Origin of the sequence: Pectobacterium atrosepticum (assembly GCA_019056595.1) — a bacterium.
GTDB lineage: Bacteria > Pseudomonadota > Gammaproteobacteria > Enterobacterales > Enterobacteriaceae > Pectobacterium > Pectobacterium atrosepticum.
In genome coordinates, this window is record CP036163.1 from 4,383,034 (window position 1) to 4,440,704 (window position 57,671).

Genomic DNA, 57,671 nt, shown 5'->3' on the forward strand with positions numbered 1-57,671 from the left:
TAACAACGATTGCCACATCATTCTGCGTGGTGGTAAAACGCCGAACTATAGCGCTGAGCACGTTAAAGACGTGAAAATTGGCTTGGAAAAAGCGGGCCTGACACCGCAGGTCATGATCGATTTCAGCCATGCGAACAGCAGCAAGCAGTTCAAAAAGCAGATGGAAGTCTGTACTGATGTCTGTGGGCAGATCGCACAGGGTGAAAAAGCGATTATGGGCGTGATGGTGGAAAGCCATCTGGTTGAAGGCAACCAGAATCTGGAAAGCGGCGAACCTCTGGTTTATGGCCGTAGCGTTACCGATGCCTGTATTAGCTGGGAAGACACAGAATCACTGTTGCGCCAGTTAGCGTCTGCTGTACGAGAGCGCCGCAATAAGTAACATCGAATAGCGTGACAGATAGCGGACAATAAAAAACTCGGCGATTGCCGAGTTTTTCTCATTTCAAAGGTAAATTACTTCGCTTTACCCTGATTCGCTACTGCGGCAGCTTTTGCGGCGATTTCGTCCGCGTTGCCCAGGTAGTAACGTTTGATTGGCTTGAAGTTCTCGTCGAACTCATATACCAACGGCACGCCAGTTGGGATATTCAGTTCCAGAATTTCGTCTTCGCCCATGTTGTCCAGATATTTCACCAGTGCACGCAGTGAGTTACCGTGAGCTGCGACGATGACGCGCTCACCGCTCTTGATACGTGGCAGGATGGTTTCGGTCCAGTAAGGCACAACACGTTCGATGGTCAGCGCTAGGCTTTCAGTCTGTGGCAGCTCTTTGTCGCTCAGAGAAGCGTAACGCGGATCGTGGCCCGGGAAACGTTCGTCATCACGCGTCAACTCTGGAGGTGTGATTGCGAAACCACGGCGCCATTGTTTAACCTGCTCATCACCGTATTTCTCAGCGGTTTCTGCTTTGTTCAGACCCTGTAATGCACCGTAGTGGCGCTCATTCAGTTTCCAGGATTTCTCAACTGGCAACCAGGCTTGATCCAGCTCGTCCAGTACGCTCCACAGTGTGTGAATGGCACGTTTCAGCACGGAGGTATACGCGAAATCAAAGGCAAAACCTTCGTCTTTCAGCAACTGACCTGCGGCTTTGGCTTCTGAACGGCCCTTTTCGGACAGATCAACATCGTACCAGCCTGTGAAGCGGTTTTCGTTGTTCCACTGGCTCTCACCGTGTCTTACCAGTACTAGCTTAGTTACAGCCATAGCTAAACTCCTTCCTATCCTAAGATTTCTGTGATAACTGATTTCATTATAGGGGGGGAGAACGGTTATCGGCAATCGATAGTCGATGGCAGGCGTGATTTATCCGCAGGTTATTTGCGTAAAATCACGCTCTGGCTTTACCGTTTCAGCAAACCGGAATCTCCCTTGTGCAATAATAGATAAACCGCTGGAATCACCAGCATTGACAGCAGAGGGGCACTAACCATTCCGCCTATCATCGGCGCGGCGATCCGCTGCATTATTTCGGAGCCGCTACCGCCTCCCCACATGATGGGAAGCAGCCCCGCCATAATCGTTGCCACGGTCATCATTTTCGGTCGCACGCGCAGAACCGCCCCTTCGTGGATGGCATCCATTAGCTGCTGGCGCGAAAGCGCCTGACCCGCCACGCGGTGCTTTTCTACCGCATGGTTAAGGTACAGCAGCATGATGACGCCAAATTCCGCCGACACACCTGCCAGTGCAATAAAGCCCACCGCACCGGCGACAGAAAGATTATAGCCGAGGATATAGAGTAGCCAGACGCCGCCAATGAGCGCGAAGGGTAAGGTTGCCATAATCAGCAGTGCATCTTTGATGCGGTTGAAGGTGATATACAGCAGCACAAAAATGATCAGCAGCGTAAAGGGCACGACAACTTTCATTTTCTCCGTGGCGCGCTCCAGATATTCAAACTGACCGGACCAGCTTAACGACACGCCCTCTGGCAGCGTGATCTGCTGGGCGACGGCCTGCTGCATGTCGTCAACGGCGGATTTCAGGTCGCGACCGCGTAGATCGACATAAATCCAGTCCGACAGTCGACTGTTTTCGCTTTTCAGCATGGGCGGCCCTTCGCTGACGCGAACATCGGCCAGTTCTGCCAGCGTGACTCTGCTGCCATTGGCCGTCACGATGGGCAGGTCGCGCAATTTTTGCAGCGAATCGCGTAACTCACGTGGGTAGCGGATGTTGATGGGATAACGCTGGCGGCCTTCAATGGTTTCGCCGATGTTTTGCCCACCGATTAGCGTAGCGACCACAGACTGAAGTTCTTCGACGGACACGCCATAGCGCGCGGCGCGTTGACGATCGATATCAATATCGATATAGCGCCCGCCCGCCAGCCTTTCCGCCAGCGCAGATGTCACACCCGGAACCTGTTTTACCACCTGCTCGATTTGCGCGGCGGTACGTTCGATATCCTCCAGATTGTTTCCGTTAACCTTAATGCCCACCGGACTTTTAATACCGGTGGCCAGCATGTCCAGACGGTTACGGATAGGGGGGACCCACACGTTGGCGATGCCCGGTAGGTTGACGGTACGATCCAATTCGGCAACCAGCTTGTCCATGGTCATGCCCTCACGCCACTGATCGCGTGGTTTCAGCCTGATCGTGCTTTCCAGCATGGTTAGTGGTGCAGGGTCAGTCGCCGTGTCGGCTCGGCCCGCTTTGCCGAAAACCGACTCGACTTCGGGCACGGTTTTAATCAACCTGTCCGTTTGTTGCAGCAGTCGGCCAGCTTCCCGTGCGGAGATGCCGGGCAGGGTAGAAGGCATATACAGCAGGTCGCCCTCATCCAGCGGCGGCATAAATTCGCTTCCCAAACGGCTGAGCGGAAATAGCGTCAGTAGCAATAGCAGGCCGGAAACCAGCAGCGTGGTCTTCGGGTAGCTCAGCACTTTTTGCAGTACGGGATGATAGAGCGCGATCAGCCAACGGTTAATCGGATTCGCCTGCTCGTCCGGTATTTTGCCGCGTACGAAATACCCCATTAACACCGGCACCAGCGTAATCCCTAATCCGGCGGCGACGGCCATGGCATAGGTTTTGGTAAAGGCCAGCGGTGAAAACATGCGACCTTCCTGCGCCTCCAGTGAGAACACCGGCACAAACGACAACGTAATGATTAGCAGACTGCAAAACAGCGCGGGACCCACTTCTACCGCCGCCCGTTCTGCCAACTGCCACCACTCGTTATTCTGCGGCTGTTTTCCTGGGTTTTCATGCCGCCACTGTTCAATGACTTTATGCATGTTCTCTATCATCACGATGGCAGCATCCACCATGGCACCGATGGCAATCGCGATACCGCCCAACGACATGATGTTAGCGTTCACCCCCTGATAACGCATGATGATAAAGGCCCCCAGAATCCCCAGCGGCAGGCTGATAATGGCCACCAGCGCCGAACGGAAGTGAAACAGGAACAGGGCGCAGATGACGGCGACGACGGCAAACTCTTCCAGTAGTTTGAAGCTAAGCGTGTCGATAGCGTGTTCAATCAGCTGCGAGCGATCGTAGGTTGGGACGATCTCCACGCCTGCTGGCAGGCTTTTTTGTATTTCCCGTAATCGTGCTTTGACGGCGTGCAGTGTATTCAGCGCGTTTTTTCCATAGCGCATAACGATAATGCCGCCAGCCACTTCGCCTTCGCCATTCAGTTCGGCGATGCCGCGCCGCATCTCCGGTCCTTCTCTGAGCGTGGCGACATCCTGCAATAGCACAGGAATACCGTTGCGGGTGGTAATCACCACGTGGTTAAAGTCTTGTGCAGTTTTCAGGTAACCGGTGGTTCGTACCATGTACTCGGCTTCACCCAACTCCAGCACGGAACCGCCATTTTCCTGATTCGCTGCCTGAACGGCAGTGACGATCTGCTGATGGGTGATGCCCTGCGTCCGCATGCGCTCTGGATCGACGACGATCTGATATTGTTTGACCATGCCGCCCACGCTGGCGACTTCCGCCACATCGGGAACGGTTTTCAGCTCATACTTCAACAGCCAATCCTGAAAGCCGCGCAGATCGGCCAGACTGTATTTGCCGCTGCGATCAACCAGTGCGTATTCGTAGATCCAGCCGACGCCGGTGGCATCCGGGCCGAGCGAGGTTTTGGCCTCGGCAGGCAGGCTGGATTGCACCTGACTGAGATATTCCAGTACGCGAGAGCGTGCCCAGTAAGGATCGGTGCCATCTTCAAACAGCACATAGACGTAGGCGTCACCGAACATGGAAAAGCCCCGTACCGTTTTGGCACCTGGTACAGAAAGCATGGTGGTCGTCAGCGGGTAGGTCACCTGATTTTCTACGACCTGTGGCGCTTTACCCGGATAGCTGACGCGAATGATGACCTGTACGTCAGACAAATCGGGCAGGGCATCCAGCGGCGTTTTTTGCAGAGAAAGCAGGCCCCACGTCGCCATGAACAGCGCCGCCAGTAGAACCAGCAGACGGTTTTTGAGCGACCAGCGAATCACGTAGGCAATCATGGGTGACCTCCATGTCCGGCATGCGGATCGTCAGCGGGTAAAAAATGCAGAACGTGAATCCCGCTATCGTCCATGTTGAACTGGAAACTGACAGTGCTACCGATCCCCACACCCTGTGGCAGCCCTGACGATGGCAGCGTGAAATCCATCGTCATTGGCGACCAATTGAGCGCCGGAACGGCTTCATGCTCAATGGTGACCTGATTGCCGTTTATTGCTTTGAGCACTCCCTGCGTTTGATAACCAACGGGAGCGGCGGGCGTTGCCGATGTTGTTGAGGATATCGATGTGTCAGCATCAAATTGTGGTAGGGCGCTGCGCAGGCTGGCTTCGGAGTCAATCAGGAATTGACCGGAGGTGACCACGTTGTCGCCTTCTTTCAGCCCATCAATGATTTCTACCCAGTCGCCCAACGATGCGCCCGCGGTGACGCGGCGCGGGGTGAAATGGCCGCTACCGTCGCTCAGCAAGACACGATTTTGGCTACCGCTGACTAACAAGGCTTCCTGTGGGATCGCCAGACGCGGTTGTGCCTGAGTGTGAGAGCGTTGGACCGTCAGGTACATGCCGGGTTTGAGCTGCTGTTGCGGGTTATCCAGCACGACGCGTGCTTTTAACGTGCGCGTAGTGCTATCCAACACGGGAAGCAGTTCGCTGATGCTGCCGTGGAAGGTTTTGCCCGGCCAGGCACTGCTGGTGGCGCTGATGTCGCTGCCGATCGTTAACTGTGCCGCCTGCGCCTCGGGATAATCGACATCTACCCACACTGGGTTCAGGCTGGCAAGCTCGAATAACGACTGGGCAGGGTTCAACTGCATGCCCTGCCGCACCTCCAGCTTATTAACGTAGCCATCTACCGGCGCGGTAATCGCAATCCTGTCTTGCGGTTTACCACTACGCTCAACCTGTCGAATAATGGCTTCCGGCATGAATAGTAGCGCCAATCGCTGGCGAGCCGATTGGGTCAGTATTTCGTCGTCCAGTTGCCGTACTGCCAGATATTCGCGCTGTGCCGCCGCCCAGGTTGGGTTCCACAACGTGGCGAGCGTCTCACCTTTCTTCACCTGCTGTTGCAGTGCATTGACCGTGAGTTTCTCGACAATGCCGCCGCTAGGCGCGACCAGCGTGTGTAATCCGCGTTCGTTGAGCACGACGGTGCCATAGCCTGTGGTGCGGTCGGCAAGTTCGCGCATTTCCGCACGGGCTGTGCGAACGCCAAGATTTTGCTGCTGACGCGCGCTGACGGTGATTCCGCCGTCTTCCTGCACGTCATCGGCATAGCGGGGAATCAATTCCATATCCATAAATGGCGATTTTCCCGGTTTGTCGAAACGCTTGTCCGGCACCATTGGGTCGTACCAATAGAGTACGGATCGTTCTGGCTCGGCCGTAGAAGGCGAGTGCGGTGTTTGCTGTTTGCCAACCAGATAGCCCACGCCACCTGCACTGAGAATAGCCAGCGTCATCAGGCTAAGCATCAGTGATTTTTTCATTACTATTTTAGTCATCGCGTAGGGCTTCCCTGTGGCGTTAGATAGCGGATAGCGGCCCAATATTGAGCCATTTCCCGTGCGGTATCCTGAACGGCAATCCGGCTTTCGAGCAGCGCCCGGCGGGCATCCAGTACGGTGGAAAGATTACTGCTGCCGGATTGATACTGAGCCTGAATCAGTTTGATGCGCTGCTGTTGGAGGGGAAGAATCTCGTTGTTCTGACGCTGCCAGCGTGACTGCGCGGCTTGATATTGAGCAATCAGCGTATCGAGTTGCGCCTGATGTTCTCGTTCGGTGAGCAATACTCTGTCGCGCGCCTCCATGCTGCGCGATACGTCTGCGGCGTAGTCCTTATCCTGACGCTTAGATTTGAACAGCGGCAGATCGACTGTCACCATCATGCCCGCCATGTCATCGTAATCATCTCCACGCTTCGCGTAATAGACTTCAACATCGACATTAGGGATGGCGGCAACGGCTGACTGTGCGGAACGAGCCTGAGCTAACTCGGCTTCTCGCTGTGCCTGTTGCATTTCTGGATGCTGATGAATGGTGTTGCTCAACACATCCGGTGAAGCAGGTAGCCGTTCAAAGCGGGGAAGCTCGCCGTTTACATTGATATCTGCAATGCCGGTAAGCTGTACCAGCCGGGCATGTGCGATGCGGGTATCCCGCTCGGCATCGGCCTGTTTGTCCTGCATCGTTGCCAACGTCAGGCGGGCATCCAGCACGCTACTCGCTTCACTACCTGCCGCCACACTTGCTTTTTGTGAGGCGATCTGTCGCTGACTTTCGGTGACCAGCGCTGTTACCTCGCTCAACGCTTTCTGTGAGAGCGCCAGATCCAGCCATGCCTGTGCCGTTTCCCGTTGCAGGCGAGCACGAATACTTTCGCTATTACTTTGCAGCGCATCGGCTTCTACCCGAATGGCCTGAGCTTTGCTATCACGCTTACGGCTGCTGACGTAGGTTTGCATGACGCCGATACGCTGCATAGTCATCCCTTCCCGCGTGAGTCGGCTACCGTTGTTGCCGCCCAATGGCAGGTTCTCGACGCCAAATTTTAGTTTAGGGTCGGGAAGCTGTGTGGCGGAGTCGGCCATGTTCTGTAGCGCATTAATCTGGTGTTGATTGGCTGACAGATCGGCGGAGTAACGTTCCGCTGCCTGTAAGGCCTGCTCAAGACTCAGATCTGCCGCAAAAACGGCGGCAGGCAGCCACAGCAACATCGCCAGACACACGCGCGTGGCGTCGTGTTTGGATAAGTTCATGATGTGCTCCGGTTAGGGTTGCTGTGGCGTAATCGCGGTCAGAGTGTAGCCGCTGTCATTCTGGACAAAGCTGAAAGTGACTGACGTGTTGACAGGGAGCGGCGTTATTTCGCCACTGGACGGCAGCGTGAATGCCATCGTCATGGCGGGCCATTTTAGATCGGCAACCGGGGCGTGAGAGAGCGTTACGCTATCGGCGTTCCACTGCTTAACAATCCCAGTTGTCTGATAAACGGCTGTGGCCGCAGGGGGATTGGTATGCATCATCGCGTGATGCTGGTGATCGTTTGCCCACGCGGGGATGGTGAAGGAGGATACGAAAAAAATCAGGCTGCTGAACATGGCCGAGTAAGTGATACGCATAAAAATAATCCCAATAAAAGTAATTGATAAACAAGATGTTGCGCCCGCTGGCGCAGGAGTTATCAATAACTTGGGTTATTCTCTGAATCGGCAGAAGCGGATCTCGGCCGGAGGGCCAGCCGCAGGAGGAGAGAACCAGGCATCGCATGCCTGCTTGATCGTCACAGGGTTATCAGCTAAAACCAGTTCACCGCTGACTGGCAGTGCTAATAATGCCAGTGAGCCGCTATCCTGCTTCACGCTATCCGGCACGCAGTGTTTTTCACACAACGGCGTTTGTTGGTCGGCAGCGTAAGACGCTTTAGCTGCATGATGCGCGTTAGACGATAACGGCTGAACGTCAGCCTGTTGCAGATGTACCTGATGCTGGATAGCGGGGGATGTCTGGCTGAGCGTCATGTCGCATTGATGACCTGCGATAGCCAGTTGTGCATTCAGGAAAAGCCAGCACAATACCAATAGCCATCCCCACCTGCCTTTATGGCGCAGATGATGAATGAGTAATGGAGACCGTGATGATGCGGACATGGCGTTTCCTTTTTGGACGTCATTGCAGTGTAAGCGCCTAAGCTGGAAGGGGGCAAGCGGGGAATGGCATAGTTTTGTAAAGTAGTTTTGTAAATTGGCAGATACTCATCTGCCAATGTTATCAACGAGTTAATTATATTTAATCGTGTGGTTACTGGATGAGAAATTGGTACGTGGTGTCCGAGCGATAGACTTTCCCCGGTTTCAGCCAGCAGTCGGGCTGCGGCCAGTCTGGATGATTCGGGCTGTCAGGCAGGAATTCGCTTTCCAGCGCGACACCGGCATAGTTTTCATACTGACCACCGTCTCGCGATGGTGTTCCGGTCAGAAAGTTACCGCTATAGAGCTGTAAGGCAGGAGCGCTGGTGAAAACGCTCATCAGCACGCGGCCATCGGATGACCACAAATTTGCAGCCGGGCTTTCGCTGGATCCACAGGTGCGATGCAATAAATAGGCGTGATCGTAGCCGCCAACAGCCATTTGATCGCTATCGCGTAGGAAATCTTCCTCCAGCGTTTTTGGCTGGCGGAAATCCATTCCGGTAGCGTTTACCTGCGTCAGATCGGCGTTAGGAATGCCCGCACTATTGACGGGTAAATAATAGTCGGCAAATAGCTGCAACTGGTGCTTACGTACATCAGTCACATCGCCATCAAGGTTGAAATATGCGTGATTGGTCAGGCAGACAGGGCAGGCTTTCTCCACGGTAGCCTGATACGCGATTTCTAACGAATTATGTTCGGTCAGCGCGTAGGTCACTTGCACATTAAGATGCCCTGGATACCCTTGATCGCCATCCGGTGAGTGCAATTGGTAAGTCACCTGCGTTGCATCCTGACTCGCAATTCGCCAGCGGCGGGCATGGAAGCCTTCCGGGCCACCGTGCAATTGATGCTCGTTCTGATTCGGAACCAGATGAAAGGTTTCGGTCTCTCGGGTTAATGTGGCTTTGGCTACGCGGTTGGCATAGCGGCCAATCGATGCACCGAGATAAGCGTTTTGTTGCGGATACTGTTGGGGCGATGCACAGCCCAATAGGACTTCGCGTATTTCACCCTCTGGCAGCGGTAGCTCACAGGAAAGCCAGGTTGCACCCCAGTCCATCAGGCATACACGCATGCCTGCGTGATTCTGCAAGGTCGTTAATTGAAACGGCTGACCATCTGGTGCCAGCGTGCCAAGACTTTCATTCAACATGACTTGCTCCTGTAGAGGCCCGACAAGATAGAGGGTGGCGATGCGTGTAATGCTGGGGAAGGCGGCAGAAATTAACTCAGCTTATCTTCCCCTTAATTTGTCACCTGGCGTAAAAAACGCAGTTATGCCTCTTCGTACCCATTAGGGTGGTTGGATTGCCAGCGCCAGGTATCCTGCGCCATTTCTTGCAATGAGCGCGTGACGCGCCAGTTAAGATCTTTCGCCGCACGTTCGGCATCTGCCCAATAAGCAGGCAGGTCGCCTTGGCGGCGTGGGGCAAAATGGTGAGCCAGCGGCTTACCACAGGCCTGACTAAAGGCTTCGACGACCTGCAATACACTGTAGCCTACGCCTGCACCCAGGTTATAAATATGTACGCCAGCACGATTTTGCAGGGTATTCATGGCGGCGATATGACCGTCAGCCAAATCGACGACGTGGATGTAATCGCGTACACCAGTACCGTCAACGGTAGGGTAGTCATTACCGAAGATCGCTAGTGAGTCGCGACGTCCTACAGCAACCTGAGCGATGTATGGCATCAGATTATTGGGAACACCCTGCGGATCTTCGCCCATCTCGCCAGAGGGATGGGCACCGACTGGGTTGAAATAACGCAACAGCGTAATACTCCATTCTGGTTCCGCATGCTGTAAGTCTTGCAGAATTTGCTCAACCATCAGCTTGCTACGGCCATAAGGGCTGGCTGGTTGTCCGGTCGGGAAACTTTCCTGATAAGGTGTGTGCGGTTGATCGCCATAAACGGTAGCGGAGGAGCTAAAAATCAAGCTTCTCACGCCTGCTTTCTTCATCGCTTCAACCAGCACGAGCGTACCGTAAACGTTATTGTCATAGTAGCTCAGGGGTTCACGCACCGATTCACCCACGGCTTTTAAGCCGGCAAAGTGGATGACGGAATCAATGGCGTGCTTAGCGAAAATATCGTCCAGCAGTGCGCTGTCGCGGATATCTCCCTGATAAAAAATGGGCGTCTTATCGGTTAGACGTGTAATGGTTTTAACGACGCTAGCCTTGCTGTTGCACAAGTTATCGAGAATGACGGGTGTGTGCCCAGCAGCCAGCAATTGTACGCAAGTATGACTTCCTATGTAACCGCTACCACCTGTGACAAGAACGTTCATAATGACCTCTATTACTGTAATGCTGCAAAATAACATGACTAGATGCTGATAAAGGTGATCTACAGCGAGAATCTGCCTATGTTATCGATGATTTTTTTACGAATAAATATAGTAAAGCGTAGGCTACAGTGTAAATGAGCCTGACTTTCTACTCTATATTTTATTTTGTGGTAGCGTTATCATCCCTATTTCCAGGTGTTATTTACATAATTCATCAATCTGGTAGCGATAGATGTCATTGTGTGGGACGAAAGTGAGCCGGTGTGTGATGCACTCGGGCGCGTCTTCTGCGTGGTGAGAGACAAAGAGTAGCTGCGTTTCTCCCTCGCCAATCAAGATATCCAGCCAGCGGCGAACCAGTTGGCGATTGAGCGGATCAAGCCCCTGTAGAGGTTCGTCAAGGATGAGCAGGGCAGGGTGTTTGACTAACGCGCGGGCAATCAGCGTCAGACGCTGCTGGCCCCAAGAGAGCGATTGAAACGGCGTATCGGCGATAGCGCCACTGAGCCCAAGCAGGATGAGCCACTGTTCGGTCAGGTGACGTTGACGATCGGAGACGGCCTGATAAATACCGATAGAGTCAAAAAAACCAGACAGGATGACGTTGCGTACGCTGGTGCTGACGCGGTAATCCAAATGCAAGCTGCTGCTAACGTAGCCGATGTGGCGCTTGATATCCCAGATGGTTTCACCGCTGCCGCGCTTACGGCCAAATAGGGTGAGATCATTGCTATAGCCTTGCGGGTGATCGCCGGTAATCAGGCTGAGCAGCGTCGATTTCCCTGCGCCATTTGGCCCGATAATCTGCCAATGCTGGCCGGGAAACACTTCCCATGTCAGCTCATGCAGAATGGGGCGATCGTTGTACTGCACCACGCCGTTGCGTAGCAGAATACGTGCTTCATCGGCGGGAAGTGTCACATGCCGTTGTGGATCTTCGGGTTCTGGCAGCGAACTTCCCGACAGTTTTTCGCTAAAAGCGAGCTGTGCCACCAGCGCTTCAGAGAGAATAGCTTTACGCTCACCAATGCGGGTCAGCGTACAGTCTGCCAGCACACCAATATGGTTGATAAAATCAGGGATGTCGTCAAACCGGTTCAGAATGAGTACCAGCGTATAGCCCGTGTCTACCAGTTTCCGTAGCTCATCAGCAAGCTGCTGGCGGGAGGTGACGTCCAGCCCATCAAAAGGCTCATCAAGGATCAGCAGATCGGGCTGAGGCATCAGTGCCTGACAAAGCATTGCCTTGCGTGTTTCCCCCGTCGAGAGGTACTTGAAGCGACGCTCTAGCAAATGCGCAATACCAAACTGGCATGCCAACTGTTGGCAACGTGTGGGATCGTTGAGGCTATCCTGAATCACTTCTGCCGTAGTGCGGCCGGTGTCATCTTCACCTTCACTCAGGAGATCGGTGTTATTGCGTTGCCACTCGTCGGAAACCAGCTTTTGCAATTGTTCAAACGACAGGCGAACAGGATGCTGAAACCTCGTTGTTCGTTCACCACTCAATAATGGCAGTTCGCCAGATAGCGCCCGCGCCAGTGCCGATTTACCACTTCCGTTGGCCCCGACAAAGGCCCAGCACTGGTTTTGTTCAAGCGTCAGTTCGTCCAAACGCAACATGCGGGTATCGCTGAGACGAAACAATCCTTGCGTGATTTTCAACAATGACATCTTCTCTCCTTCGTCAGTGGCCGATGGCCTGCTCTAGTGGTCTACAGCATTCAGCGTTATTAACAAAGCGTGGCGATGATGACTCGGTCGGCATGAAAACAGGCTTTCACGTCCATTCCCTGTTGCAGTTTTTGCTGTTCAAGCAAGGTATTTGGCACCATGGCGCACAAGGTCTCTCCCCCCGTCAACGTAATCAGAATTTCGCTGTTTTCCGCACCGTGCTGAATGGCCTGAATTTGCCCTGGCAAGACGTTATCAACGACAGGCGCGGTGGATGTGGCGGCGTACACATCGATCCACGGTGCTTTAATCAGGGCCAGCACCTCTTTCCCTTTCTGTAATTGCAGGCGCTCGGCGCTTTGTTGCGTAATCAGCGCGCTGATCGTTGTTTTACCATCGGCAAGTAAAATATCCAGATGTTGTTGCACCTGCTCTTCACCGCGTGCGAGCACGGTTCCAAAAAACTGATTACGTGCACTGGTTTGCAGAGAGAAACGCGCGATGGCTGCCAGCAGGCTATCCAACGGCAGCCCGTCTTCCTGTAAGACATCAAAAGCTTTTTGCTGAATCTGTGCGAGCAAATCATACAATTGAAGAAGGCGTTCGCCATAACGGGTGAGTTGCGCACCGCCGCCGCCTTTGCCGCCGGTCATGCGCTCGACGATGGTTTGCTCGGAAAGTTGGTTCATCTCATTGATGGCATCCCATGCGCTTTTGTAGCTAATTCCCGCCAGTTTGGCTCCCTGACTGATTGAACCGGTATGACGAATTTGCTTGAGCAATTCAATACGCCGCGGGTCGGCGAATAAACGCTGTTGGAGTTTCAGGGTGAGAAGAATTTCAGCCTGCATAGTGGGAGCACCGTCGGTGAGTTTAATTCTCTGTATTGTCGCTATTTTCTTCATCAGGGGCAAATCGCACAAATAGACGCACTATTTTCTCTTACTGCGGTAGACTAGATCACAATTACGACGATTTCGGTTTACGGTGAAATAGCGTACCAAAAGGGCTAGAGTAGCGGTAACCGTTGCAATAAGTGAGGTAAGCATGTTGGAGTTGTTGAAGAGCCTGCTGTTTGCAGTTGCCATGGTTCCTGTGATGATGGTGATTATCATGGGTGCGATTTATTGCCTGGGCGAAGTATTTAACGTGTTGTCCCGCATCGGTCATTCTGACGGTCAGCGCGCAAAGAATCAGCACTGATTCACGATCCTTTTCTATTTTGATGTCCGGCTTCTTGCCGGACATTTCTTTTCTACCTCCTAATATACCCCTAGATAATTCGAGTTTCAGGCAGGCGGCAAGAGAAGGAATCCCGATGAGCTTACTCAAGTAAGTGATTCGGGTGACTGAACGCAGCCAACGCACATGCAACTTGAAGTATGACGGGTGTATCTACCTCTTTAAAGCGCATGACACTTCTTCATAATTCGTTATATTATTATTTACACAACGATAATTGTCAGGAGACAAGAATGAAGCAGCAATGGTTAAAATGGTTCGCCGCATTGACACTCAGTGCAGGAATGGCGTTGCCCGCGGTGGCAGAAGATAAAGTCACGGTGTTCGCCGCGGCATCATTGACGAATGCGTTGCAGGAGATCGCTACGCAATATCAGAAAGAGAAAAACGTCGCTGTCGTGGCGTCTTATGCCTCATCTTCAACGCTGGCTCGCCAGATTGAGCAAGGTGCGCCTGCCGATCTGTTCATCTCCGCTGACCAACAGTGGATGGACTATGCGCAAGATAAAAACCTGATGGATATCGCTACGCGCCATACGCTGCTGGGCAATGAGCTGGTAGTGATTGCGCCGAAGGCGAGTGCGCAGAAAGAGATTAACATTGACGATAAAACGGACTGGAAAAGCCTGCTGAAAGACGGACGTCTGGCCGTTGGCGACCCCGATCATGTGCCTGCTGGGATCTATGCTAAGGAAGCGTTACAGAATCTGAAAGCCTGGGACGAGCTTTCCCCGCTGATGGCGCGAGCCAATAATGTGCGCGCAGCCATGGCGCTGGTGGAACGTGAAGAAGCCCCGCTCGGTATTGTTTATGGTTCTGATGCGGTTGCTAGCGATAAAGTTAAGGTCATCGGTACGTTCCCAGCGGCGAGCCACAAGCCTGTCGAATATCCGATGGCGATAGTGAAAGAGCATAAAAACGCTGCGGTTACCGGCTTTTATGACTATCTGAAAACACCTGAAGCGGCCGCAGTGTTTAAACGTTACGGCTTCGCGCCGCGTTAATGATGCTGAGCGATTACGAATGGCAGGCGGTTGAGCTGAGCCTCAAAGTTTCCGTTGTGGCTGTGGCGTGCAGCTTGCCGTTTGGGATACTGATGGCGTGGGTTTTGGTGCGCTGTCGGTTTCCCGGCAAATCACTGCTGGATAGCATTATCCATTTACCATTGGTGTTGCCACCCGTGGTCATTGGTTATTTGTTGCTGGTGGCGATGGGAAGACGCGGCGTAATCGGTTCCTGGCTTTATGACTGGTTCGGCTTCAGCTTTAGTTTTAGCTGGCGCGGTGCTGCGTTAGCGTCGGCGATTGTCGCGTTTCCGCTTATGGTTCGAGCGATCCGGCTGTCGCTTGATGCCGTCGATACGCATCTGGAACAAGCCGCCCGGACACTGGGTGCCTCACCTTGGCGCGTGTTTTTCACCATCACGTTACCGCTCTCTTTTCCTGGAATCGTGGTTGGAACCGTATTGGCGTTTGCTCGTTCGCTCGGCGAGTTTGGCGCGACCATTACGTTTGTCTCCAATATTCCCGGCGAAACCCGAACCATTCCACTGGCGATGTATACCCTGATTGAAACACCCGGAGCAGAAGCTGATGCAGCAAGGCTGTGCATCATTGCCATCGTCTTGTCGTTGGCTGCGCTGATGGCATCGGAGTGGCTAACAAACTGGAGCCGCAAGCGGTTGGGGGGATAATGCTGCAACTCGATTTTCATCAACAGCTGGGTAGCCTTGAACTCCACGTTCAGTCTGAACTGCCCGCCAACGGTATTACCGCTATTTTCGGTGTGTCTGGGGCAGGAAAAACCTCACTGATCAACGCTGTTGTTGGCCTGACCCGACCTGATGGCGGCCGGATTGTGCTCAATGACCATGTGCTGGTGGATACGCAGCAGCGTGTTTTCCTACCGCCAGAAAAACGACACATCGGTTATGTGTTTCAGGATGCTCGCCTGTTTCCGCATTATCGTGTACGCGGTAATTTGCGCTACGGCATGGCTGAAAAAATGGCATCGCAGTTCGATGACATCGTCAATTTACTGGGTATTGAGCATTTACTTAATCGCTACCCGCTGACGCTATCTGGCGGAGAAAAACAGCGCGTTGCGATTGGTCGGGCGTTGCTGACTGCGCCAGAATTGCTGCTCATGGATGAGCCGCTGGCATCGCTGGATCTGCCCAGAAAGCGTGAGCTGTTGCCCTATTTGGAACGGTTGGCGAAAGAGGTCAATATTCCTATTCTGTATGTCAGCCATAGTCTGGAAGAAATTGTCCGGTTAGCCGATCATGTTGTGGTGCTTGATAAAGGCAAGGTGAAAGCGCAGGGGCTGCTGGAAGAGGTGTGGGCCAGTAGCGCGTTACGCCCTTGGTTACCGAAAGATGAGCAGAGCAGCATTCTGAGTGTGCGCGTGTTAGCACAGCATGAGCATTACGCAATGACGGCATTGGCATTAGATGACCAGCAGGTATGGGTCGGAAAAGTCGAGCTGGCGCAGGATGCCGTATTGCGCATTCGCGTGAATGCCGCCGATGTCTCTCTGGTGCTACAGCCGCCGGAAAAAAGCAGTATCCGTAATGTGCTGCGTGCCAGCGTGGAGGAATGCATTGATGTCGACGGACAGGTTGAAGTGAAGCTGGCCGTCGGCCAGCAGACGCTGTGGTCCCGTATTACACCCTGGGCACGGGACGATCTCGCGCTTCATCCGGGGCAAATGCTCTATGCGCAGATTAAGAGTGTGTCTATTACGGCGTAAACACAGGCTGAGCGGTAAGGCAGTGTCCTGCATCGCTCGGTCTATTGCGTGGAACAGTCGATATTCTGTGACTAAGATAACAAATTGAGGATTGAGAGTGATTTTCAATTCGTTTTTTCTACCGTGTGAACAAGGTAGTCAGATAAGTTATCTCGGCTTCATTATTTTTTCATCATAAAAAGTAATCGATTACTTTTTGTTTTCACCTGTGCTACGGGATAAAAATAGGAGAAGGATATGCCTTGTATGACATTGTTACGCCGTGCGTTCGCGATACCGCTGTTGTTGATGGTTTCATCTGGTCTGGCACTTGCTGAGCGTCCAGCAGAAAATCAGAAAATAGCGTTGCAGATGTATACGCTGCGTAGCGTGAGTACGCTTGATGAGCAATTCTCTATGGCGCACAACGCTGGGTTTAAAGCGGTTGAACTCGTCGGGACGCACGGTATTAGTGCGTCAGAAATGAAGGGGTTGCTGGGGAAATATCAGTTAAAAGCCATTGCTGCACATGTCCAGCTTGGCGAACTGAAAAGTAATATGGCTGAGGTTGTGGCCTTTAACAAAGCAATCGGCAACCGCATGATTATCGTGCCGTGGCTAAATGTTGAAGACCGACCGAATAGCGCAGAGGGATGGCAGCGCTTTGGTACAGAAATGAACGACCTTGGGCGTGAACTGAAGAAGCAGGGTATGCAGCTGGCTTATCACAACCATAATTTTGAGATGAAGAAGTATCGCGGCAAAACGGCGCTGGAAATTATGTTAGATGCCGCAGAGCCAGAGAACCTGATGCTGGAAATGGATGTTGCCTGGGTATCCCTAGGAGGGCAGGATCCTGCGCGCCTTCTGCGCCAGTACAAAGGCCGTATCTACTCGATTCATGCGAAAGACAATACCTCCATCGGTATCCGCGATGATGAAATGAACTTTGCTCCACCGGGCGAGGGCATTTTGGCGTGGGAAGAGATTCTCCCAGCGGCGGCCAAAGCGGGCACCCAATGGTTTGTTGCTGAGCATGATTTGCCGAAAGATCCGCAGGCCATTATTTCCGCCGCCTACCAGTCGTTATATGAAAAACTGAGTAAGGTAAAAAGTAAGTAAGAAATAGAGATATCAACCTGCGGTCAGCGAACCGCAGGCTGTCAAAGTGGGGTTAATGAACGGTGTATTCTGCGTGGGTTAGCTGGATGCCCGTTCGACAAACGTCCATTCCAGTAAACGCTTTTCTGTTTCGCTGGCAGGTTGGTCAATCTGTTGTAACAGTAACTTCACGGCTTCTCTGCCGATATGCGCAGACGGCTGCTGAATAGTGCTGAGCTGCGGTGAGGTGATGTAGCCCAGTTCCGAACCGTCGAAACCGATCACGGCAATATCCTGTGGCGCGCGCAGTCCGGCCTCATTAATTGCCGATAATGCGCCTGCTGCCAGCGTGTCGGATACCACAAAGACGGCATCCGGGCGTTCTGGGGCGTGAAGTAGCGCGGTCATTGCCGCTTTTCCGCCTTCATAGCTCAGCGCATTAGCGTATTCGACTTTGCCATAATCAAACGCATTTTCTGCGATAACGTCGCGATAGCCTTTCTCTCGTTGCTGGGCATAGAGGTAATTCATATCGTGGTTAATCATGGCGATACGGCGGCGGCCTTTGCCAATAAAGTGATTAATGACGAAACGGGACGCCTCTGCATCATCAATACCGACGGATGAAACGGCGGAGGTATCATCATGCTCGGCGCATTGTACCCAAGGCGCGGTGCCAATCATGTCCTGAAGCGCTGACAGCGTCGAAATGGCGTCCATGGTAATCACGCCATCGACCATTTTACCGGACAGCAGTTGCAGGCTGGAGTGGGCGCGAACGATATCAGAGCCGGAATTGCATAGAAGTATGCGGTAGCCATTTTCTTCCGCTTCCGCCTCAATGCCTTTTACCACATCGGCGCAGAAAGGGTTGGCAATGTTGGAAACCATGACCAAGAGCATGTGGCTGCGTGCGGTACGTAGCTGTCGGGCTAGTAAATTCGGCTGATAGTTACTGTTTTTTATCGCATTGAGAACACGTTCCCGGTTTTGCGGCTTCACGGTATCAATGTTGTTCAACACCCGTGAAACCGTTGCGACCGAGACACCCGCTATCCGTGCTATTTTTTGAATCGACATAATTCAGAAGGCACTCACGCTACTTATGCTTGGCTGAGCAGATTACCATAAATATCTCTGGCTGCATCCCGCGGGCGTTGTACCTGCGGGATGAATGCCATAAGAGAATGAGCGGCCTGATGCCTTAATCGGCGACCTTCACCCACGCTTGCTGCTGGTGACTTTGCACGATGGCATCAATGATGAACATGATGTTCGCACCATCGTAGAAGGTGGCGAAATTGAACGGATCGACGCCGGGTTTTTTACCATCGCGCAGGTAGGTGTAAAAATTCGCCATCATATTTTTGAACGCATCCGGCCAGCCCTCGATATGCCCACCGGGGAAATGGACTGCGGCGGCGGCTTCTGGGTTTAGCAACGATGGATCGTCCGACAACAGCTGATTGGGTTTATCTCTATGGCCGATCCATAGCTGCTGCGGTGTTTCCTGATCCCAGGCCAGCGATTGCTCGCTACCATTCACTTCGAACGTCAGGCGGTTTTTCCGGCCTGCGCTGACCTGAGAAACGGTAAACGATCCGCGGCTACCATCATCAAAGCGCAGTAAAACGGTCGCGTAATCTTCGGTTTTAACCGGTTTGTCGTCGTACTCGGGCGGTCTATCGGATGATGAGAACGTGGCGGTGCCATTCCGATTAGATTTGCGGATCGGATGGACGATAGCGAAATCTGCGAAGACTTCGACAATTTTCCGGCCGGAAATAAACTGTACCGTATCGCACCAGTGTGAGCCGATGTCGGCTACTGCACGGGAAATACCACCGTACTCGGGTTCAACACGCCAGTTATAGTCGGTGTCGTGCAGCATCCAGTCTTGCAGATAGCCGCCGTGCACCGCAAAGAGTCGGCCTATTTCCTGACGCTTAATCATGCTGGCTGCCTGCTGCACCATGCCAAATTGGCGATAGACAAAGCTGACGCCGTGGACAACCCCTTTTTCTTCTGCCAGTGCGACCAGTTCACGCGCTTCTTCGCTGGTCATACACAGCGGCTTTTCCGAAAAAACGTGTTTGCCTGCCTGAATAATCTGCTTATTGATCGCTGCATGGAGATGGTTTGGCGTGCAGTTGTGGATGGCATCGATGTCTGGGTGATTTAACAAATCAGCGACGCTGCCGTAGGCATGAGGAATGTTGAGCTGCCGGGCTTTCTGTTGAGCGACATCCAGCGAGTTTTCCGCCAGCGCCACCACGTCAACAAAGCCGAGGCGACGAATTGCCTCTATATGTGCCGGGCCAATAAAACCGGAACCAATAATGCCAACGCGGATCATTCTGCATCCTCCTCTTTTAATCCCAACATTTTTCTTACCAACGGACGATCGTCGCTGGTGGCAGCAAAATCGTCAAAGGCGCGCTGAGCGACGGGAATAATGTGGCGATTGATGAACGCCGCACCTTCTTTCGCACCACAGTTGCTGTCTTTCAGGCAGCATTCCCACTCAAGCACCGCCCAGCCGTCGTAATCGTATTGGGCAAGTTTGCTGAAGATAGCGCCAAAATCGATCTGTCCATCTCCCGGTGAACGGAAGCGCCCGGCGCGTTCAGCCCATGACTGATAGCCGCCGTAGACGCCGCTTTTGCTCGATGGAGTAAATTCCGCATCTTTCACATGGAACGCTTTGATTCGCGCATGGTAGCGATCGATAAAACCGAGGTAGTCCATCTGCTGTAAATGCATATGGCTGGGATCGTAAAGAATGTTGGCGCGCGGGTGATGATTGACGACATCAAGGAAGCGTTCAAAAGTTACGCCGTCGTGTAAATCTTCGCCGGGATGTAGCTCGTAACACACATCCACGCCGTGCTCGTCAAAACAGTCGAGGATCGGCGTCCACAGTCGGCCGAGTTCTTTAAAGGCTTCCTGAATCAGGGCTTCTTTACGCGGTGGCCACGGGTAAAAATAAGGCCAGGCCAGCGCGCCGGAAAATGTGGCGTGGGCGTTGAGCCCTAGGCGTGAAGAGGCTTTTGCCGCCTGCTTTATTGCTGAGATGGCCCACTGCTGGCGAGCTTGTGGATTGCGGCGGTAGGCTGGTGGGGCGAAATCGTCAAAAGCATCGTCATAAGCAGGGTGGACGGCAACAAGTTGTCCTTCCAAATGAGTCGACAGTTCGCTGATGGTCAGCCCGTGCTGTGCCAGCAGGCCTTTCACCTCATCACAGTACGTTTGGCTGTCGGCGGCGGTGGCTAGGTTGAATATATGCGGATGGTTACAGGGAGTTTGCAGCGCTTTAAAGCCTAATCCGGCTGCCCATTGCGCCAGATTTTCCAGCGAGTTAAAGGGAGCCTGATCGCCAATATACTGGGCGAGAAAAATACCCGGTCCTTTTAACGTTTTCATTATTACCTCCTTTGGCAACGGGGTGTGGTTATCAATACCGTTGCACGATTGCGATAGCAGTAGTGGAGAAAACGGGATGAGTGCATTAAGCGGCCTCATCCCGTTTTCTCCTTAAATAATCGGTATCAGACGGTTAGGCCTGCTCCTCTTTATATTTGAACGAGAAGAGGAAAATGATGGCGATAGCGGCAGCGGCGACCGCAGGGATCCACCAGAAAGAGGTCCAGATTGCGGGCTCATTTAGCGTGCCGTTGTCGAAGAGACGGTTATAAATCGCACCGGAAACCTGCGATCCCAGCAGCATGCCAATTCCGTAGGTGAACAGAACCACCAGACTTTGGGCCTGACCTTTGATTTTTTCCCCGGCGATGCGGTCGGTGTAGATGAAGCCAATGACGAAGAAAAAGTCATAGCACACGCCATGGAGAAGGATGCCGATATAGAGCAGCCAGCGGGTTTCTTCGTTCACGCCGAGTGCGAAGAATGCGTAACGTACGAACCACGCCAGCATGCCGATGAACAGCATGTATTTCACACCCAGTCTTCTAAACAGCAGCGGGATGATCAGCATGAAGAAGATTTCGGACATCTGGCCGAACGACATAGCGGTACTGACGTTGCTGATGCCGACATCGCTCAGGAAGGAGGCGGTGTAAGCATAGTAGGTGCCTAGTGGAATCGAGATCAGCATGGCGCAGATGGCAAACACCAGGAAATGGCTTTTCTTCAGCAGCGCAAATGCATCGGCACAGAACAGATCGCGTAATGCCAGCGGTGAGCCTTTTGCGGGCGCTGGAGTATGTGGCAGCGTCAGGCTGTAGGCTGCCAGAATGGCGGAGCAAGCGGAGGCAACGTAGAAAATATTGACGCTTGCGGCGATGCCAGCCATCCCGATGCAGACCCCGGCAACGATCCAGCCGATCGTGCCGAAAACCCGCACAACGGGAAAGCTTTTTTCACTGTTACTCAGGCTATGAAATGCAATGTTGTTAGTTAACGCCAGCGTTGGCATAAAGCACAGCGTGTAGGCGAACAGGAGTATCAGCAGTTGGGTGCCGTTCTCGCTGGTCAACGCACTGGGAACAAACCATAAAATGATGGCCCCGATCAGGTGCAGCAGCGCCATGACTTTCTGTGAGGGGAAGAAGCGATCGACCACCATACCCAACACAAACGGAGAAAGGATCGAGGCGATCGGTCCGGCAGAGAAGGCGTCGCCAATCATGGCAGCCAGATTATGCTGTGTCATAACCAAGCCCAACGTAACCGACCATGAACCCCAGATGAAGAACTCTAAAAACATCATGAGTGACAGTCTGGGAACGACGAAGGCCGGTTGTAACGATTTGGTAGCTGTGTTTTCAGATGAAGAAACCATGCGGTATCCCTCTTAAAAGTAATCGATTACAATCTGTGTTTTTTAAATGTAATCGATTACTTTTAACTTAACCGCAGCTTTTAGCCGTAAATGAGATCCTTATCACTAGAAAGTTATATAGCCATAGCGTAGTTGGCTGTTTTCGCGCAATGATCGGGTATCTGCTTTTATTGAGGGGAAAAGAAGAATGACGCACTTTGTTTTAGTGGGCGATGTCGGCGGCACCAATACGCGTTTGGCGCTGTGTGACGCCATTACGGGCGAATTGTCGCAAATTGAGACTTATTCCGGGCTGGATTTCCCTTCTCTGGAAGGGGCGATCCGCGATTATCTCGATTCGCGGCAGGCCACGGTGCAGGATGCCTGTATCGCGATTGCCTGCCCGATTACCGGTGACTGGGTAGCGATGACGAACCACACCTGGGCATTTTCCATCGCTGAAATGAAAGCGAGTCTGGGTTTACGCCACTTTGAGGTTATCAACGATTTTACTGCTGTTTCCATGGCGGTTCCGGTGATGGGGCGTGAGAGTTTGCTCCAGTTCGGTGGTGGGGAACCTGTGCCGGGTAAGCCCGTTGCCGTGTATGGCGCAGGCACGGGGCTTGGTGTCGCTCATCTGGTTCATGTTGCCAACCAATGGGTCAGCCTGCCGGGTGAAGGTGGGCATGTGGATTTCGCGGCCAATAGCGATGAAGAAGACAACATTCTGGCTATTTTGCGCCAATCGTTGGGGCATGTTTCTGCTGAGCGTTTGCTGTCTGGCCAGGGGCTGGTGAACATTTATCGCGCTATCGTGCTGTCCGACAATCGTACACCTGAGGCGCTGGAGCCGAAGGATATTACCGAACGTGCTGTCAACAATACGGATGTAGATTGTCGTCGCGCGCTGTCGCTATTCTGCGTCATTATGGGGCGCTTCGGTGGCAATCTGGCGTTAAATTTAGGCACGTTTGGCGGTGTTTATATTGCTGGCGGCATCGTACCGCGCTTTCTGGAGTTTTTTAAAGCCTCTGGCTTTCGGGCGGCTTTTGAAGACAAAGGACGGTTTAAAGGCTATATGCAGGATATCCCTGTGTACCTGATTACCCATGAACAGCCAGGATTAATGGGGGCAGGGGCTTACCTGCGACAGGTGCTGGGTAGCGCGCTGTAAGTCTTTCAATAGTCGAACGCAATCAGGAAAAGCGACGTGATTGTCTAATACCACTCGCTTGCCTGATTGCGTCACCGTTAGTTATGCCAGAATACGGGTGCGGATAACCTCTGCGATGCTGGGTTCTTCATTGCTGCCAATCACCAGATCAGCACGAGCCTTGATCTCGTCGGCGCTGTTGCCCATTGCGACACCTAGTCCTACGCCTTCCAGCATGCTGATATCATTAAAGTTATCTCCAAATGCCACGACGTCCTTCATGCTGATACCCTGCTCGCCGAGCCATTGCTGAAGCAGTTTACCCTTGCTGTTGCCGGTTTGGGCGATATCAACCTGATCCTGCCATGACCATTCGCAGGCCAATCCCAGCCGTTTTTCCACTTCCGCAGCGAAATTATTCAGCGTAGGGACATCGGCATGTGTGGTTGCGAATTTCCAGATGTCGTGAGACGCCTCCGTTTGACGCACCAGATTTTCCACCTGTGCGAAGCGCGGGCGCTGCTGCTCCGGCAGGCTAGAAGCCCATGCCAGCGTGCGGACCACGTGGCCGGTAGGATACTGGTAATACATGTCGTCATCAGCATACATCAGCCCGTGAATATCAAATTCCTCTAGCAGCGTGATGACATTTTTTGCCTGATCGGCAGAGAGCGGATTGGTGTGCGACGCTCGGCCCTGCTGGTAATCATAGACGTAGGTGCCGTTACAGCAGATCGCAGGCGTATCCAACTGCAATCCCTGATAAAAAGGGTGGATTGCTGAGTGGTGACGCCCCGTGACGATCATGACTTTTATGCCTTGCTGACGGGCCAGCGCGAGTGCGCTAAGAGATTCAGGGAGGATTTTTTTCTGTTGATTCAGTAGCGTACCATCAAGATCAAGTGCAATTACTCGGTAGGTCATAGTTGTCTCGCAAATAAAAATGTGGGTATCAAATTACCTCTACGATAAAGGACACGGCGAAAAATAGACAGATAACAGCGAGATAAAAGTGTCTGGTTGGCTTGGTTGCGAAGTATCCGGTGCTGTGGGATGAAATGGGTTAATACGGGATATCATTGTCTATTTTCTATTCTTTCAACGGCTTATCATCTATTTTTTAAGCAATCAATCACAACATGGCTTTACAATACGCGGCGTACTGTTTATAGTGCGCGTCATTGCGGAGGAGTGGCCGAGTGGTTGAAGGCACCGGTCTTGAAAACCGGCGACGCGAAAGTGTTCTAGAGTTCGAATCTCTACTCCTCCGCCACTTTCAATATTTCCCCATGTCTCTTCTTGTTATCCTCTTATCTTCCATTGATATTCTGCACCATCACTTTTTATCACCCATTCAGTTTTGCTGCATCATCAGCGCCGTTAGCTAAATCAATGATTACTTAAATCAGCCACTGCTTAAATCAATAGTAGCCTTGCGATGTCTCTGTAGAATAGAGTGATTGGTCATTAATGGTATATGTGCGCCAAGGTGAGCCAGTTCGTTATCCTTTCAATGAACCTCTTCTGAGCTTTCCTGTGCCGCCACATTCGCGTGAAATAAGGAGAATACGATGCAGCAAGTTGTTTATGTCGCCAGCCCAGAAAGCCAGCAGATTCATGTTTGGCAGCTCGGTGCTCAGGGAAATCTGACATTATTGCAAACCGTTGAAGTCCCAGGACAGGTCCAGCCGATGGCGATTGCGCCAAATAAGCGCCACCTGTATGTCGGTGTTCGTCCTGACTTCAGGGTTCTGAGCTATCGTATTGATGAACAGGGTAAATTGACGGAAGCGGGCGTTGCATCCTTACCGGGTAGCCCGACGCACTTGTCTACCGATAACGATGGACGTTTCCTGTTCAGCGCGTCTTACAGCGGCGCCTGCGTTAGCGTTAGCCCGATTGATGCTGACGGCATTGTCGGCGAGCCGACTCAGCAACTGGACGGATTGGAGGGGTGTCACTCTACCAATATCGATCCAACCAATACCGTCGTGTGGGCACCGTGTCTGAAAGAAGACCGTATTCGTTTGTACGATCTGGGTACAGCGGGTGAACTGAGCATACATCGTCAGGCTGAAATGACGACGGTATCGGGTGCTGGTCCGCGCCATATGGCTTTCCATCCGAATCAGCGCTTTGCCTATTGCGTGAATGAACTGGACAGCTCAGTCGATGTGTATCAATTGGATGCAGCCAGCGGCGACGTGCAGAAAGTACAAACGCTGGATGCCATGCCTGCTGGCTTTAGCGATACGCGCTGGGCGGCAGATATTCACATCACGCCGAATGGCAATTTCCTGTACATCAGCGATCGTACTGCCAGTTTGTTGAGCGTTTTCCAGATATCTGAAGACGGCAGCACGTTAACGCTGACGGGTCATCAGCCGACCGAAACGCAGCCGCGCGGTTTCAATATCGATCACACCGGTGAGTTCCTGATTTCAGCGGGGCAGAAGTCTCAGCATATTGAGGTGTATCACATCGATCAGCACACGGGCGATCTGCAACCGCTGGCGCGTTACGCCGTCGGTCAAGGTCCAATGTGGGTGGCGGTGCTGGCGCTGGATTAAGTAAGCGAAGCACAACATTAAGATTAAGCCCTGCGTTTATCCGCAGGGCTTTTTTGTCGCTAATGTTGTGAAACGTTGATGCTGTGAAGTGCTGATTTGTGTACAGGGTCGGCAATTAACCCCGGTATTCGATAATCGACAAGCCCGCGTTGTAATCTGTGCTGTAGATGATGCCGTCGGCATCAACAAACACATCGCAAGACTGAATGATCTGCGGTCTACCGGGACGTTTATCGACCATTGTGGCTGGTGCGGCAGGCACAAGCGCACCAGTTTCTTTCGGCTGATACGGATTACTGATGTCGTAAGCCCGTACTCCTGCGTTTTGATACGTGGCGAAAATCAATGATGAACTGATGAAGCTGCCGGGTCGATTTTCATGCAGGTTATGTGGGCCAAAGTGCGCGCCTTTCTTCACATAATCCGCCTCTTTCGGCTGGGGAAAGGTGGCGATGCTGACCGGATTACTCGGTTCACGAATATCGAACACCCAAATCAATTTCTCGCCATCTTCCTGATTATCCAATACCGCTTCATCCAATACGATCAACAGATCGCGATCCGGCAGCGGTAGCGCCGTGTGTGTGCCACCGCCAAACGGCGGGCTCCAGTTACGGTGGCTGATGAGCTGTGGATGGGTACGATCGCTCACGTCCAGTAGCGTCAACCCGCCATCGCGCCAGCTTCCGTAGGCGGTGTCACCGCTGATGATGGCATGGTGAAGCGCGTAACGCTTGCCTTCAGGCCAGCTTGCGGTCTCCCCGCCAGCGTTGTGCATACCGGGTAACCAGTAACGCCCGGCAACTTCAGGGCGCTGCGGATCGGCCAGATCGATAGTCAGAAAGATGTAGTCGCTATAGCCGTCGAGCAAAGCGGAAACATAGGCCCAACGCCCACCCATGTACCAGATGCGGTGAATGCCGATGCCGTCTAACGGCAGGAAGCTGATTTCACTCGGTTTATCCGGCGTTGAGATATCGAAAATTCGTAATCCGGCGCTCCAGCTTTTGCCTTGCTGTTTGGTACTGACCGTATCGGCGACGGAGCGGGTGTAATAGACCTTTTCCTCGGCGAAGCTGGCGTCGGCAAACAAATCGCGCGCATTGACGACGAGCAGGAGGTCATCATGTGTTTGCAGATGAATATTCCAGGTGCCGGGCGGGGCAGCAATAAACCCCGCTGGCTTGGGATTCTTGGCATCGCGCACATCCACAATCGACACGCCTTGTGAAACCATGTGCCCGATGTAAGCGTAGCCGCGATGAACCATCACCTGCACGCCATCGGGTCTGCCGCCCTGATCGCTGTGTCCAATCAGCCGCATATTGCGGCTGTAATCGGGTGTTGGCAGAGGAGTCGATGCCATGAGTTACCTCCGTATTATTTCGCCTGTTTGGCTTCCAGTGTAGCAAACCACGGTGCGATAAAATCATCCGTATGGCCCCAACCTGGGATGATTTTTGCCAATCCGGCGACGTTGACCGCGCCTGGCTGGCTGGCTAACAGCGCCTGTGGAATCGAGGCAGCGCGGAACTCGTAGGTTGCAGGCGTTGGTTCACCGGCAATCTTGTTGGCAACCAGACGCAGGTTCACTTTACCGATCAACTTAGGATCGACGGCCACGCTGACTTTCCACGGGCTGCTCGCTTCGCGCATCAACTGTAAATCCTGATTGGAGATGTCGATGCTATATAGCTTGATTTCAGTCCGGCCATTTTCTTTCAATGCCTTATAAGCACCTTGGCTGAAGGCATCCCACGATCCCCAGATTGCATCAATTTTGCCTTTCGGATACTTCGCCAGTACTGCGCCGACTTTATTGGCGGTATCACCCTGTACGTCAGAGGACACAGCGCCAATCGATTCCAGCTCTTTGATGCCGGGGTTGGCTTTCAGGATCTGTTGATAAGCGAGCTGGCGGCGTTCCATCGGCGGGAAGCCTGCGACCCATAGCTTGATGATATTGGCTTTGCCGTTGAAGTCCTTAACCAGTTGGCCGAAGGATTCGTTAGTGAGTGAGGCGTCATCCTGCTGTGTGACAGTCACGCCCGGAATCTGGCCGTTCACGGCGGTATCAAACACGGAAACGGCAATACCGCTGTCGACGATGCGCTTAATCAAATCGGTAGAGTAGGGATCGCGGCCCTGTGACAGGATAATGCCATCATATTTCTGGCTAATGGCCTGATTCACGAAATCCTGAAAACGGGCGTCATCGCCGTTGCTCAAGAACGTGCTGACCTTGAAGCCCAGCTTTTTACCCTCTTCGAGCACGCCGGAAACAAACTGTGTAGTGTTGTCGTCCGATCCCAAATTGCGGATAACGGCGATCCGAACCGGACCATTATGATTGGCGATAGCGGCCGGAACAGGGGCAATGGTGGCGCTCTGATTAGCCAGTGCCGGTAATGCTGTCAGTAAGCTCAGTGCAAGCAGGGCAGGCGTAAATTTCTTCATTATCAGCTCCGTGGCGTTTTATAAATTGATGTTGTGTCGATGACAGTATTGTTATGTAGTTTGCGTTACTACTTATAGCTGTCTTTATGTCTGGATGTCTATTTAAAAATAATACTGCATCATAGCCGTTGAGCGATAGCCGAGAAAGAGGGGATGATTATGATTTTTGGGTTTAAGTTATAACGATTAGTGCTGACTGCGGATGCAAAGAAAAATGCCCGCGAGGCGGGCATTTGAGGAGAGCTGTTAGATGAGGAAAGAGTGAATTATTTCTTCGTTTCTTTCTCTTCCATTTCACGCGCCCAGCGCGGGTGGTGCTTACTCGCCCAACGTTTGGAGACCTTGCCTTCAATCATGCCCTTAATCGAGCCTTTAACCCAGAATGCCATGTACATGTGGATCAGGATGGCATGGATCAGCACGATAGCCGCCGCAGCGTGAATCAGAATAGCGTAGCGCACGATATCAATCGGGAAAAGGTGGGCAAAATAAGGACGCCACATGATAACCCCGGTGATCAGCAGTACCAGCGTCAGCCCCATAATGCTCCAGAACATCAGCTTCTGGCCTGGGTTGTATTTACCCACCTGAGCCACTTCATGTTCATTACCTTTCAACACTTCAATAATGTTGAGGAACCACGGCAGATCGCGTTTCTTCGGAATGTTATGGCTAACAAAGCGGAAGAACATTGGGATCAGACAGATAACGATCAGCACGCCAAAGAACGGGTGCAGAATACGCCCCATTTGCGGCGTACCAAACGTCTGCGTCAACCATTGCAGGGTTGGGAAAAACAGAGCAATCCCTGAGAGCGCGACCAGGAAAAAGCTAATCACCACAATCCAGTGACAGATGCGATCGATAAACTTGGTGCGCAAAATCATTTTTGGTTTACTCATGTTTGTCTCCCCCTTCTTTGTCTTCTTCCTCGTGCTCATGCTCCATTTCTTCTGTGTTCGGACCTACACCGATGTAGTGGAACATTAACCCAGCAAAGGTGGCGACAAACCCTAACGCAGAGAGCGGCTTCAGAATGCCTTTCCACAGATTGACCGGTGTGGAAATTTGCGGGTCATCCGGCAGGTTGTGATAGAGCGATGGTCTGTCTGCGTGGTGCAGAACATACATCACATGCGTACCGCCTACGCCCTGCGGATCGTAAAGACCTGCGTGTTCGTAACCACGGCTTTTCAGATCGGCGATGCGTTCTTCTGCCAGATGCTTCATCTCTTCTTTCGTACCGAAACGAATGGCACCGGTCGGACAGGTTTTCACACAGGCAGGCTCTTGCCCAACGCTAACCCTGTCGACGCACAGCGTACATTTGTAGACGCGGTTATCTTCTTTATTCAGACGTGGAATATTGAACGGGCAACCGGCGATGCAATAGCCGCAGCCGATACAGTTTTCGGACTGAAAATCGACGATACCATTGGCGTACTGGATGACTGCGCCAGCGGAAGGACAAGCTTTCAGGCAGCCTGGGTCGCTACAGTGCATACAGCCATCTTTACGGATCAGCCATTCCAAACGATCGTTCTCTTCCACTTCGGAAAAGCGCATCAGCGTCCAGGATTTAGCGCTCAGATCCGCGGGGTTATCATAAACCCCGAGGTTATGACCGACTTCGTCACGAATGTCGTTCCACTCTGAACAGGCCACCTGACAGCCTTTACAGCCGATACAGGTGGTGACATCGATCAGTTTTGCCACTTCGCTTTTGTCATTACGCACATGCGGAGGCGGTGTAAAGCCGTTGGTGGCCGAGCGTTTAATAATATCTTGTGATTGCATTGACATAGTTGGCTACCCTTACACCTTCTCTACATTAACCAGAAACGCTTTGTATTCAGGCGTTTGTGAATTAGCGTCGCCGACGCTCGGGGTGAGTGTATTAGCCAAGAACCCTTTACGCGTGGTTCCCTCATAGCCCCAGTGGCAGGGAATACCAACGGTTTCCACGCTGTGTCCGGCAATTTCCAGCGTTTTGATACGCTTGGTAACGACCGCTTTGGCTTTGATGTAGCCACGTTTGCTGGAGACTTTGACTTCATCGCCCGCTTTGATGCCTTTGCTCTTCGCCAGATTTTCACCGATCTCAACAAACTGCTCTGGCTGCACAATCGCGTTCAAACGCGCATGTTTTGTCCAGTGGCGGAACAATTCGGTAATCGAGTACGTGGTTGCCACGTAAGGGAAGTCCTTCGCGGTGCCCATCGTTTTCGCATCACGTGCAAATAAACGCGCTACCGGGCTGGAAATCACCGATGGATGCAGCGGATTAGTGCCGATAGGTGACTCGATCGGTTCGTAGTGTTCAGGGAACGGCCCGTCTACCAGTTTGTCCACAGAGAACAGACGTGCCAGACCTTCTGGCAGCATGATGAACGGCCCGGTGTCCTTGCCCGGCGGTACGGTGGCTCCGAAATCCGGTACATCAATGCCTTGCCATCTTTGGCCGTTCCATTCCAGCAATTTACGCTTGCTGTCCCACGGTTTACCTTGCAGATCAGCGGAGGCGCGGTTGTAGAGGATGCGGCGGTTTTGCGGCCAGCACCATGACCAGTTCGGCGTGCAGCCCAGACCGGCATCAGCATTGTCGCGTTTATCCATCTGGTTACCGGCCTCTGTCCAACTACCGGCGTAGATCCAGCAGAAACTTGACGTCGTACCGTCATCACGCAGCTGTGAGAAATCAGCAAGCTGCTGGCCTTTTTTCAGGAGCAGTTTGCCGCTGTCGTCGTAGATATCGGCCAGCGCCATACCGTTGGCTTCGCGGGCGATCTCTTCCGGCGTTGGATCTTCCGGGTCTTTATAGTTCCAGTTGATGTTCATCAACGGATCGGAATACGCACCGCCTTCTTCGTTATACAGTTCACGCAGGCGCATCAGCAGCTTACCGAGGATTTTGCCGTCGTGATGGGCTTCTCCTGGTGGCTCGGCCGCCGCCCAGTGCCATTGCAACCAGCGACCGGAGTTGGCGATAGAACCATTCTCTTCGGCAAAGCAGGAAGAAGGCAGGCGGAAGACTTCAGTCTGAATGGACTTCGTATCCACATCATTGAATTCGCCGTAGTTCTGCCAGAACGTGGACGTTTCAGTGATCAATGGATCGATGATGACCATATACTTGAGTTTGGAGAGAGCTTCGGTCGCTTTGTTTTTGTTGGAGAACGCGGCAACGGGGTTAAAGCCCTGAACGATGTAGCCGTTCATTTTGCCTTCTACCATCAGCTCGGTTTGCACCATGATGTCGTAGCTGCGATCCCACTTCGGTAACCAGTCATAACCCCAGTTATTCGCAGCCTGAGCGTGATCGCCGTAGAAGCTCTTCATCATACTGATAAAGAATTTTGGCGTGTTTTTCCAATAGTTAACCTGATCGGGCAACAGCGCTGTTGGCGTAATTTGCGTGAGATAGGTTTTCAGATCCGGCTGTTTTTCTGACGGGAGTGGCATATAGCCCGGCAGGTTTGTCGTTAGCAGACCGAGGTCGGTATAGCCCTGAATATTGGAGTGACCGCGTAGGGCGTTGATGCCGCCACCTGCCATGCCGATATTGCCCAGCAGAAGCTGGATCATTGCTGCTGAGCGGATAATCTGCGCACCGTTAGTGTGGTGCGTCCAGCCCAGTGCATACATGAAGGTGGCGGTTTTATTTGGCACACAGGTTTCGGCCAGCGTGCGGCAAATGGTTTCATAATCTTTGGCTGACGTACCGCACAGAGAGGTCACCATTTCCGGTGTATAGCGGGAAACGTGCTTTTTCAGCAGGTTCCAGACGCAGCGTGGGTGAGACAGCGTGTTATCACGCTTGGCAAAACCAGATTCATCCAACTCATACTGCCAGCTGGATTTATCATATTGGCGAGTTTGCTCATCGTAGCCGCTGAACAAGCCTTCGTCGAAGCTGAAATCTTCACGTACGATCAGGCTGGCGCTGGTGTAGGACACCACGTATTCGCGATGAATTTTCTCATGTGTGATGAGGTAGTTAACGATGCCGAGCAGGAAAGCCGCATCGGAACCCGCGCGAATTGGTGCATACAGATCGGCAACGGCTGCGGAACGGTTAAAGCGTGGATCGACAACAATCAATTTTGCATTATTGTGCGTTTTCGCTTCAACTGCCCATTTGAAACCAACCGGGTGCGCTTCTGCCGGGTTACCGCCCATCACGATAATGACGTTGGCGTTTTTGATATCAACCCAGTTGTTGGTCATCGCGCCACGGCCGAATGTCGGTGCCAGCGCGGCAACGGTTGGTCCGTGACACAAGCGAGCCTGACAGTCGATGGCAACCATGCCGAGTGAGCGGGCAAATTTCTGGTCGAGAACACCGGTTTCATTACTGGCGGCAGAAGAACACAGCATGCCGGTAGTCAGCCAGCGGTTGACGGTTTCGCCTTTCGCGTTGGTGCGTTGGAAGTTGGCGTCGCGGTCAGCTTTCATCAGGCGCGCGATGCGTTCAATCGCGTCGTCCCAGCTGATTCGTTGCCATTTATCTGAGCCCGGCGCACGGTATTCAGGGTAGAGCAGGCGGTTTTCGCTGTGGATATAGTCAACCAGGCCCGCACCTTTCGGGCAAAGGGAGCCGCGGCTGACTGGGTGATCGGCATCACCTTCGATATGAAAAATGGAGGGTTTTGCATTCTTGGCGCCATCGCCCAAGCTATACATGAGCACACCACAACCGACCGAACAGTATGTGCAGTTGTTACGCGTCTCTTTCGCCCGTAATAGTTTGTATTGACGTACAGATGCCATTGCTTCCGTGGGTGTAAAGCCTAATACCGCGAGAGTGGTTCCAGCCATCCCCCCCGCGCAAACTTTAAAGAAACCTCTTCTATTCAGTTGCATTAGTTTCCCTGTGTAATTATGTGTCATTTTTGTTGCGAGCAATTTAACAACACACAAAATGTGGGCTTTGCGCAAAATCAAAATTTAAGTATTTAAATCCCCATTACACCTACAAAGAGGTATGTTTTTTATTCGCTATATATTGTAATGCATAACGTTTTTGTTATTTCATGGTTACAAGTTATGCAGAGTGACGAATCGGTCGGAGGGGAATAAGCGGATATTTGTGGAGGAATTGTTGCAAAAAAAGCCGGATAAGAATCCGGCTTGATGTGGTTTTTATTTGACCTGCATACCAGGTTGAGCGCCGCTGTCTGGGCTCAACAGGAAGATATCTTTCCCGCCAGGACCCGCAGCCATCACCATACCTTCTGATATACCGAAGCGCATTTTACGCGGTGCCAGATTGGCGACCATCACGGTTAAACGGCCTTCCAGCTTAGCCGGATCGGGATAAGCCTCACGAATGCCGGAGAAGACCTGGCGAGTTTCGCCGCCCAAATCCAACGTCAGACGTAATAGCTTGTCAGAACCGTCAACAAGTTCGGCCTGCTTAATCAGCGCAATGCGCATATCGACTTTGGCAAAATCGTCAAAGTTAATAGTGTCTTGCACTGGGTTGTCTGCCAACGGGCCCGATACGACGTTTTGCGCTGTGACCATGTCTTCTTTAGACGCATCAACCATTGCGCTGACTTTATCCAGATCGATGCGATTGAACAGTGCTTTGAATGGATTGACCTGATGGCTTAGCAGCGGGGTGGAGATAGCATCCCAGCTCAGTTCCGTGTTCAAAAATGCTTCTGTGCGTTGCGTCAGCGCAGGCAGAACTGGCTTCAGGTACGTCATCAATACGCGAAACAGGTTGATACCCATTGAGCAAATGGCTTGCAGATCGGCATCCCGACCTTCTACTTTCGCCACCACCCAAGGCGCTTGTTCGTCAACATAGCGGTTGGCGATATCCGCCAGTGCCATGATCTCACGAATGGCACGCCCGGACTCACGACTGCTGTAGGCCTCCGCAATGCTGGCACCAGCATCGGTGAAGGTTTTGTACAGCTCGGCATCTGCTAGTTTGTCCGCCAGTTTGCCGTCAAAGCGTTTGCTGATGAAACCCGCATTACGCGATGCCAGATTCACAACCTTGTTTACGATGTCAGCATTCACGCGCTGGACGAAATCTTCCAGATTGAGGTCGATATCATCAATGCGAGAAGACAGTTTTGCGGCGTAGTAATAGCGCAGGCAATCGGCATCCAAATGTTGCAGGTAGGTGCCCGCTTTAATGAAGGTGCCGCGTGATTTAGACATTTTGGCACCGTTGACCGTGACATAGCCATGCACGAACAGATTCGTTGGCTTACGGAAACCGCTGCCTTCCAACATGGCCGGCCAGAACAGGCTGTGGAAATAAACGATGTCTTTACCGATGAAGTGATACAAATCCGCGTCTGAGTCTTTCTTCCAGAAATCATCGAAATTCAGATCGCCACGTTTGTCGCACAAGTTTTTGAACGAGCCCATGTAGCCGATTGGCGCATCCAGCCAGACGTAAAAATATTTGCCCGGCGCATCAGGGACTTCAAAACCGAAATACGGCGCATCGCGGGTAATATCCCACTGTTGCAGACCCGAATCGAACCACTCCTGCATCTTGTTGGCGACTTGCTCCTGCAATGCACCTGAACGCGTCCAGGCTTGCAGCATGTCGCTGAAAGCCGGTAGATCGAAGAAGAAGTGTTCTGATTCACGCATCTCCGGCGTCGCACCAGAAACCGCGGACTTCGGTTCGATCAGCTCCGTTGTGCTGTAGGTTGCGCCACAGACTTCACAGTTATCGCCATATTGATCGGCAGCCTTACATTTCGGGCAGGTGCCTTTAACGAAACGATCCGGCAGGAACATACCTTTCTCTGGATCGTACAACTGAGAAATCGTGCGGTTTTTAATAAAACCGTTCTCTTTCAGACGACCATAAATCAGACCTGACAGCTCACGGTTCTCTTCGCTATGCGTAGAGTGGTAGTTGTCATAACTGATATTGAAGCCGGCAAAGTCCTGTTGATGTTCCTGACTCATTGCCGCAATCATCTGTTCTGGCGCAATTCCCATCTGCTGCGCTTTCAGCATGATTGGCGTGCCGTGGGCGTCGTCCGCACAGATAAAGTGAACCTGGTTGCCGCGCATTCGCTGGTAACGAACCCAGATATCGGCCTGAACGTGTTCAAGCATATGACCGAGGTGAATCGAACCATTAGCGTAAGGCAGCGCGCACGTTACCAAGATTTTCTTTGCGACTTGAGTCATGAGGAACTTGCTTTCTTTTGTGAATAGAGGGAGATCGATGTTAACCGATAGCGCCTTGCTGCGTAAACCGCTGGCGTGAGTAAAAACGGTAGGAAACACCCTGGCAGATTCTATTTTGCGTAGCGTTTCCACGTTTTTGATGCCGAAGGGCGTCAGGTGACTATGGCTCTGATATGCTATACACGATCTCAACGGTAAAATATGAGAATTTCAAGGAGCCGGAATGAACGCTACAGTCCCCGAACAACGTCCTGAAGCATTGCGTGCGATGGTCACCGGGGTTTTATCTACTTTTCAGCACCCGACACTGAAAAATAATCTGACGACACTGAATGCGCTACGCCATTGTGCGTTGCTGGATAATGTATTGCACATCGAACTGACGATGCCGTTTGTATGGCTCAGTGGTTTGGCAGTATTAAAAGAAACGGTTAGCGATGAGTTATTACGTTTATCAGGCGCGAAGGCAGTCGAATGGCGCTTAACGCACGATATCGCTACGCTGCGCCGGGTTAACGATCAAGCTGGCGTGAAGGGCGTGAAAAACATCATTGCTGTCAGTTCTGGTAAAGGTGGGGTCGGCAAATCGAGTACGGCGGTCAACATGGCGCTGGCATTGGCAGCAGAAGGCGCGAATGTGGGCATTCTGGATGCCGATATCTATGGCCCTTCCATTCCTACCATGCTGGGTTCTGCCAGTGAGCGTCCCACTTCGCCTGATGGACAACACATGGCGCCGATTATCGCGCACGGCCTGGCAACCAACTCGATTGGTTATCTGGTGACGGACGATAATGCGATGGTGTGGCGTGGCCCGATGGCCAGTAAAGCGTTATTGCAATTGCTACAGGATACGCTCTGGCCGGATCTGGATTATCTGGTGTTAGATATGCCGCCGGGCACGGGTGATATCCAACTGACGCTGGCGCAGAGTATTCCTGTCACCGGTGCAGTTGTCGTGACGACGCCACAGGATATCGCGCTGATGGATGCCATGAAGGGCATCGCGATGTTTGAAAAAGTCAGCGTGCCGGTGCTGGGTATCGTTGAGAACATGAGCGTACATATTTGCAGCAATTGTGGTCATCTGGAGCCAATCTTCGGCACGGGCGGCGCGCAGAAGCTGGCGGAAAAATATCACTGTTCTCTGTTAGGTCAGCTTCCGCTACATATCTCCCTGCGTGAAGACCTTGACCGTGGTGAGCCGACTGTGGTTAGCCAGCCGGACAGTGAGTTTACTTCCCTGTACCGTGAACTGGCGGGACAGGTTGCCGCTCAACTCTACTGGCAGGGTAACGTTATCCCCAGTGAGATTTCTTTCCGAGCGCTGTAACGCTTCTATCAATGCCGGGCATCGTCCCGGCTTGTTGAATGTGTCAGTGCCTTGTTTCCCCTGATGCAATACGCGGAAAGGGTGGCGTGAAGGGGGCTAACTCCCTATAATTGCCGCGTCAAAGCGCCTGTTGGCGCATTCCCCTCTCTTTTATTTATGTTAATCAGGTCGTTAATACCATGACTGATCAGTCTCACCAGTGCGTCATCATCGGGATCTCAGGGGCGTCCGCTTCGGGTAAAAGTCTTATTTCCAGCACCTTGTATCGTGAATTGCGCGATCAGGTTGGTGATCAGCATATCGGGGTGATATCTGAGGACAGTTATTATAAAGACCAAAGCCACCTGACCATGGAAGAGCGGGTAAAAACCAACTATGACCACCCAAGCTCGATGGATCACAGCCTACTAATCAAACATTTGCAGATGCTGAAATCCGGTCAGGCCATCGAAGTCCCGCAGTACAGCTATGTCGAGCACACCCGTAAACAGGAAACAGTGCATATTGAACTGAAAAAGGTCATTATCCTGGAAGGTATCCTGCTGCTGACGGATGCGCGCCTGCGCAATGAGATGAATTTCTCTATTTTTGTCGATACTCCACTGGATATTTGCCTGCTGCGCCGTATGCGTCGCGACGTTAATGAGCGAGGCCGTTCAATGGACTCCGTGATGGAACAGTATCAAAAGACCGTGCGCCCAATGTTCCTGCAATTCATCGAACCCTCTAAGCAGTATGCCGATATTATCGTGCCGCGTGGCGGGAAAAACCGCATTGCGATTGATATTTTGAAAGCGAAGATAAGCCAGTTTTTTGAGTAGTGGATACCCGTCATACCATCACGTTACACCGCTAATGCGGATGCAACGTGAAGCGTAGCAGTATCTGATAGATACCACTGTCGAATGGAGAATAAGATGAGACTGTGTGACCGTGACATTGAAGCCTGGCTGGATGATGGCCGACTGGTGATTACACCCCGTCCGCCGACTGAGAGGATCAGTGGCGCGACCGTTGATGTTCGTTTGGGAAATCAGTTTCGCGTATTCCGTGGGCACACAGCGGCTTTCATTGACTTAAGCGGCCCGAAGGATGAAGTCAGCGCTGCGCTCGAACGCGTCATGAGTGATGAGATTAATTTGCCGGAAGGTGAGGCGTTTTTCCTGCATCCGGGAGAATTAGCCCTAGCAGTAACGCTTGAGTCTGTCACGTTGCCGGATAATTTGGTTGGCTGGCTGGATGGTCGTTCTTCGTTAGCCCGTCTGGGATTGATGGTTCACGTCACCGCACACCGTATTGATCCAGGTTGGCAAGGAAGAATTGTGCTGGAGTTCTATAATTCAGGTAAGTTGCCGTTGGCGTTACGCCCCGGCATGATGATTGGCGCACTGAGTTTTGAACCGCTTTCCGGGCCGGCTGCTCGTCCGTACAACCGCCGTCAGGATGCCAAATATAAAGATCAACAGGGTGCGGTAGCGAGCCGGATCGATAAAGACTGAGCGTTTGGCGACAGGCCTGTAACGTAAAAAGCAGGTAGCCGTGCGTTTCGCAATGAGGATGGCATGAGAAGATTTCTGACGACGCTGGCAATTCTGCTTGTGGTGCTGGTGGCAGGAATGACGGCTTTGGTCGTACTGGTTAATCCCAATGACTTCCGCGCTTATATGGTGAAGCAGGTTGAGGAACGTAGCGGCTACCGCCTGCAACTGGACGGCGATCTGCGCTGGCACGTATGGCCGCAACTGAGTATTTTATCTGGCGGTATGTCATTAAGTGCGCCCGGTTCTAGTGCGCCAATTGTCAGTGCTGAGAATATGCGCCTTGATGTGCAACTGTGGCCGCTGCTGTCGCACAAGCTGGCAGTCAAACAGGTGATGCTAAAAGGGGCCATTATTCGCCTGACGCCGGAAAGTGAAGCCAAACAGTCTAACACTGCGCCAATTGCCCCTATGGGGTCGCAGGCCCCATCTGAAGAACGACGCTGGCGGCTGGATATCGATAAGATAAAAGTTGCCGATAGCCTGTTGATTCTGCAACGTAGTAATAATGAACAGATTAATGTTCGCGATATTAATCTTGCGATGGAGCAGAGCAGCGATCGCCAGATCAGCATCGAATTATCTAGCCGTATCAATCGCGATCAGCGCGATATTGCCTTCTCTCTTGCCGCAGATGTCGATTTGCTACATTTCCCTCAGCAGGTAAATGCCAATATCACCAAACTGGATTATCAACTTCAGGGGGCGGGGATACCGGCAAACGGTATCAGCGGGACGGGAAGTGTACAGGCGAGTTATCAACAGCAGCCTGAAAAAATCACGTTTAGTCAGCTTTCACTCAATACCAATAATAGCCAGTTGTCTGGGGTGGGTAGCGTGACCTTGGGTGATGTCCCTCATTATGAATTGGAGCTGTTGTCTGAAAAACTGGATTTGGATTCTCTACTGGGGATTGCGTCGGTAAAAGAGAACAGCGCCCCTACGGTGGCGGTTAAACCGTCAGCTCCCGTTATTTCAAATGAAAGTGGCACGGCTAAGCCAGAAGATAGCCTACAGCAATTCACCGCTCGTCTGTCGTTACAGGCAGCATCACTGGTTTACCGTGGGCTTAATGTCCGACAATTTACGCTACGGGCAGACAATCAGCTGGGGTTGTTAGACATCACTACCTTAAGTGGCGAACTGGGGGATGGACATTTCTCATTACCCGCTAAAGTCGTGACAAAATCAGCAACCAACATCACGCTACGGCCTGACCTCAAGGATATTGAGCTTGCTCAGTTGATGTCCGCATTGGCGCTGTCTTCCGAGACGGTCAGCGGGAAATTGTCGATGGTGGGACAATTTAGCGGAAACAGTATTGCGCTGCCTGCATTGCTCCAGCAATGGCAAGGAACGGCGACGCTGCAAGCCAAGAATGTACGTCTACAGGGCTTAAACATTCAGCAAATGGTGCAGATGGCGGTGGCGCGTAGCAACGGAAATGTGCGAGGACAAGAGCGCTACGAGCGTTATACCGAACTGCAACAGCTGACAGGGAAAGTACAGTTGAACGCAGGTAAATTGCGCCTTACCGATCTCAATGGTCACTCAGAGCTGCTGTCGCTAAGTGGTGTAGGACAATTCGATTTGCCAGCTCAGACGTGTGACGTCAACGTGAATGTCTCTATCACGCAGGGGTGGCAGGGCGATGAGCAACTGGTCAGCGTGTTGAAAAACACAGCGATCCCGTTACGCGTCTATGGCGAGTGGGATAAATTGAACTACCAGTTACAGGTGGATCAATTGCTGCGTAAACGTCTACAGGACGAGTTGAAGAAACGCCTAAATGACTGGGCCAGCCAAAATCAGCAAAACCAGAAGGGCAAAGATCTGAAGCAACTGCTCGACCGCCTTTAAGTTTCAGAAGTGCTGCGTTCTTGGCCGATTTGCTGATTCTCGTCAGCAAATCGGCAGCGTCTCCCTAATGTTTTCCCTTACTCTGTCATCCTTTCCCAGCCCGCCTTTGTGCTCGATGTCTCTTTTTTAACGCTGCATATTAATATTTTTCTCTTTTTTTATTTTCTAAAGCAGTAAACTCCGCTCCCTGTTTTCGGTGCGGTGAGATTCCGCTGCCGGGGAATTTCTGTCAGATAATTTATTACTCAGGTATCGAAACTCACTATGCTCGAACTTTTGATTGGTGTTGCTGTAACGATTCTGGTTGGTCGTTACATTATAAAAGGGTATTCCGCGACGGGCGTGTTGCTGGTGGGAGGCCTCTTACTCTTGGCAATCAGTGCCATGCTGGGGAAAAACATATTGCCAGCCAGTGCGAAGGCGACGGGCTGGAGCGCTACGGATATTTTTGAATACGTAAAAATTTTGCTGATGAGCCGCGGTGGCGATCTCGGCATGATGATTATGGTGCTGTGTGGGTTTGCGGCTTACATGACGCACATCGGGGCGAATGATGTCGTCGTTAAGTTGGTTTCACGCCCGCTTAAAATGATCAACTCGCCTTATTTGCTGATGATTGCGGCCTATTTTGTCGCCTGTTTGATGTCGTTGGCGGTGTCATCGGCCACTGGGCTGGGCGTGTTATTGATGGCAACGCTGTTCCCTGTCATGGTGAATGTCGGGATTAGCCGCGGTGCTGCTGCGGCAATCTGTGCATCCCCTGTGGCGTTGATCCTGTCGCCAACGTCGGGCGACGTGGTGCTTGCTGCTCAGGCATCGCAGATGAAATTAGTGGATTTCGCCTTTAAGGCCACGCTGCCCATTTCCATCATTGCTATCGTGTGCATGGCCATCGCACATTTCTTCTGGCAGCGCTATTTGGACAACAAAGAGAATGCTAGCCATGAGATTCTGGATGTCAGCGAGATCACGACGAATGCTCCGCGTTTTTACGCCATTCTGCCGTTTACGCCTATCATGGGCGTACTGGTATTTGATGGCAAATGGGGGCCGGAGCTTCACATTATCACCGTACTGGTTATCTGTATGGTGTTGACCGCGGTGCTGGAGTTTGTCCGTTCATTCAATGCGCAAAAAGTATTTGATGGGCTAGATGTAGCTTATCGCGGCATGGCCGATGCTTTCTCTAGCGTCGTAATCCTGCTAGTTGCTGCTGGTGTTTTTGCTCAGGGACTTGGCACAATTGGCTTTATCAGCGGACTGATTGGCCTCGCGCAGTCATTTGGCAGCGGTGGGTTGGTGATTATGCTGGTGCTGGTGGTAATCACGATGCTGGCGGCTATGACGACGGGTTCGGGCAATGCGCCGTTTTATGCGTTTGTTGAGCTGATTCCAAAGCTGTCGTCACAAATGGGTATCAACCCTGCCTATCTGGCCATTCCGATGCTTCAGGCTTCCAATTTAGGACGTACCATTTCTCCGGTATCCGGCGTGGTGGTTGCGGTGGCGGGGATGGCGAAGATATCGCCGTTTGAGGTGGTGAAGCGCACATCTGTTCCTGTTCTGGTCGGGTTGATTGTGGTGGTGGTTGCCACAGAAATTATGATACCCGCGTGATAACACATAGCAAACAGCCCCTACCGATCTGGAAGGGGCTGTGAGTGAGCATGGTGTCGGCTGTGTTACATCGTTGTCATCACACTTCAAAATCAGTCTGTGGTTCGTCGTTCGGTGTGATGCGGACTTCCACGATGCGATGGCTTTCCACCGCCAGAATAGTGAACTGATAGTTATCGATTGATAATGTATCGCCCACTTGCGGAACCCGCTGCGTGTGCTCCATCAGCAGCCCTGCCAACGTATAGTATTCGCGTTTTTCATCCAGCGTCAGCGGAACATACATCGTCAGATCTTCCAGCGGAATATAGCCGTTTACGGTCCAACTGCCGTCGTCATTTTGCTGAACGCTGTGGCGCGCATCGCGATCTTCACCTTCGCGCGGTAGGTTACCTGCGATGGTTTCCATCACGTCGCTTAATGTGACAATCCCTTCCATTGAACCAAACTCATCAACGACAAACGCAAAATGTGTCCTTCCTTCTCTAAACTGTTCTAACGCCTGCAAAAGCGAGAGTTGCTCGGGGAACACCAGCGGCTGACGGATCAGAATGCGTGGGTTAAACGGCTCGCGATTTAGCTGCTGCTGTAGTAAATCGGCAACATTTATGATGCCGAGCGGCTCGTCAGAGGTATTGCTGTCGGTGACCACGAGCCGAGAATGCTGGTTGGTCGTTAACAGCTTAGCAAGCGCATCCTGCGTAATATCCAGCTCAACCGACTCGATATCATGCCGCGACGTCATAATGCTGCTGATGGTTCGCTGTGCCAGCCCCAATACCCGCTTTATCATCCGGCGTTCCTGGATATTGAAAACCTCCCGGCCTGCCCGGGTGTTGTCGGCAATCATCGACGAGGTTTGATTATCCAGCTCGGCTTCTTCATGATTGCCGCGCAAAATACGCAAAACAACCTCTGCGGTACGCTGGCGTAGCGGAACCGTAGAAGAAAGAAAGCGTCGGCGGTTAAACAGGGAAACCTGATTTAACATCTCGATCAGTACCGAGAAACCTATCGCAGCGTAGAGATAGCCTTTGGGGATGTGGTAACCAAAGGCGTCCGCCACTAGGCTGAAACCAATCATCAGCAGGAAGCTGAGACACAGGATAACGATGGTCGGGTGTTCCGCGACAAAACGGGTCAGTGGCTTGCTGGCCAGCAGCATCAGGAGGATGGCAATCGTCACGGCGGACATCATGACCAGCAGATGGTCTGTCATGCCGACGGCGGTGATCACGGAATCCAGCGAGAATATCGCATCCAGCACCACTATCTGAGCGACTACCGGCCAGAAACGTGCCCCTTTACGTTGGGCTTGCTGATCTTCATCCTTTCCTTCGAGACGCTCGTTGAGCTCCATGGTGGCTTTAAAGAGTAGAAATAGCCCACCAATCAGCATGATGACATCTCGAGCGCTGAAGGTATGTTCAAGGAACGTGAAGAGGGGGGTCGTCAACGATACCAGCCAGGAAATAGACGCCAGCAAGCCCAGCCGCATAATCAGGGCAAGCAGCAGGCCGACGACTCTGGCTTTATCGCGTTGTTCTTTTGGTAATTTCTCAGCCAGAATGGCAATGAAGATAAGATTATCAATGCCCAGAACCAGTTCCAGGACAACCAGCGTGGCCAACCCGGCCCATATCGTTGGATCAGCGATCCACTCCATATCTATTTTTTCACCTTTAAATGAACATAACCCCGATAGCGTATCAGGGCGTGCACAGATGAACCAGAATTTGCAGGGATATTCTTTACTTTGACGAGGTCAGTAAGCCAGTAGGTAGTCAATTTACTCGTGTTGCATCCCGCTTTTACGTGGTGGCTAGTTATTACTTAATGTCGTGTGGTGAGCTACTGGAAACAGTGTGAAAAAGCATCGATAGGCAAGATTTTCAGGATTATGAGCGGGATAAGGCGCGTTAATGTTTGATAGTGTTGGTAGACAACGCATAGAATGCATATGCCTTTTTTAACAGGATTTTTACGACAGGGAGGATCTGGTTTTTGCTATGATTTTTTATCTGCACCCGATAGCTTCCTCCCAAGATGCCTTTTAGACTGACGATGCGTTAGAGAAAGTGTATGCGTAGTCTTATTCTGAAAAGCTCGTCCTTGAACATCTTACTCTTGTACTCTTCACTTCGTCGTCAATACTATTGGGGTGAAAAAGGAGTCTCTGCAGCGATAGTGTGGGTTTATAAATAAAAATAGTGATTATTAATAATTGGTTAGCGGCATTCATGCATTTGCGAACAAAAAAAGGTTGATACACAGCGGATGGCTTGCGGGCTGAATGTTTAATTCAGTAAATGGGTTTCACACGTGATTTAACAGTGCATTGGTAGCTATGAGCCAAGGGCGGTAGCGTGCCTGATGCAGAACATTTAACGGTTGATGATGGTGCAAAAATGCAAGATTTCATCGTTGTATTTTTAAGCGCATTCGCCGCGCTGTTTCTGGCTAGAAAAGTAGCAACCATCATCGGATTGGTGGATAAGCCGTGCGCGCGGAAAAAACACCGTGGAAATATTCCCCTTGTTGGGGGCGTGTCGATTTATTGCGCCCTCTGCATTTTATTTATACTTCATTCTGATTGGCTTCCTGATTTCTCTCTATACATGGTTTGCGCCACGTTGCTCTTGGTTATTGGTGTAATTGATGACCGTTTTGACCTTCCTGTTTTGCCCCGATTTGCTGTTCAAACGATGGTAGGTGGTTTGATGATGTATTCCGGTTTATACCTTTCATCCTTGGGAAATGTTTTATTTGGGCATGAGCTTCTTTTAGGGGGATTCGGGTACGTCATTACACTGTTTGCCGTATGTGGTGCTATCAACGCTTTTAATATGATCGATGGGATTGATGGTTTACTGGGCTCGCTTTCCTGCATCGCTTTTTGTTCGCTGTTTTTCTTATTCTATTCTGGAGGCGAACGTCAGCTAGGGCTCTGGAGCCTATGCATGATGGCGGCTACGCTACCTTATCTTTTTCTTAATCTTGGTATTCCGTTGGGAAAAAAATTTAAGGTTTTTATGGGGGATGCGGGTAGCACCGTTATAGGATTTACCGTACTTTGGTTGCTGGTTCTTGCTTCTCAGGGAGAGACAGCAGTAATGCATCCAGTGACGGCACTTTGGTTAATTGCGCTCCCCTTGATCGACATGATTGCTATCATGCTGCGGCGGTTTTTGAGAGGTGATAGTCCGTTTAAAGCGGATAGAGGCCATCTTCACCACATATTGATGTCTTCAGGACTAACCTCGCGGCAGTCGTTGATGGTCATTACGTTTGCGGCATTGCTGCTGGCTGCCGTGGGTATCATCAGCGATCGTAATAACGTGAGCCAGTCCATGATGTTGAGCCTGTTTTTTGTAACGTTTATCGGTTATTTCTATTTTATACCGCGTATAGGAAAAGTACTGCAGTTGGGGCGGCGAACGCATTCAGACAGGCTGGTGGCTAAGCTGTCAAATCGCACCGCTCAGCGTCGCTAAGCGACAAATTACAGACTTTTTATACGCTAGACTGCGGGTTCAGTTGAATAAATATTCTCTATAATCATTTGATATTTTGTAGGGATTTGCGCAATTTTGAATTAAGAGTGATGGAATAACAGGATGATAAAGCACAAGTTAAAATTGGCACCGCTAGTCGTGTCTATAGCCTTTCTTAGCGGCTGTACAATAATTCCCGGAAGTCATCTTTCGACGAGTGGCAAAGAGGTTATCGAGCAGCAAGACGCTGATTTCAATATTGATAAACTGGTGAATGTTTATCCTCTTACGCCTTATTTAGTCGATAAAATGCGCGTCAAGCCATTAATCGCACAGACTAACCCTGCATTGGAACGCGAACTACAACAGTATGAATATCGCATTGGCGTTGGCGATGTCATCATGGTCACTGTGTGGGATCACCCTGAATTGACCACGCCTGCTGGTACATACCGTACCGCTGCTGATACCGGTAACTGGGTACATTCCGACGGTACAATCTTCTATCCGTACATCGGCAAGGTCAAAGTTGCAGGTAAGACGGTGACAGAAGTCCGTGATGAAGTCATGGGTCGTTTGGCAACGTATATTGAATCTCCACAGGTTGATGTCAGCATTGCCGCGTTTCGTTCGCAAAAAGCGTATGTAACAGGGGAAGTTGATAAATCAGGACAACAACCTATCACTAATGTGCCTCTCACTGTTTTGGATGCCATCAACAACGCTGGTGGATTGAGCAGTAATGCTGATTGGCGCAATATTATTCTGACCCATAACGGTCAGGAAAAAAGAATCTCTCTTCAGGCGCTAATGCAAAATGGTGACCTGTCTCAAAACCATCTCCTTTATCCTAGTGACATCCTCTATATACCACGTAATGACGACCTGAAAGTGTTCGTAATGGGCGAAGTCAAAAAGCAAAGCACGCTTAAAATGGACCGCAGTGGCATGACGTTGACGGAAGCTTTAGGTAACGCCGAAGGTATGGACCAAACGTTGGCTGATGCGACGGGTGTCTTTGTCATTCGCCCACTGAGAGGAACACAGGGGCCGAAGTTGGCAGATATCTATCAGCTCAATGCTGCTGATGCGACGTCTCTTGTTATGGGGGCAGAATTCCAACTGCAACCTTATGATGTGGTTTATGTGACTGCTGCACCAATTGCTCGTTGGAACCGTTTGATTTCACAGCTCGCACCTACTATTTCTGCTTTCAACGATCTCAGCGAAGGTAGCTTGCGTGTTCGTACCTGGCCATAGAGATAATTATGTTTGATTCGATATTGGTTGTCTGTGTAGGTAACATTTGTCGTTCCCCTACCGGGGAGAGATTGCTAAAACAGGTGTTACCTGCAAAAAAAGTGGCGTCCGCAGGGGTAGGGGCGCTGGTGGGGAAACCTGCAGATGCTATGGCAACTGACGTTGCAAATAAGCACGATCTTTCTCTTGAAGGACATGTTGCACAACAGCTAACTTCTGCATTGTGTCGGCAATACGACCTCATTTTGGTTATGGAGAAAGAGCATATTGAGGCTGTATGCCGTATTGCTCCTGAGGTTCGTGGTAAGACCATGCTATTCGGTCGTTGGCTGGAACAACAAGAGATAGCGGATCCTTATCGAAAGAGCCGCGAAGCTTTTGAATTTGTCTATTCACAACTTGAGCAGTCTGCCCAGAAATGGGTGCAGGTACTAAGCCGTTAACAAGTCAGGGAAACCCATGGCAGAGAAAATTTCAGTAAAAACCGCCGATACCAATGCGGATGAGATTGATTTAGGTCGTTTATTAGGGACATTATTAGATAACAGATGGCTAATAATCGGTGTAACGGCAATATTTTTAATATTTGGCATTCTCTACGCTACGCTGGCAACACCGATATATAAAGCGGATGCCTTGGTTCAGGTAGAGAAAAATAGTAGTAATAAGCTAATTAACGATATAACAAGCATGCTACCAGACGCTAAGCCAGAATCGGCTGCAGAGGTAGAGCTAATAACTTCTCGAATGATAATTGGGAAGACGGTTAATGACTTAGCGCTGGATATCAATGTTCAGCAAAATTATTTTCCTTTCTTTGGTAAAGGGATTGCCAGATTGACAGGCGCCACGAAAGGAGTGCTTGCTGTCTCTCGTCTGGAAGTTCCTGATTCCTGGAAAGATGAACCTATCATTTTAACGGTTACCGATAATAAAAATTATAGTATATCTGCTGGCGATGCAGTTCGATTTGAAGGGCAGGTCGGCAGGTTAGAACGTCATGATGGGATGACGTTATTGATTAGTGATATTGCTGCCGATGAAGGAACAACATTTAGCATAAAGAAACTTAATCAGTTAACAGCAATTAACAATATACTAAAAACATTGACTGTTGCTGATAGAGGAAAAGATACGGGCGTATTAGCATTGAGCCTTGAAGGTGAAGACCCGATCCTCACCAATAAAATACTTAATAGTATCAGTGAAAATTATTTACAACAGAATGTCGAACGTAAGTCTGAAGAATCAGGACGCAGTCTTGAATTCTTAAAAGAACAATTACCTAACGTAAGAAGTATATTAGATGAAGCTGATAATAAGCTGAATATTTTTCGACAGAAAAATGAATCAGTGGATTTATCATTAGAAGCTAAATCCGTTTTAGAAACAATGGTTGCTTTAGAGGCACAATTAAATGAATTAACATTTAAAGAAGCCGAAATATCGAAACTTTATACAAAAGAGCACCCTGCTTATCGTGCATTATTAGAAAAGCGTAAAACACTCGAAGAAGAGAAGGAAAAAATCAATAAACGAGTTGGAGCAATGCCGAAGACTCAACAAGAAATTATTCGGTTAACTCGAGATGTTAAAGCTGGCCAAGAAGTATATATGCAGTTGCTAAACAAGCAGCAGGAATTAAGCATTAATAAAGCTAGTACTGTCGGTAACGTTCGTATCATTGATAGTGCAGTTGTACAGCTCAGACCTGTTAAGCCTGAAAAAGTATTTATCGTTTTATTATCTATCATACTAGGCGGACTGCTTTCTGTATCATTTGTTCTTATTAGAACCATATTGCATAAGGGTATTGAAAGCCCTGAACAGCTTGCTGAATTGGGTATTAGCGTATATGCAAGTGTGCCTTTGTCAGCCTGGCAACAGAAGAAAGACCGAGCACTGCTGGGTAAGGGTAAAAGAGGTAATACACGCTCTACAGAATTGCTTGCCGTTGGGAATCCAGCAGACCTTGCAATCGAAGCTATCAGAAGCTTACGTACCAGCTTGCACTTCGCCATGATGGAAGCAAAAAACAATGTGCTGATGATCTCTGGTGCCAGCCCTGCAATTGGTAAGACATTCGTTAGTGCAAACCTGGGTGCTGTAATCGCTCAGTCAGGACAGCGCGTACTGATTGTCGACTGTGATATGCGTAAAGGCTACGCTCACGAACTGATGGGATGTCAGGGTACAGACGGGCTTTCCGATATCTTGTCTGGGCAAATAACGACAGATAAAAGTATTCGTAAAACTGCCGTAGAAAACATGGATTTTATCCCTCGTGGACAAATCCCGCCTAACCCTTCGGAATTGTTGATGCATAGCCGCTTTTCACAATTTATTGATTGGGCGACCAAGAACTACGACATTGTATTGCTGGATACACCGCCGATTCTTGCTGTAACCGATGCTGCTGTGATTAGTAGACATGCTGGAACTTCACTTCTGGTTGCTCGTTTTGAGGTGAATACACTGAAAGAAATTGAAGTGAGTATCCGCCGCTTTGAGCAGAATGGTACAGAGATTAAAGGTGTTATTCTGAATGCCATTGTAAAACGTGCGGCTAGCTACTATAGCTACGGCAACTATGATTATTATTCATATGAATATAAATCAGATAAATAGTCTCATTAAATAAGAGTATCGTTCTTACTATGGCAAGTAGCTCTTTTATAGGGTTACTTGCCTGCTCCCCACTCTCAATATTTATATCGAATATAATAAATCCACTAAAATGATGTTACCTAAAGCATTTTAAACGCTAAGGCGTTTGTTGATTTTCAAACTTATTAATTAATGAATCATTAGCAATTGCTAAGGTGTGTAATAATCATGCATTCATTTTTAAATTTTAGAAAAATAAATAGAATAAAATTCTCATTAGCTTTTTCGGATTTTTTCTTTTTTAATATTTCATTAATTCTTACTTTTATTCTGATTGGTTTTTTTGGTTTTAATATTTATTCTTTCATTCCAGAAAATGAATTTTTTGCCAGATTTATTTCACATGTTGTTCTTTCTGTTATTTGTGTCAGTTGGTTTTGGGTCAGATTAAGACATTACTCTTATCGTAAGCCGTTCTGGTTCGAGTTAAAGGAAATTTTAAGAACGTTAGTCATTTTTTCCATATTAGATTTGGCATTTGTTGCGTTTTCGAAATGGGATTTCTCCCGATATGTTTGGGTGCTAACGTGGATTTTCGCGCTTGTACTCGTCCCTCTGGGGCGCTCGTTAACTAAACGTGTTTTAGACAAACTGAATCTTTGGAAAAAGCAAACGGTCATTATTGGAAACGGTAAAAATGCCAGAGATGCCTATGCTGCTTTACAAAGCGAAGAAATTCTCGGTTTTAGCATAGTTGCGTTTTTTTCAACTAAGAAAAATGACGATAGGCAGATTTTTAATGTTCCCGTTCTCTCTTCAGAAGATGAACTTTGGGAACAGTGCTGTTCTGAAGAAACGCAATTTATTGTCGCTGTTGACGCTGAAGATTATGACCTGAGGGATTACTGGTTAAAGTCACTAGCTAAAAAGAAATGTCGTTCTGTCTCTGTCATTCCAACGTTGCGCGGCGTTCCATTATATGGAACTGAGATGTCTTTCATTTTTAGCCATGAAGTCATGATCCTGCGAGTCAGTAACAATCTGGCTAAAAGGACGTCACGAATAGTAAAAAGAACATTTGATATTGTGGGTTCTATCTCTATTATTTTTGTGGCATCACCCTTGTTGCTATTCTTAGCTTTCTTGATTTCTAAAGATGGCGGCCCTGCCATATATGGGCATGAACGTGTTGGGCGTAATGCGAAAAAATTTAAATGCTTAAAGTTCCGTTCAATGATCGTCAACTCTCAGGAAGTGTTGCAGGAATTACTCGACAAAGATCCCGAAGCAAGAGCCGAGTGGGAAAAAGATTTTAAGTTAAAAAACGATCCCAGAATCACCAAGGTAGGGAATTTCATTAGGAAGACCAGCTTAGATGAGCTCCCTCAGTTGTTCAATGTGTTGAAAGGGGAGATGAGCTTGGTTGGTCCTCGTCCTATTGTTGAGCAAGAGCTGGAACGTTATGCCGGTGATGTCGACTATTATCTCATGGCAAAACCAGGAATGACTGGGCTATGGCAGGTCAGCGGCAGAAATGATGTTGATTATGACACCCGGGTGTACTTTGATGCGTGGTATGTAAAAAATTGGTCACTATGGAATGATATCGCCATTTTATTTAAGACGATTAATGTTGTTTTAAAAAGAGATGGCGCGTATTAGTGATTTCTCAAATGAAATAGACATTGAGAAGATAATATCAATGGGCATGTTTCAGATTTGTAATTAGTGCTAAATCGACTAACTTAATTTAGCCGAAAGTATAAATAATAGTTGGCTTCCATTATGACGAATAAAATCACATTAATGCCTTCTGGTGTTGTTTTTGAATGTGGATCAGAAAAAACAATTTTAGATTCAGCAATAGATCAAGGCATTGTTCTGGAACATAGCTGTAAAAATGGTTCGTGTAACGCTTGTGAAGCCCATATTCTTAGTCCTCAAGGTGAAATCCTTACTACCATTTTGACTTGTCAGGTAAAGCCTGACTGCGATATGACCCTAGAGGCGGAGTACTATCCTGAGTTAGCGAATATTAAAAGTAAAACCGCACCGTGCAAGGTCGATTCTATCGACTATCCTCATGAGGATATTGTAATTATTACGCTGCGTTTACCACCTACAGCTAACCTTACATTCTTGCCTGGGCAATATCTTGATCTGAAGTATCAAGGAATAACCAGAAGTTACTCCATTGCCTCTATTCCGCAGAATAATAGTAAAATTGAGCTTCATTTAAAGCGTGTAGAAAATGGTGCCATGAGTAGCAAGGTATTTGGTAATTTATCCGCTAACCAACTAATGCAGCTCGAAGGGCCAAAAGGTACCTTTTTTTATCGAAATAATGAAAGCTCTGGACCAATAATATTTCTGGCAACGGGTACTGGATTTGCACCGATAAAGTCGATTGTTACTGACCTGCTTAATAAGGGTACTCAACGAGATATTTATATTTATTGGGGAAATAGAAAAAGCAGTTTGTTCTATGATCCTTCTGTTGAGCTATGGGAAAGCCAACACGCTAATGTAAAGTGCAGTCTGGTTTTGTCTCAACCTGAAGAGGGTTGGGATGGAAGATACGGTTATGTTCAGGAGTTTGTCGTCGCTGATATTGGTGATTTGAACACCGCCAGTGTCTATGCCTGTGGAAGCCAATCAATGATTGAGTCGGCAAAAGCGTTATTGATTGAAAAAGGGCTTCCTGCCGCTAATTTTTATTCAGATGCCTTTGTGGTATCTGGTTGAATCATAAAGTGGTTAAGAAAGATATATCGAATGTATTATTTGTCATCAGTATATGGCAAAAAATTAAAGAGTAGGGACCAACTAGGAGCGTTCCATGAAAGCGGTGATACTTGCAGGTGGGTTAGGTACCAGACTGAGTGAAGAAACGGTTACTAAACCTAAGCCCATGGTTGAAATTGGTGGGAAACCTATTTTATGGCATATCATGAAAATGTATTCTTATCATGGCATAAATGAATTTATTATATGCTGTGGGTATAAGGGATACGTTATTAAAGAGTATTTTGCGAATTATTTCCTACATATGTCTGATATTACCTTCAATATGAAGGATAATGAAATGACGGTGCTTCAAAAACGCGCAGAACCTTGGAAAGTTACGCTTGTAGATACAGGCGAGCACTCCATGACCGGAGGTCGTCTACGCCGCGTTGCTGAATATGTTAAAGATGACGAGTGTTTTTGCTTTACCTACGGTGACGGTGTCTGTGGAATCGATATTCAAGATACGATTGCCTTCCATAAGCGTCATGGCAAACTTGCCACATTAACTGCGACGTTACCACCTGGTCGTTTCGGAGCTCTGGAATTATCTCAGGGACAGGTGAAAAGTTTTAAAGAAAAGCCAAAAGGTGATGGCGCCTTGATTAATGGCGGCTTCTTTGTTCTGTCACCTAAGGTGTTGGATTTGATTGATGGTGACAGCAGCGTTTGGGAACAATCACCGCTGATGACCCTGGCCGCGCAGGGCGAATTGATGGCTTATGAGTACACGGGTTTCTGGCAGCCAATGGATACGTTGAGAGACAAAATGCTTCTTGATGAACTTTGGCAAAATGGTGAAGCTCCTTGGAAAAAATGGGAGTAAGCAGCGTGGTAAATTCAGCATTTTGGCAAGGAAAAAAGGTCTTCGTAACAGGGCATACTGGCTTCAAAGGTAGTTGGTTATGCCTGTGGCTACAGAGCATGGGGGCAGAAGTAAAAGGGTATGCGTTGCAACCGCCTACCGAGCCGTCTATCTACCAAGCCGCATGTGTTGACGAAGGGATGTCCAGTGAAATTGGGGATATCCGTGATTACCAGAAAATGGAAGAAAGTATCAGAGCATTCGGTCCTGAAATTGTTTTCCATATGGCGGCTCAGCCGCTTGTCAGGCTTTCATACGATATTCCTGTCGATACTTACGCTACGAATGTCATGGGTACCGTGCATTTGCTGGAAGCGGTGCGTAAAATCGGTGGCGTTAAAGCGGTAGTCAATATTACCAGTGATAAATGCTACGAAAATAAAGAGTGGGTCTGGGGATATCGTGAGAACGAGCCCATGGGCGGTTATGACCCTTACAGTAACAGCAAAGGCTGTGCTGAGTTAGTTGCCGCTGCGTATCGACAGTCATACTTTAATGCTGATAAATATCACGAACATGGTTGTGCGCTGGCTTCTGTCAGAGCAGGTAATGTGATCGGCGGTGGTGACTGGGCCCTCGATCGTCTTATTCCCGATATCCTTAAGGCGTTTGAAGAGCAACGTCCTGTCTTGATTCGCAATCCGCACGCGATCCGCCCTTGGCAGCATGTACTTGAGCCCCTGTCTGGATATCTCTGTGCCGCGCAGGCGCTTTATCTAAACGGTACAGAGTATGCTGAGGCTTGGAACTTTGGGCCGCTAGATGAAGATGCTCAACCGGTTCAATGGATTGTTGAGAAGATGGTTGGTGCGTGGGGCGACGATGCATCATGGATTCTGGATGATGGTGAACATCCCCACGAGGCACACTATCTGAAGCTAGATTGTTCCAAGGCTAAAATGCGTTTGAATTGGGCACCAGTATGGCGGCTTGACGAGACGCTGAACCGCATTGTCACGTGGCACAAAGCCTGGTTAGCTGGTGCGGATATGCATCAGATTACGCTAAATGAAATACATGATTATATGAAAACTCAAAACGATAAAGGTCACTATTGATGAGCACCCAAAACCTAAGAGAAGACATCGCTAAACTGGTCGAGCAATATGCTAACCAGGCTTTTGCCTCCAAAGTATTTTTGGCCGGTGAAAGTGTCATCCCTCCTGCGGGCAAAGTGATCGGTGCTCCAGAAATAAAAATGATGGTTGATGCTTGTCTGGATGGCTGGCTGACAACAGGGCGTTTTAACCGTGAATTTGAACGCCGTTTGGGTGAATTCCTTGGTGTAAAACATGTCCTGACGACAGTATCAGGTTCTGCCGCTAACCTTCTGGCTCTGGCTACGCTGACATCCCCGAAACTGGGCGATCGTGCGTTAAAGGCGGGTGACGAAGTGATTACTGTTGCTGCAGGGTTTCCAACCACGGTTAACCCATCAATTCAGTATGGCCTGATTCCTGTTTTTGTTGATGTTCATATTCCAACTTACAATATCGACCCCAGCAAAATTGAAGCGGCAATTAGCGACAAAACCCGTGCAATTATGATCGCGCATACTCTGGGTAATGTATTTGATTTATCTGAAGTTAAGAGAATTGCTGATAAATACAACCTCTGGCTGATTGAAGACTGCTGCGATGCGTTGGGCGCTAAATACAATGGCCAGATCGTTGGCACATTTGGTGACATTGCTACCGTGAGTTTCTACCCCGCACACCATATTACGATGGGCGAAGGTGGTGCAGTCTTTACTAATTCATCTGAATTGAGAACGATCACTGAATCTTTCCGCGATTGGGGACGTGATTGCTACTGTGAACCGGGTTGTGATAACACCTGTAATAATCGATTCGGCCAGAAATTAGGTTCCCTGCCTTTTGGCTATGACCATAAATATACCTATTCACATGTCGGGTACAACCTCAAAATCTCGGATATGCAAGCTGCATGTGGCCTGGCGCAAATGGATCGCTTGCCGGATTTCGTGGCGAAGCGTAATGCCAATTTTGAATACCTGAAAGCAGGTCTTGCATCATGCGAAGAGTTCATTGAGTTACCTGAAGCTACGCCAAATTCTGAGCCATCATGGTTCGGTTTCCCGATTACCCTTAAAGAAGAAAGCGGTATTAATCGTATCGATCTGGTTAAATTCTTGGACGATGCGAAAATTGGCACACGTTTGTTGTTTGCGGGTAACCTGACTCGTCAGCCTTACTTTGAAGGCGTGAAATATCGTGTTGTTGGTGAATTAACCAATACTGACCGTATCATGAATCAGACTTTCTGGATCGGCATTTATCCGGGATTAGATACTGAACATCTTGATTTTGTGATCGGAAAATTTGAAGAATTCTTTGGGTTGAATTTTTAATTGAAATAAAGAATAAGCGGATTGCTTTGTATATCGCTATCCGCTTATTAAATAAGTTCATCTAAAAATAATTTTTAAAATCACAATGTAATTGTGCAAAATGACTCCCTTACTAATAAGCCATAACGTCATATTGCCACAGTCCAGCCACTCTATAGTATTAAAATACTACACTTACTGAAAATATAAATACGATGAAACAGCTTAACCCAATAAAGCAAAAGCTTGCCGCAGGCCAGCCCGTTATGGGGATTTGGTCTATTGTATCATCTCCTACCGTCGTTGAAATTTTATCAAGTTCAGGTATCGATTTTTTAATACTGGATATGGAACATGGTATTTATGGCGTAGAAGCGCTTGAGGCTTGTATTCGGGCTACTGAGGTAGCTGGTGCTTCTCCGATAGTCCGCGTGCCTGGCATGAATGCTTCCGCGGTACAATGGGCATTGGATTTGGGAAGTCACGGAATTATTGTTCCTCAAGTATTAGGTGAGCAACAAGCTAGAATGGCCGTTGAAATGACTAAGTTTTCGCCCAGCGGAACAAGAGGTTATAATCCGTTCACTCGGGCAGGCGGCTATGCTAATGCATCTAGCAATCAAAATGGTAAATTAGCCAATACGTTCGGTCTTACTTCAATTATTGTTGAGAACGCGCTTTCTCTTAAAGAAATTAATGAAATATGCTCGATTGAAGATCTTGATATGATCTATGTCGGCGTTTATGACCTTTCAATTTCTCTTGGGTATAACGGTAATACGCTTCACCCTGAGTTAGTTAAAATAGTGGATGAAACGGTTAAAACTATTCGAAATTCAGGGAAAGCGGCTGGCGTGATGGTTCGTAATGAAAGTGAAATTACATCAGCCATTAATTTAGGTGCCAATGTGCTCGTATATGGCGTCGACACATCATTAATTAGACAAGCGATGTCTGCCGCCGTAGACACCTTCAAGCTCAATATAAAAAATATATAAGAGGAAATCATGAAAATGCGAGTGGCAGATTTTATTGTTCAGCACCTTCGTAATATCGGTGTTGACACCGTATTTCTATTGAACGGTGGGGGCATGATGCATATGGTTGATGCCCTGGCTCGATGTGAAGGTATGCACTATGTTTGCAGCCACCATGAGCAGGCATCTGCTATTGCTGCTGATGCGTATGCTCGTCTTTCTGGTAAATTAGGCGTCTGCTACGCAACCGCAGGGCCGGGTGCAACCAACATCCTTACTGGCGTTGTTGGCGCGTGGCAAGATAGTTCTCCGGCGCTTTTTATTACGGGCCAAAGTAAAAGTACACAAACCATTGCGATGTCTGGCATAAAAGGATTGCGTCAGTTTGGTACATTTGAAGTGAATACCGTACCCATCATGGAAAGCGTGACTAAATATAGCCACATGCTGACTGATGCGAGCACGATTAAATATCATCTTGAAAAAGCAATACACGAAGCGACATCGGGTCGACCTGGGCCTGTTTTACTTGATATCCCGTTGGATATTCAGGGTGCGTTGATTGATCCTGAAACCCTGCAAGGGTTTATCGACGAAGAGCCTACTGCACTTGCACCGTCAGAGAATGAGATTCAACAAATTATTGCGGCGGTATCGGGAGCTAAGCGACCGGTTATATTAGCAGGCGTGGGCGTTCGGGTAGCAAATGCATCGGAAGCGTTCAGAAAGCTCATTGAGGAATGGAAAATTCCTGTTGTGACGACCCAACTGGGCAAGGATGTTATGTATTATGAACATCCGTTATTTGTAGGGCACTCTGGCCCCAAAGGTGATAGAGCCGGTAACTTTGCCGTCCAAACTGCTGACGTTATTTTATCGCTTGGTACGAGTCTGCACGGGCAAACAACGGGTTGGGAAAATAAACTATTTGCCCCTACGGCGACGAAAATACAAATTGATCTCGATGATGCCGTGCTGGAAAGAGAGCAGATTAATGTCAATCTGAAAGTCAGGGCTGGCGTAGCCGAATTCATTGAGAGCATTAAACCTTTTATTACGCCACACGCTTCTGAAAAATGGCGCGCATGCTGCCATAGCTGGAAAACACGTTACCCTGTGCATGCGGAACCACATCAGCACGAGGAAGACGGCGCTAATTTCTATGATTTTGCTGAAATACTATCGCAACTGTTACCTGAGAATGCTTGCGTGGTATCCGATGCCGGGTCGGCATTTTATGTGACGGGGCAGGCGATTCGTTTAAAAGACGGACAGCGATTTATCTCCTCTGGTTCACTCGGTGCCATGGGCTATGCGCTGCCTGCAGCAAATGGATGCTCACTTCTCGATCGTAATCGCCCGATTGTTTGTGTCACAGGTGATGGTTCGCTGATGACAAACGTACACGAACTTGCCACCATGCGAATGGAGCAGCGCAACGTCAAATTGTTTGTTATTAACAATTCTGGCTATGTCTCTATGCGTAATACGCACAGGGATTTCTTCCAGGGATTAATCGTCGGTGCCGATTATGCATCGGGCGTATTTATTCCGGCGATGGAGTCTTTGGCCAAGAGCTATGAACTTCCTTACCTCTGCTGTAAAACGAACGAAGAGATATGCA

General features: G+C 49.9%; 46 protein-coding genes and 1 tRNA gene (2 of these 47 only partly in view). 25 read left to right on the forward strand and 22 right to left on the reverse strand.

Annotated elements, in window-relative coordinates; all coding sequences use genetic code 11:
• On the forward strand, window positions 1-382 hold the end of the coding sequence (gene aroG / locus DCX48_20590; GenBank protein QXE16699.1) for a 3-deoxy-7-phosphoheptulonate synthase AroG. The gene continues 674 nt to the left of window position 1, outside the view; only the last 382 of its 1,056 coding nucleotides appear in the window; its start codon lies off the left edge, out of view; its stop codon occupies window positions 380-382.
• A gap of 74 nt (window positions 383-456) precedes the next feature.
• On the opposite strand, the gene DCX48_20595 is transcribed toward aroG, so the two are convergent.
• From DCX48_20595 to modE, 10 genes are all read right to left on the reverse strand, one after another.
• Window positions 457-1,209, reverse strand: a complete 753-nt coding sequence (locus DCX48_20595) for a 2,3-diphosphoglycerate-dependent phosphoglycerate mutase (GenBank protein ID QXE16700.1) — start codon at window positions 1,207-1,209, stop codon at window positions 457-459.
• A gap of 137 nt (window positions 1,210-1,346) precedes the next feature.
• A complete protein-coding gene (locus DCX48_20600; GenBank protein QXE16701.1) occupies window positions 1,347-4,484 on the reverse strand; it encodes an efflux RND transporter permease subunit in 3,138 nt (1,045 codons plus the stop codon).
• Window positions 4,481-5,992, reverse strand: coding sequence for an efflux RND transporter periplasmic adaptor subunit (locus tag DCX48_20605; GenBank protein QXE16702.1), 1,512 nt, complete (start codon window positions 5,990-5,992; stop codon window positions 4,481-4,483). Before DCX48_20605 ends, DCX48_20600 begins: the two co-directional genes overlap by 4 nt.
• Window positions 5,989-7,248 carry a TolC family protein gene (locus DCX48_20610; protein ID QXE16703.1) on the reverse strand — a complete coding sequence of 420 codons (1,260 nt, stop codon included), beginning with the start codon at window positions 7,246-7,248 and terminating at the stop codon, window positions 5,989-5,991. Before DCX48_20610 ends, DCX48_20605 begins: the two co-directional genes overlap by 4 nt.
• A gap of 12 nt (window positions 7,249-7,260) precedes the next feature.
• Window positions 7,261-7,611 (reverse strand): copper-binding protein, encoded by a 351-nt coding sequence (locus DCX48_20615; GenBank protein ID QXE16704.1) that lies wholly within the window; start codon window positions 7,609-7,611, stop codon window positions 7,261-7,263.
• Between the two features lie 75 nt (window positions 7,612-7,686).
• Window positions 7,687-8,139 (reverse strand): hypothetical protein, encoded by a 453-nt coding sequence (locus DCX48_20620; GenBank protein QXE16705.1) that lies wholly within the window; start codon window positions 8,137-8,139, stop codon window positions 7,687-7,689.
• 151 nt (window positions 8,140-8,290) lie between these two features.
• Entirely contained in the window at window positions 8,291-9,337 is a 1,047-nt protein-coding gene (gene galM / locus DCX48_20625; GenBank protein QXE16706.1) for a galactose-1-epimerase, read from the reverse strand.
• Between the two features lie 122 nt (window positions 9,338-9,459).
• Window positions 9,460-10,479 carry a UDP-glucose 4-epimerase GalE gene (galE, locus tag DCX48_20630; GenBank protein QXE16707.1) on the reverse strand — a complete coding sequence of 340 codons (1,020 nt, stop codon included), beginning with the start codon at window positions 10,477-10,479 and terminating at the stop codon, window positions 9,460-9,462.
• A gap of 198 nt (window positions 10,480-10,677) precedes the next feature.
• On the reverse strand, window positions 10,678-12,153 hold the full coding sequence (gene modF, locus DCX48_20635) for a molybdate ABC transporter ATP-binding protein ModF (GenBank protein ID QXE16708.1): 1,476 nt from the start codon (window positions 12,151-12,153) through the stop codon (window positions 10,678-10,680).
• A gap of 59 nt (window positions 12,154-12,212) precedes the next feature.
• Window positions 12,213-13,004 carry a molybdenum-dependent transcriptional regulator gene (gene modE / locus DCX48_20640; protein ID QXE16709.1) on the reverse strand — a complete coding sequence of 264 codons (792 nt, stop codon included), beginning with the start codon at window positions 13,002-13,004 and terminating at the stop codon, window positions 12,213-12,215.
• 196 nt (window positions 13,005-13,200) lie between these two features.
• Here modE and DCX48_20645 point away from each other — a divergent pair, with 196 nt between their 5' ends.
• From DCX48_20645 to DCX48_20665, 5 genes are all read left to right on the forward strand, one after another.
• Window positions 13,201-13,356, forward strand: coding sequence for a multidrug efflux pump-associated protein, AcrZ family (locus tag DCX48_20645; protein ID QXE16710.1), 156 nt, complete (start codon window positions 13,201-13,203; stop codon window positions 13,354-13,356).
• A gap of 272 nt (window positions 13,357-13,628) precedes the next feature.
• Window positions 13,629-14,399 carry a molybdate ABC transporter substrate-binding protein gene (locus tag DCX48_20650; protein QXE16711.1) on the forward strand — a complete coding sequence of 257 codons (771 nt, stop codon included), beginning with the start codon at window positions 13,629-13,631 and terminating at the stop codon, window positions 14,397-14,399.
• On the forward strand, window positions 14,399-15,088 hold the full coding sequence (locus DCX48_20655; GenBank protein ID QXE16712.1) for a molybdate ABC transporter permease subunit: 690 nt from the start codon (window positions 14,399-14,401) through the stop codon (window positions 15,086-15,088). The genes DCX48_20650 and DCX48_20655 overlap by 1 nt, the downstream gene beginning before the upstream one ends.
• A complete protein-coding gene (gene modC / locus DCX48_20660; protein ID QXE17330.1) occupies window positions 15,088-16,146 on the forward strand; it encodes a molybdenum ABC transporter ATP-binding protein ModC in 1,059 nt (352 codons plus the stop codon). Before DCX48_20655 ends, modC begins: the two co-directional genes overlap by 1 nt.
• Window positions 16,147-16,392: 246 nt before the next feature.
• The gene (locus DCX48_20665) at window positions 16,393-17,247 is read left to right on the forward strand and encodes a sugar phosphate isomerase/epimerase (GenBank protein QXE16713.1); all 855 of its coding nucleotides are present in this window, start codon (window positions 16,393-16,395) and stop codon (window positions 17,245-17,247) included.
• 78 nt (window positions 17,248-17,325) lie between these two features.
• On the opposite strand, the gene DCX48_20670 is transcribed toward DCX48_20665, so the two are convergent.
• From DCX48_20670 to DCX48_20685, 4 genes are all read right to left on the reverse strand, one after another.
• Window positions 17,326-18,306 carry a LacI family transcriptional regulator gene (locus tag DCX48_20670; protein ID QXE16714.1) on the reverse strand — a complete coding sequence of 327 codons (981 nt, stop codon included), beginning with the start codon at window positions 18,304-18,306 and terminating at the stop codon, window positions 17,326-17,328.
• 124 nt (window positions 18,307-18,430) lie between these two features.
• Complete coding sequence (locus DCX48_20675) at window positions 18,431-19,582, reverse strand: Gfo/Idh/MocA family oxidoreductase (GenBank protein QXE16715.1); 1,152 nt, start codon at window positions 19,580-19,582, stop codon at window positions 18,431-18,433.
• Window positions 19,579-20,649 (reverse strand): sugar phosphate isomerase/epimerase, encoded by a 1,071-nt coding sequence (locus DCX48_20680; protein QXE16716.1) that lies wholly within the window; start codon window positions 20,647-20,649, stop codon window positions 19,579-19,581. Before DCX48_20680 ends, DCX48_20675 begins: the two co-directional genes overlap by 4 nt.
• Window positions 20,650-20,782: 133 nt before the next feature.
• Entirely contained in the window at window positions 20,783-22,027 is a 1,245-nt protein-coding gene (locus DCX48_20685; protein ID QXE16717.1) for an MFS transporter, read from the reverse strand.
• A 187-nt stretch (window positions 22,028-22,214) separates the two neighbouring features.
• On the opposite strand from DCX48_20685, the gene DCX48_20690 reads away from it, so the two are divergent.
• Window positions 22,215-23,180 carry a glucokinase gene (locus DCX48_20690; protein ID QXE16718.1) on the forward strand — a complete coding sequence of 322 codons (966 nt, stop codon included), beginning with the start codon at window positions 22,215-22,217 and terminating at the stop codon, window positions 23,178-23,180.
• 81 nt (window positions 23,181-23,261) lie between these two features.
• Here DCX48_20690 and DCX48_20695 read toward each other — a convergent pair whose 3' ends face one another.
• Complete coding sequence (locus DCX48_20695) at window positions 23,262-24,083, reverse strand: pyridoxal phosphatase (protein ID QXE16719.1); 822 nt, start codon at window positions 24,081-24,083, stop codon at window positions 23,262-23,264.
• Window positions 24,084-24,344: 261 nt separating this feature from the next.
• On the opposite strand from DCX48_20695, the gene DCX48_20700 reads away from it, so the two are divergent.
• Window positions 24,345-24,432, forward strand: a tRNA-Ser gene (locus DCX48_20700).
• 298 nt (window positions 24,433-24,730) lie between these two features.
• Complete coding sequence (locus DCX48_20705) at window positions 24,731-25,729, forward strand: 6-phosphogluconolactonase (protein ID QXE16720.1); 999 nt, start codon at window positions 24,731-24,733, stop codon at window positions 25,727-25,729.
• Window positions 25,730-25,844: 115 nt separating this feature from the next.
• Here DCX48_20705 and DCX48_20710 read toward each other — a convergent pair whose 3' ends face one another.
• The 6 genes from DCX48_20710 to DCX48_20735 all read right to left on the reverse strand — a co-directional run bounded on the left by DCX48_20710 (window position 25,845) and on the right by DCX48_20735 (window position 35,359).
• Window positions 25,845-27,095, reverse strand: a complete 1,251-nt coding sequence (locus DCX48_20710; protein QXE16721.1) for a hypothetical protein — start codon at window positions 27,093-27,095, stop codon at window positions 25,845-25,847.
• A 14-nt stretch (window positions 27,096-27,109) separates the two neighbouring features.
• Window positions 27,110-28,186 (reverse strand): sugar ABC transporter substrate-binding protein, encoded by a 1,077-nt coding sequence (locus tag DCX48_20715; protein ID QXE16722.1) that lies wholly within the window; start codon window positions 28,184-28,186, stop codon window positions 27,110-27,112.
• Window positions 28,187-28,452: 266 nt separating this feature from the next.
• A complete protein-coding gene (fdnI, locus tag DCX48_20720) occupies window positions 28,453-29,088 on the reverse strand; it encodes a formate dehydrogenase-N subunit gamma (protein ID QXE16723.1) in 636 nt (211 codons plus the stop codon).
• Complete coding sequence (fdxH, locus tag DCX48_20725; GenBank protein ID QXE16724.1) at window positions 29,081-29,989, reverse strand: formate dehydrogenase subunit beta; 909 nt, start codon at window positions 29,987-29,989, stop codon at window positions 29,081-29,083. Before fdxH ends, fdnI begins: the two co-directional genes overlap by 8 nt.
• A gap of 12 nt (window positions 29,990-30,001) precedes the next feature.
• Complete coding sequence (gene fdnG / locus DCX48_20730) at window positions 30,002-33,049, reverse strand: formate dehydrogenase-N subunit alpha (protein ID QXE16725.1); 3,048 nt, start codon at window positions 33,047-33,049, stop codon at window positions 30,002-30,004.
• A gap of 279 nt (window positions 33,050-33,328) precedes the next feature.
• Window positions 33,329-35,359 (reverse strand): methionine--tRNA ligase, encoded by a 2,031-nt coding sequence (locus DCX48_20735; protein QXE16726.1) that lies wholly within the window; start codon window positions 35,357-35,359, stop codon window positions 33,329-33,331.
• A 223-nt stretch (window positions 35,360-35,582) separates the two neighbouring features.
• On the opposite strand from DCX48_20735, the gene apbC reads away from it, so the two are divergent.
• From apbC to dcuC, 5 genes are all read left to right on the forward strand, one after another.
• The gene (gene apbC, locus DCX48_20740; GenBank protein QXE16727.1) at window positions 35,583-36,692 is read left to right on the forward strand and encodes an iron-sulfur cluster carrier protein ApbC; all 1,110 of its coding nucleotides are present in this window, start codon (window positions 35,583-35,585) and stop codon (window positions 36,690-36,692) included.
• Between the two features lie 179 nt (window positions 36,693-36,871).
• The gene (locus DCX48_20745) at window positions 36,872-37,513 is read left to right on the forward strand and encodes a uridine kinase (protein QXE16728.1); all 642 of its coding nucleotides are present in this window, start codon (window positions 36,872-36,874) and stop codon (window positions 37,511-37,513) included.
• Between the two features lie 96 nt (window positions 37,514-37,609).
• Window positions 37,610-38,191 (forward strand): dCTP deaminase, encoded by a 582-nt coding sequence (locus DCX48_20750; protein QXE16729.1) that lies wholly within the window; start codon window positions 37,610-37,612, stop codon window positions 38,189-38,191.
• A 63-nt stretch (window positions 38,192-38,254) separates the two neighbouring features.
• Window positions 38,255-40,090: an outer membrane assembly protein AsmA gene (gene asmA, locus DCX48_20755; GenBank protein QXE16730.1), complete on the forward strand. Its 1,836-nt coding sequence runs from the start codon at window positions 38,255-38,257 to the stop codon at window positions 40,088-40,090.
• Between the two features lie 264 nt (window positions 40,091-40,354).
• Entirely contained in the window at window positions 40,355-41,707 is a 1,353-nt protein-coding gene (gene dcuC / locus DCX48_20760; GenBank protein QXE16731.1) for an anaerobic C4-dicarboxylate transporter DcuC, read from the forward strand.
• 79 nt (window positions 41,708-41,786) lie between these two features.
• Here the strand turns inward: dcuC and DCX48_20765 are convergent, their stop codons facing one another.
• Window positions 41,787-43,373: a TerC family protein gene (locus DCX48_20765; GenBank protein ID QXE16732.1), complete on the reverse strand. Its 1,587-nt coding sequence runs from the start codon at window positions 43,371-43,373 to the stop codon at window positions 41,787-41,789.
• A gap of 742 nt (window positions 43,374-44,115) precedes the next feature.
• Here DCX48_20765 and wecA point away from each other — a divergent pair.
• The 11 genes from wecA to DCX48_20820 form a co-directional block, all read left to right on the forward strand.
• Window positions 44,116-45,201 carry an undecaprenyl-phosphate alpha-N-acetylglucosaminyl 1-phosphate transferase gene (gene wecA / locus DCX48_20770; GenBank protein QXE17331.1) on the forward strand — a complete coding sequence of 362 codons (1,086 nt, stop codon included), beginning with the start codon at window positions 44,116-44,118 and terminating at the stop codon, window positions 45,199-45,201.
• A 123-nt stretch (window positions 45,202-45,324) separates the two neighbouring features.
• Window positions 45,325-46,461, forward strand: coding sequence for a polysaccharide export protein (locus tag DCX48_20775; protein ID QXE16733.1), 1,137 nt, complete (start codon window positions 45,325-45,327; stop codon window positions 46,459-46,461).
• Between the two features lie 8 nt (window positions 46,462-46,469).
• Window positions 46,470-46,904: a protein tyrosine phosphatase gene (locus tag DCX48_20780; GenBank protein QXE16734.1), complete on the forward strand. Its 435-nt coding sequence runs from the start codon at window positions 46,470-46,472 to the stop codon at window positions 46,902-46,904.
• Window positions 46,905-46,920: 16 nt separating this feature from the next.
• The gene (locus DCX48_20785; protein ID QXE16735.1) at window positions 46,921-49,089 is read left to right on the forward strand and encodes a tyrosine-protein kinase Wzc; all 2,169 of its coding nucleotides are present in this window, start codon (window positions 46,921-46,923) and stop codon (window positions 49,087-49,089) included.
• A gap of 207 nt (window positions 49,090-49,296) precedes the next feature.
• Window positions 49,297-50,730, forward strand: a complete 1,434-nt coding sequence (gene wbaP / locus DCX48_20790) for an undecaprenyl-phosphate galactose phosphotransferase WbaP (protein QXE16736.1) — start codon at window positions 49,297-49,299, stop codon at window positions 50,728-50,730.
• 123 nt (window positions 50,731-50,853) lie between these two features.
• Window positions 50,854-51,813 carry a CDP-6-deoxy-delta-3,4-glucoseen reductase gene (locus DCX48_20795; GenBank protein ID QXE16737.1) on the forward strand — a complete coding sequence of 320 codons (960 nt, stop codon included), beginning with the start codon at window positions 50,854-50,856 and terminating at the stop codon, window positions 51,811-51,813.
• A gap of 94 nt (window positions 51,814-51,907) precedes the next feature.
• Window positions 51,908-52,681 (forward strand): glucose-1-phosphate cytidylyltransferase, encoded by a 774-nt coding sequence (gene rfbF, locus DCX48_20800; GenBank protein QXE16738.1) that lies wholly within the window; start codon window positions 51,908-51,910, stop codon window positions 52,679-52,681.
• Window positions 52,682-52,686: 5 nt separating this feature from the next.
• Entirely contained in the window at window positions 52,687-53,778 is a 1,092-nt protein-coding gene (gene rfbG / locus DCX48_20805) for a CDP-glucose 4,6-dehydratase (GenBank protein ID QXE17332.1), read from the forward strand.
• A complete protein-coding gene (gene rfbH, locus DCX48_20810) occupies window positions 53,778-55,091 on the forward strand; it encodes a lipopolysaccharide biosynthesis protein RfbH (protein QXE16739.1) in 1,314 nt (437 codons plus the stop codon). The genes rfbG and rfbH overlap by 1 nt, the downstream gene beginning before the upstream one ends.
• Window positions 55,092-55,285: 194 nt before the next feature.
• The gene (locus DCX48_20815; GenBank protein QXE16740.1) at window positions 55,286-56,068 is read left to right on the forward strand and encodes a hypothetical protein; all 783 of its coding nucleotides are present in this window, start codon (window positions 55,286-55,288) and stop codon (window positions 56,066-56,068) included.
• Window positions 56,069-56,077: 9 nt separating this feature from the next.
• Window positions 56,078-57,671: the 5' portion of a thiamine pyrophosphate-binding protein gene (locus DCX48_20820; GenBank protein QXE16741.1), read on the forward strand. It continues 203 nt past the right edge of the window; 1,594 of the gene's 1,797 nt are visible here — the first part of the coding sequence; its start codon is at window positions 56,078-56,080; its stop codon lies beyond the right edge, outside the window.

Coding starts and splice junctions, on each gene's coding strand:
- DCX48_20795 (QXE16737.1), top strand. CDS start 50,854: ATGACGAATAAAATCACATTAATGCCTTCTGGTGTTGTTTTTGAATGT.
- DCX48_20615 (QXE16704.1), bottom strand. CDS start 7,611: ATGCGTATCACTTACTCGGCCATGTTCAGCAGCCTGATTTTTTTCGTA.
- DCX48_20765 (QXE16732.1), bottom strand. CDS start 43,373: ATGGAGTGGATCGCTGATCCAACGATATGGGCCGGGTTGGCCACGCTG.
- DCX48_20620 (QXE16705.1), bottom strand. CDS start 8,139: ATGTCCGCATCATCACGGTCTCCATTACTCATTCATCATCTGCGCCAT.
- rfbF (QXE16738.1), top strand. CDS start 51,908: ATGAAAGCGGTGATACTTGCAGGTGGGTTAGGTACCAGACTGAGTGAA.
- DCX48_20665 (QXE16713.1), top strand. CDS start 16,393: ATGACATTGTTACGCCGTGCGTTCGCGATACCGCTGTTGTTGATGGTT.
- DCX48_20785 (QXE16735.1), top strand. CDS start 46,921: ATGGCAGAGAAAATTTCAGTAAAAACCGCCGATACCAATGCGGATGAG.
- fdnI (QXE16723.1), bottom strand. CDS start 29,088: ATGAGTAAACCAAAAATGATTTTGCGCACCAAGTTTATCGATCGCATC.
- modE (QXE16709.1), bottom strand. CDS start 13,004: ATGCAGGCTGAAATTCTTCTCACCCTGAAACTCCAACAGCGTTTATTC.
- DCX48_20750 (QXE16729.1), top strand. CDS start 37,610: ATGAGACTGTGTGACCGTGACATTGAAGCCTGGCTGGATGATGGCCGA.
- modC (QXE17330.1), top strand. CDS start 15,088: ATGCTGCAACTCGATTTTCATCAACAGCTGGGTAGCCTTGAACTCCAC.
- asmA (QXE16730.1), top strand. CDS start 38,255: ATGAGAAGATTTCTGACGACGCTGGCAATTCTGCTTGTGGTGCTGGTG.
- DCX48_20695 (QXE16719.1), bottom strand. CDS start 24,083: ATGACCTACCGAGTAATTGCACTTGATCTTGATGGTACGCTACTGAAT.
- DCX48_20595 (QXE16700.1), bottom strand. CDS start 1,209: ATGGCTGTAACTAAGCTAGTACTGGTAAGACACGGTGAGAGCCAGTGG.
- DCX48_20675 (QXE16715.1), bottom strand. CDS start 19,582: ATGATCCGCGTTGGCATTATTGGTTCCGGTTTTATTGGCCCGGCACAT.
- DCX48_20655 (QXE16712.1), top strand. CDS start 14,399: ATGATGCTGAGCGATTACGAATGGCAGGCGGTTGAGCTGAGCCTCAAA.
- fdnG (QXE16725.1), bottom strand. CDS start 33,049: ATGCAACTGAATAGAAGAGGTTTCTTTAAAGTTTGCGCGGGGGGGATG.
- galE (QXE16707.1), bottom strand. CDS start 10,479: ATGAACGTTCTTGTCACAGGTGGTAGCGGTTACATAGGAAGTCATACT.
- DCX48_20600 (QXE16701.1), bottom strand. CDS start 4,484: ATGATTGCCTACGTGATTCGCTGGTCGCTCAAAAACCGTCTGCTGGTT.
- DCX48_20745 (QXE16728.1), top strand. CDS start 36,872: ATGACTGATCAGTCTCACCAGTGCGTCATCATCGGGATCTCAGGGGCG.
- DCX48_20815 (QXE16740.1), top strand. CDS start 55,286: ATGAAACAGCTTAACCCAATAAAGCAAAAGCTTGCCGCAGGCCAGCCC.
- DCX48_20645 (QXE16710.1), top strand. CDS start 13,201: ATGTTGGAGTTGTTGAAGAGCCTGCTGTTTGCAGTTGCCATGGTTCCT.
- DCX48_20605 (QXE16702.1), bottom strand. CDS start 5,992: ATGACTAAAATAGTAATGAAAAAATCACTGATGCTTAGCCTGATGACG.
- fdxH (QXE16724.1), bottom strand. CDS start 29,989: ATGTCAATGCAATCACAAGATATTATTAAACGCTCGGCCACCAACGGC.
- rfbH (QXE16739.1), top strand. CDS start 53,778: ATGAGCACCCAAAACCTAAGAGAAGACATCGCTAAACTGGTCGAGCAA.
- apbC (QXE16727.1), top strand. CDS start 35,583: ATGAACGCTACAGTCCCCGAACAACGTCCTGAAGCATTGCGTGCGATG.
- galM (QXE16706.1), bottom strand. CDS start 9,337: ATGTTGAATGAAAGTCTTGGCACGCTGGCACCAGATGGTCAGCCGTTT.
- DCX48_20710 (QXE16721.1), bottom strand. CDS start 27,095: ATGGCATCGACTCCTCTGCCAACACCCGATTACAGCCGCAATATGCGG.
- DCX48_20775 (QXE16733.1), top strand. CDS start 45,325: ATGATAAAGCACAAGTTAAAATTGGCACCGCTAGTCGTGTCTATAGCC.
- dcuC (QXE16731.1), top strand. CDS start 40,355: ATGCTCGAACTTTTGATTGGTGTTGCTGTAACGATTCTGGTTGGTCGT.
- DCX48_20780 (QXE16734.1), top strand. CDS start 46,470: ATGTTTGATTCGATATTGGTTGTCTGTGTAGGTAACATTTGTCGTTCC.
- wecA (QXE17331.1), top strand. CDS start 44,116: ATGCAAGATTTCATCGTTGTATTTTTAAGCGCATTCGCCGCGCTGTTT.
- DCX48_20705 (QXE16720.1), top strand. CDS start 24,731: ATGCAGCAAGTTGTTTATGTCGCCAGCCCAGAAAGCCAGCAGATTCAT.
- DCX48_20685 (QXE16717.1), bottom strand. CDS start 22,027: ATGGTTTCTTCATCTGAAAACACAGCTACCAAATCGTTACAACCGGCC.
- DCX48_20735 (QXE16726.1), bottom strand. CDS start 35,359: ATGACTCAAGTCGCAAAGAAAATCTTGGTAACGTGCGCGCTGCCTTAC.
- DCX48_20690 (QXE16718.1), top strand. CDS start 22,215: ATGACGCACTTTGTTTTAGTGGGCGATGTCGGCGGCACCAATACGCGT.
- DCX48_20610 (QXE16703.1), bottom strand. CDS start 7,248: ATGAACTTATCCAAACACGACGCCACGCGCGTGTGTCTGGCGATGTTG.
- DCX48_20680 (QXE16716.1), bottom strand. CDS start 20,649: ATGAAAACGTTAAAAGGACCGGGTATTTTTCTCGCCCAGTATATTGGC.
- DCX48_20715 (QXE16722.1), bottom strand. CDS start 28,186: ATGAAGAAATTTACGCCTGCCCTGCTTGCACTGAGCTTACTGACAGCA.
- modF (QXE16708.1), bottom strand. CDS start 12,153: ATGTCATTGTTGAAAATCACGCAAGGATTGTTTCGTCTCAGCGATACC.
- DCX48_20650 (QXE16711.1), top strand. CDS start 13,629: ATGAAGCAGCAATGGTTAAAATGGTTCGCCGCATTGACACTCAGTGCA.
- DCX48_20670 (QXE16714.1), bottom strand. CDS start 18,306: ATGTCGATTCAAAAAATAGCACGGATAGCGGGTGTCTCGGTCGCAACG.
- wbaP (QXE16736.1), top strand. CDS start 49,297: ATGCATTCATTTTTAAATTTTAGAAAAATAAATAGAATAAAATTCTCA.